General features: G+C 60.4%; 61 protein-coding genes and 1 pseudogene (1 of these 62 running past the window's edge). 21 read left to right on the forward strand and 41 right to left on the reverse strand.

Going from position 1 to position 55,009, the window contains the following annotated elements; translation table 11 throughout:
• Positions 1-138: 138 nt before the first annotated feature.
• Together AGR7B_RS05035 and AGR7B_RS05040 are read left to right on the forward strand one after the other, a co-directional pair.
• Complete coding sequence (locus tag AGR7B_RS05035; RefSeq protein ID WP_065654124.1) at positions 139-927, forward strand: ABC transporter ATP-binding protein; 789 nt, start codon at positions 139-141, stop codon at positions 925-927.
• Positions 924-1,742 carry an ABC transporter permease gene (locus AGR7B_RS05040; RefSeq protein ID WP_080856177.1) on the forward strand — a complete coding sequence of 273 codons (819 nt, stop codon included), beginning with the start codon at positions 924-926 and terminating at the stop codon, positions 1,740-1,742. Before AGR7B_RS05035 ends, AGR7B_RS05040 begins: the two co-directional genes overlap by 4 nt.
• Before the next feature lie 52 nt (positions 1,743-1,794).
• Here AGR7B_RS05040 and AGR7B_RS05045 read toward each other — a convergent pair whose 3' ends face one another.
• From AGR7B_RS05045 to AGR7B_RS05085, 9 genes are all read right to left on the reverse strand, one after another.
• Entirely contained in the window at positions 1,795-2,481 is a 687-nt protein-coding gene (locus AGR7B_RS05045; RefSeq protein WP_065654122.1) for a metal-binding protein ZinT, read from the reverse strand.
• Positions 2,482-2,649: 168 nt separating this feature from the next.
• A complete protein-coding gene (locus tag AGR7B_RS05050; RefSeq protein WP_080856178.1) occupies positions 2,650-3,471 on the reverse strand; it encodes a mechanosensitive ion channel family protein in 822 nt (273 codons plus the stop codon).
• A gap of 75 nt (positions 3,472-3,546) precedes the next feature.
• Positions 3,547-4,065: a tyrosine phosphatase family protein gene (locus tag AGR7B_RS05055; protein WP_065654120.1), complete on the reverse strand. Its 519-nt coding sequence runs from the start codon at positions 4,063-4,065 to the stop codon at positions 3,547-3,549.
• A complete protein-coding gene (locus AGR7B_RS05060; protein ID WP_162934058.1) occupies positions 4,062-4,685 on the reverse strand; it encodes a YfbR-like 5'-deoxynucleotidase in 624 nt (207 codons plus the stop codon). The genes AGR7B_RS05055 and AGR7B_RS05060 overlap by 4 nt, the downstream gene beginning before the upstream one ends.
• 2 nt (positions 4,686-4,687) lie before the next feature.
• Positions 4,688-5,536 (reverse strand): CAF17-like 4Fe-4S cluster assembly/insertion protein YgfZ, encoded by an 849-nt coding sequence (ygfZ, locus tag AGR7B_RS05065; RefSeq protein ID WP_080856995.1) that lies wholly within the window; start codon positions 5,534-5,536, stop codon positions 4,688-4,690.
• A gap of 121 nt (positions 5,537-5,657) precedes the next feature.
• The gene (locus tag AGR7B_RS05070; RefSeq protein WP_080856179.1) at positions 5,658-6,425 is read right to left on the reverse strand and encodes a hypothetical protein; all 768 of its coding nucleotides are present in this window, start codon (positions 6,423-6,425) and stop codon (positions 5,658-5,660) included.
• 14 nt (positions 6,426-6,439) lie between these two features.
• On the reverse strand, positions 6,440-6,697 hold the full coding sequence (locus AGR7B_RS05075) for a hypothetical protein (RefSeq protein WP_003501987.1): 258 nt from the start codon (positions 6,695-6,697) through the stop codon (positions 6,440-6,442).
• A gap of 105 nt (positions 6,698-6,802) precedes the next feature.
• A complete protein-coding gene (locus tag AGR7B_RS05080; RefSeq protein ID WP_078054112.1) occupies positions 6,803-7,237 on the reverse strand; it encodes a TIGR02301 family protein in 435 nt (144 codons plus the stop codon).
• Positions 7,238-7,350: 113 nt separating this feature from the next.
• The gene (locus tag AGR7B_RS05085) at positions 7,351-7,767 is read right to left on the reverse strand and encodes an NUDIX hydrolase (RefSeq protein ID WP_003520673.1); all 417 of its coding nucleotides are present in this window, start codon (positions 7,765-7,767) and stop codon (positions 7,351-7,353) included.
• A gap of 132 nt (positions 7,768-7,899) precedes the next feature.
• Between AGR7B_RS05085 and AGR7B_RS05090 the strand changes: the two genes are divergently transcribed.
• Together AGR7B_RS05090 and AGR7B_RS05095 are read left to right on the forward strand one after the other, a co-directional pair.
• Positions 7,900-8,223: a YnfA family protein gene (locus tag AGR7B_RS05090; RefSeq protein WP_080856180.1), complete on the forward strand. Its 324-nt coding sequence runs from the start codon at positions 7,900-7,902 to the stop codon at positions 8,221-8,223.
• 10 nt (positions 8,224-8,233) lie between these two features.
• A complete protein-coding gene (locus AGR7B_RS05095; protein WP_080856181.1) occupies positions 8,234-8,995 on the forward strand; it encodes an SOS response-associated peptidase in 762 nt (253 codons plus the stop codon).
• Between the two features lie 15 nt (positions 8,996-9,010).
• Here the strand turns inward: AGR7B_RS05095 and AGR7B_RS05100 are convergent, their stop codons facing one another.
• From AGR7B_RS05100 to AGR7B_RS05120, 6 genes are all read right to left on the reverse strand, one after another.
• Positions 9,011-10,303: a GGDEF domain-containing response regulator gene (locus AGR7B_RS05100; RefSeq protein ID WP_080856182.1), complete on the reverse strand. Its 1,293-nt coding sequence runs from the start codon at positions 10,301-10,303 to the stop codon at positions 9,011-9,013.
• A 388-nt stretch (positions 10,304-10,691) separates the two neighbouring features.
• Entirely contained in the window at positions 10,692-10,823 is a 132-nt protein-coding gene (locus AGR7B_RS26415; protein WP_003496883.1) for a hypothetical protein, read from the reverse strand.
• Positions 10,824-10,995: 172 nt separating this feature from the next.
• Positions 10,996-11,865: a CDP-diacylglycerol--serine O-phosphatidyltransferase gene (gene pssA, locus AGR7B_RS05105; protein WP_059753142.1), complete on the reverse strand. Its 870-nt coding sequence runs from the start codon at positions 11,863-11,865 to the stop codon at positions 10,996-10,998.
• A 22-nt stretch (positions 11,866-11,887) separates the two neighbouring features.
• Entirely contained in the window at positions 11,888-12,586 is a 699-nt protein-coding gene (locus tag AGR7B_RS05110; RefSeq protein ID WP_003520681.1) for a phosphatidylserine decarboxylase, read from the reverse strand.
• Between the two features lie 162 nt (positions 12,587-12,748).
• A complete protein-coding gene (locus tag AGR7B_RS05115; RefSeq protein ID WP_080856183.1) occupies positions 12,749-14,635 on the reverse strand; it encodes an ABCB family ABC transporter ATP-binding protein/permease in 1,887 nt (628 codons plus the stop codon).
• A gap of 110 nt (positions 14,636-14,745) precedes the next feature.
• Complete coding sequence (locus tag AGR7B_RS05120; RefSeq protein WP_080856184.1) at positions 14,746-16,752, reverse strand: LysM peptidoglycan-binding domain-containing protein; 2,007 nt, start codon at positions 16,750-16,752, stop codon at positions 14,746-14,748.
• A 156-nt stretch (positions 16,753-16,908) separates the two neighbouring features.
• On the opposite strand from AGR7B_RS05120, the gene AGR7B_RS05125 reads away from it, so the two are divergent.
• Together AGR7B_RS05125 and AGR7B_RS05130 are read left to right on the forward strand one after the other, a co-directional pair.
• A complete protein-coding gene (locus AGR7B_RS05125) occupies positions 16,909-17,529 on the forward strand; it encodes an LOG family protein (protein ID WP_080856185.1) in 621 nt (206 codons plus the stop codon).
• Positions 17,530-17,778: 249 nt separating this feature from the next.
• Positions 17,779-19,539, forward strand: a complete 1,761-nt coding sequence (locus AGR7B_RS05130; RefSeq protein WP_080856186.1) for a peptidoglycan D,D-transpeptidase FtsI family protein — start codon at positions 17,779-17,781, stop codon at positions 19,537-19,539.
• Between the two features lie 53 nt (positions 19,540-19,592).
• Here AGR7B_RS05130 and rarD read toward each other — a convergent pair whose 3' ends face one another.
• The 14 genes from rarD to alr all read right to left on the reverse strand — a co-directional run bounded on the left by rarD (position 19,593) and on the right by alr (position 31,756).
• The gene (gene rarD / locus AGR7B_RS05135; RefSeq protein ID WP_035237103.1) at positions 19,593-20,501 is read right to left on the reverse strand and encodes an EamA family transporter RarD; all 909 of its coding nucleotides are present in this window, start codon (positions 20,499-20,501) and stop codon (positions 19,593-19,595) included.
• Positions 20,502-20,717: 216 nt separating this feature from the next.
• On the reverse strand, positions 20,718-21,674 hold the full coding sequence (pip, locus tag AGR7B_RS05140) for a prolyl aminopeptidase (protein WP_080856187.1): 957 nt from the start codon (positions 21,672-21,674) through the stop codon (positions 20,718-20,720).
• Positions 21,671-22,156 (reverse strand): GFA family protein, encoded by a 486-nt coding sequence (locus AGR7B_RS05145; RefSeq protein WP_080856188.1) that lies wholly within the window; start codon positions 22,154-22,156, stop codon positions 21,671-21,673. Before AGR7B_RS05145 ends, pip begins: the two co-directional genes overlap by 4 nt.
• Positions 22,153-22,617 carry a GFA family protein gene (locus AGR7B_RS05150; protein ID WP_065654105.1) on the reverse strand — a complete coding sequence of 155 codons (465 nt, stop codon included), beginning with the start codon at positions 22,615-22,617 and terminating at the stop codon, positions 22,153-22,155. Before AGR7B_RS05150 ends, AGR7B_RS05145 begins: the two co-directional genes overlap by 4 nt.
• Positions 22,617-23,090 (reverse strand): GFA family protein, encoded by a 474-nt coding sequence (locus tag AGR7B_RS05155; RefSeq protein WP_065654104.1) that lies wholly within the window; start codon positions 23,088-23,090, stop codon positions 22,617-22,619. Before AGR7B_RS05155 ends, AGR7B_RS05150 begins: the two co-directional genes overlap by 1 nt.
• Positions 23,087-23,395 carry an endonuclease domain-containing protein gene (locus tag AGR7B_RS05160; RefSeq protein WP_065654103.1) on the reverse strand — a complete coding sequence of 103 codons (309 nt, stop codon included), beginning with the start codon at positions 23,393-23,395 and terminating at the stop codon, positions 23,087-23,089. The genes AGR7B_RS05155 and AGR7B_RS05160 overlap by 4 nt, the downstream gene beginning before the upstream one ends.
• A gap of 311 nt (positions 23,396-23,706) precedes the next feature.
• Entirely contained in the window at positions 23,707-25,092 is a 1,386-nt protein-coding gene (gene cysS / locus AGR7B_RS05170) for a cysteine--tRNA ligase (RefSeq protein WP_065654102.1), read from the reverse strand.
• Positions 25,093-25,309: 217 nt separating this feature from the next.
• Entirely contained in the window at positions 25,310-26,068 is a 759-nt protein-coding gene (locus tag AGR7B_RS05175) for an SDR family NAD(P)-dependent oxidoreductase (RefSeq protein WP_080856190.1), read from the reverse strand.
• A 146-nt stretch (positions 26,069-26,214) separates the two neighbouring features.
• Positions 26,215-27,723: an amidophosphoribosyltransferase gene (gene purF, locus AGR7B_RS05180; RefSeq protein ID WP_003520704.1), complete on the reverse strand. Its 1,509-nt coding sequence runs from the start codon at positions 27,721-27,723 to the stop codon at positions 26,215-26,217.
• 139 nt (positions 27,724-27,862) lie between these two features.
• Positions 27,863-28,450 carry a CvpA family protein gene (locus AGR7B_RS05185; RefSeq protein ID WP_035261832.1) on the reverse strand — a complete coding sequence of 196 codons (588 nt, stop codon included), beginning with the start codon at positions 28,448-28,450 and terminating at the stop codon, positions 27,863-27,865.
• 89 nt (positions 28,451-28,539) lie between these two features.
• Positions 28,540-29,946: a DNA repair protein RadA gene (gene radA / locus AGR7B_RS05190; RefSeq protein WP_003520708.1), complete on the reverse strand. Its 1,407-nt coding sequence runs from the start codon at positions 29,944-29,946 to the stop codon at positions 28,540-28,542.
• A 6-nt stretch (positions 29,947-29,952) separates the two neighbouring features.
• The gene (locus AGR7B_RS05195) at positions 29,953-30,264 is read right to left on the reverse strand and encodes a type II toxin-antitoxin system RelE/ParE family toxin (RefSeq protein WP_080856191.1); all 312 of its coding nucleotides are present in this window, start codon (positions 30,262-30,264) and stop codon (positions 29,953-29,955) included.
• On the reverse strand, positions 30,261-30,515 hold the full coding sequence (locus AGR7B_RS05200; RefSeq protein ID WP_003520710.1) for a type II toxin-antitoxin system ParD family antitoxin: 255 nt from the start codon (positions 30,513-30,515) through the stop codon (positions 30,261-30,263). Before AGR7B_RS05200 ends, AGR7B_RS05195 begins: the two co-directional genes overlap by 4 nt.
• Before the next feature lie 65 nt (positions 30,516-30,580).
• A complete protein-coding gene (alr, locus tag AGR7B_RS05205) occupies positions 30,581-31,756 on the reverse strand; it encodes an alanine racemase (protein ID WP_080856192.1) in 1,176 nt (391 codons plus the stop codon).
• Between the two features lie 86 nt (positions 31,757-31,842).
• Here alr and AGR7B_RS05210 point away from each other — a divergent pair, with 86 nt between their 5' ends.
• The 3 genes from AGR7B_RS05210 to AGR7B_RS05220 all read left to right on the forward strand — a co-directional run bounded on the left by AGR7B_RS05210 (position 31,843) and on the right by AGR7B_RS05220 (position 33,839).
• The gene (locus AGR7B_RS05210; RefSeq protein WP_065654096.1) at positions 31,843-32,700 is read left to right on the forward strand and encodes an AraC family transcriptional regulator; all 858 of its coding nucleotides are present in this window, start codon (positions 31,843-31,845) and stop codon (positions 32,698-32,700) included.
• 135 nt (positions 32,701-32,835) lie between these two features.
• Positions 32,836-33,540, forward strand: coding sequence for an AzlC family ABC transporter permease (locus tag AGR7B_RS05215; protein ID WP_080856193.1), 705 nt, complete (start codon positions 32,836-32,838; stop codon positions 33,538-33,540).
• A complete protein-coding gene (locus AGR7B_RS05220) occupies positions 33,537-33,839 on the forward strand; it encodes an AzlD family protein (RefSeq protein WP_003520714.1) in 303 nt (100 codons plus the stop codon). The genes AGR7B_RS05215 and AGR7B_RS05220 overlap by 4 nt, the downstream gene beginning before the upstream one ends.
• Positions 33,840-33,938: 99 nt before the next feature.
• Here AGR7B_RS05220 and AGR7B_RS05225 read toward each other — a convergent pair whose 3' ends face one another.
• Entirely contained in the window at positions 33,939-35,435 is a 1,497-nt protein-coding gene (locus AGR7B_RS05225; protein ID WP_003520716.1) for a replicative DNA helicase, read from the reverse strand.
• 312 nt (positions 35,436-35,747) lie between these two features.
• On the opposite strand from AGR7B_RS05225, the gene AGR7B_RS05230 reads away from it, so the two are divergent.
• The 3 genes and pseudogenes from AGR7B_RS05230 (at position 35,748) to AGR7B_RS05240 (ending at position 39,031) form a co-directional block, all read left to right on the forward strand.
• Positions 35,748-36,203 (forward strand): MarR family winged helix-turn-helix transcriptional regulator, encoded by a 456-nt coding sequence (locus AGR7B_RS05230; protein WP_065654093.1) that lies wholly within the window; start codon positions 35,748-35,750, stop codon positions 36,201-36,203.
• Positions 36,200-37,944 (forward strand): annotated as a pseudogene (locus tag AGR7B_RS05235) (MFS transporter). The gene AGR7B_RS05230 and the pseudogene AGR7B_RS05235 overlap by 4 nt, the downstream one beginning before the upstream one ends.
• Positions 37,945-37,963: 19 nt before the next feature.
• A complete protein-coding gene (locus AGR7B_RS05240; protein WP_065654811.1) occupies positions 37,964-39,031 on the forward strand; it encodes an HlyD family secretion protein in 1,068 nt (355 codons plus the stop codon).
• 258 nt (positions 39,032-39,289) lie between these two features.
• Here AGR7B_RS05240 and rplI read toward each other — a convergent pair whose 3' ends face one another.
• The 7 genes from rplI to AGR7B_RS05280 form a co-directional block, all read right to left on the reverse strand.
• Positions 39,290-39,865, reverse strand: a complete 576-nt coding sequence (gene rplI / locus AGR7B_RS05245) for a 50S ribosomal protein L9 (RefSeq protein ID WP_003520720.1) — start codon at positions 39,863-39,865, stop codon at positions 39,290-39,292.
• A 14-nt stretch (positions 39,866-39,879) separates the two neighbouring features.
• Positions 39,880-40,854 (reverse strand): DUF2232 domain-containing protein, encoded by a 975-nt coding sequence (locus AGR7B_RS05250; RefSeq protein WP_065654091.1) that lies wholly within the window; start codon positions 40,852-40,854, stop codon positions 39,880-39,882.
• A gap of 187 nt (positions 40,855-41,041) precedes the next feature.
• Positions 41,042-41,290 carry a 30S ribosomal protein S18 gene (gene rpsR / locus AGR7B_RS05255; protein ID WP_080856194.1) on the reverse strand — a complete coding sequence of 83 codons (249 nt, stop codon included), beginning with the start codon at positions 41,288-41,290 and terminating at the stop codon, positions 41,042-41,044.
• 16 nt (positions 41,291-41,306) lie between these two features.
• Complete coding sequence (rpsF, locus tag AGR7B_RS05260; RefSeq protein ID WP_003520723.1) at positions 41,307-41,768, reverse strand: 30S ribosomal protein S6; 462 nt, start codon at positions 41,766-41,768, stop codon at positions 41,307-41,309.
• 342 nt (positions 41,769-42,110) lie between these two features.
• The gene (locus AGR7B_RS05270; protein ID WP_065654090.1) at positions 42,111-42,674 is read right to left on the reverse strand and encodes a hypothetical protein; all 564 of its coding nucleotides are present in this window, start codon (positions 42,672-42,674) and stop codon (positions 42,111-42,113) included.
• 12 nt (positions 42,675-42,686) lie between these two features.
• Entirely contained in the window at positions 42,687-43,013 is a 327-nt protein-coding gene (locus tag AGR7B_RS05275) for a hypothetical protein (protein ID WP_065654089.1), read from the reverse strand.
• 135 nt (positions 43,014-43,148) lie between these two features.
• Positions 43,149-44,192, reverse strand: a complete 1,044-nt coding sequence (locus tag AGR7B_RS05280; RefSeq protein ID WP_065654088.1) for an aldo/keto reductase — start codon at positions 44,190-44,192, stop codon at positions 43,149-43,151.
• 224 nt (positions 44,193-44,416) lie between these two features.
• Between AGR7B_RS05280 and fabD the strand changes: the two genes are divergently transcribed.
• The 9 genes from fabD to vapC all read left to right on the forward strand — a co-directional run bounded on the left by fabD (position 44,417) and on the right by vapC (position 52,180).
• The gene (fabD, locus tag AGR7B_RS05285) at positions 44,417-45,361 is read left to right on the forward strand and encodes an ACP S-malonyltransferase (RefSeq protein ID WP_065654087.1); all 945 of its coding nucleotides are present in this window, start codon (positions 44,417-44,419) and stop codon (positions 45,359-45,361) included.
• An 83-nt stretch (positions 45,362-45,444) separates the two neighbouring features.
• On the forward strand, positions 45,445-46,182 hold the full coding sequence (gene fabG / locus AGR7B_RS05290) for a 3-oxoacyl-[acyl-carrier-protein] reductase (RefSeq protein WP_003520726.1): 738 nt from the start codon (positions 45,445-45,447) through the stop codon (positions 46,180-46,182).
• A 350-nt stretch (positions 46,183-46,532) separates the two neighbouring features.
• Positions 46,533-46,769 (forward strand): acyl carrier protein, encoded by a 237-nt coding sequence (locus AGR7B_RS05295; RefSeq protein ID WP_003502080.1) that lies wholly within the window; start codon positions 46,533-46,535, stop codon positions 46,767-46,769.
• 249 nt (positions 46,770-47,018) lie between these two features.
• Positions 47,019-48,281 carry a beta-ketoacyl-ACP synthase II gene (gene fabF / locus AGR7B_RS05300; protein ID WP_003520727.1) on the forward strand — a complete coding sequence of 421 codons (1,263 nt, stop codon included), beginning with the start codon at positions 47,019-47,021 and terminating at the stop codon, positions 48,279-48,281.
• Positions 48,282-48,610: 329 nt separating this feature from the next.
• On the forward strand, positions 48,611-49,831 hold the full coding sequence (gene mltG / locus AGR7B_RS05310; protein WP_065654086.1) for an endolytic transglycosylase MltG: 1,221 nt from the start codon (positions 48,611-48,613) through the stop codon (positions 49,829-49,831).
• A 68-nt stretch (positions 49,832-49,899) separates the two neighbouring features.
• Positions 49,900-50,787 carry a YicC/YloC family endoribonuclease gene (locus AGR7B_RS05315; protein WP_065654810.1) on the forward strand — a complete coding sequence of 296 codons (888 nt, stop codon included), beginning with the start codon at positions 49,900-49,902 and terminating at the stop codon, positions 50,785-50,787.
• Positions 50,788-50,792: 5 nt separating this feature from the next.
• Entirely contained in the window at positions 50,793-51,455 is a 663-nt protein-coding gene (gene gmk / locus AGR7B_RS05320) for a guanylate kinase (RefSeq protein ID WP_065654085.1), read from the forward strand.
• A gap of 93 nt (positions 51,456-51,548) precedes the next feature.
• A complete protein-coding gene (gene vapB, locus AGR7B_RS05325; RefSeq protein WP_031233980.1) occupies positions 51,549-51,782 on the forward strand; it encodes a type II toxin-antitoxin system VapB family antitoxin in 234 nt (77 codons plus the stop codon).
• Positions 51,782-52,180: a type II toxin-antitoxin system tRNA(fMet)-specific endonuclease VapC gene (vapC, locus tag AGR7B_RS05330; RefSeq protein ID WP_020810687.1), complete on the forward strand. Its 399-nt coding sequence runs from the start codon at positions 51,782-51,784 to the stop codon at positions 52,178-52,180. Before vapB ends, vapC begins: the two co-directional genes overlap by 1 nt.
• A 32-nt stretch (positions 52,181-52,212) precedes the next feature.
• On the opposite strand, the gene AGR7B_RS05335 is transcribed toward vapC, so the two are convergent.
• The 4 genes from AGR7B_RS05335 to AGR7B_RS05350 form a co-directional block, all read right to left on the reverse strand.
• Positions 52,213-52,863 (reverse strand): alpha/beta hydrolase, encoded by a 651-nt coding sequence (locus AGR7B_RS05335; RefSeq protein WP_080856195.1) that lies wholly within the window; start codon positions 52,861-52,863, stop codon positions 52,213-52,215.
• A gap of 73 nt (positions 52,864-52,936) precedes the next feature.
• A complete protein-coding gene (rsmA, locus tag AGR7B_RS05340) occupies positions 52,937-53,767 on the reverse strand; it encodes a 16S rRNA (adenine(1518)-N(6)/adenine(1519)-N(6))-dimethyltransferase RsmA (protein ID WP_080856196.1) in 831 nt (276 codons plus the stop codon).
• Complete coding sequence (pdxA, locus tag AGR7B_RS05345; RefSeq protein ID WP_065654809.1) at positions 53,767-54,789, reverse strand: 4-hydroxythreonine-4-phosphate dehydrogenase PdxA; 1,023 nt, start codon at positions 54,787-54,789, stop codon at positions 53,767-53,769. The genes rsmA and pdxA overlap by 1 nt, the downstream gene beginning before the upstream one ends.
• 26 nt (positions 54,790-54,815) lie before the next feature.
• Positions 54,816-55,009, reverse strand: the 3' portion of a protein-coding gene (locus AGR7B_RS05350) for a SurA N-terminal domain-containing protein (RefSeq protein WP_003520739.1). The gene runs 754 nt beyond the window's last position; only the last 194 of its 948 coding nucleotides appear in the window; its start codon lies off the right edge, out of view; it ends in the stop codon at positions 54,816-54,818.

Raw genomic sequence — 55,009 nt, forward strand, 5'->3', positions numbered from 1 at the left:
GGGCAAGCTCTCGGTCTATCGCTGGCGCTGCCCCCTCATCCGACCCTTCGGGCCACCTTCTCCCCGGCGGGGAGAAGAAACAAGCCGCAACGCTGCAGGGTTCAACCGCCCGATCAGCAACTTAAAACGGGAACAGCAATGTCACATCTCGTGGAAATAGACAGTGTGGACATGCGCTATGGCGGCTCCGCCGGCACGCTGGCCGTATCCGGCTTGAATCTCACGGTCGACAAGGGTGAATTCGCCGCCGTGGTCGGCCCCTCCGGCTGCGGCAAGTCGACCCTGATGAAACTGGTGACAGGGCTGCACATTCCGCAGAGGGGCAATGTCATCGTTGCCGGGCGGCAGGTCACGGAGCCGGTTTCCATCGTCGGCATGGCGTTTCAGAACCCGACGATGCTGCCGTGGCGCACCACGCTTGAGAACATCCTGCTGCCGCTGGAGATCGTCGAGAAACATCGTCGACGCCTGCGCGCCCACAAGGCGGAGTATGTCGCGAAAGCCGAGCGCCTTCTGGAAATCGTCGGCCTGAAGGGGTTCGGTTCGAAGTATCCGTGGCAGCTTTCCGGTGGCATGCAGCAGCGCGCCAATCTTTGCCGGGCCTTGATCCACGAACCGGAACTGCTGATGCTGGACGAGCCTTTCGGTGCACTCGATGCCTTCACCCGCGAGGAATTATGGTGCGTCATCCGCGACCTGCACGCCGCGCAGCGCGTCACCATCATCCTCGTGACCCATGATCTGCGCGAGGCGACATTTCTGGCCGACAAGATTTTCGTGATGAGCGCAAGGCCGGGCCGGGTGCTGGCGGAACACCGCGTGCCGTTTGCGCGCCCGCGCCAGCTCGATATCATGTATGACAAGGGTTTCAACGACATGGTGCAGGAACTGCATGGCGAGATCGCGCAGGCGAGGGTGGCGGCATGAGCGCCATCATGGAAGGCACCGTTGCGGCCGAGCCGCGCAAGCCGCTGATTGCCCGCGTCAACTGGGTGAAAGCCGCGCCCTGGCTTTATACGCTGGCGCTTTTCGTGTTGTGGGAACTGTTGGTCTACGCGCTGAAAATGCCGCCCACCATTCTGCCGTCACCGGTAAGGGTCGGACAGGCCATCTTGCAATATTGGTCGCCGATCTGGAAGAATTCGCTGCAGACGCTTTATACCACGACGCTGGGTTTCGCCATTGCGGTGGCCGCCGGCCTCGCCATCGGCCTGTTCATCGGCTGGTCCAAAACCATTTATGCCGGGCTTTATCCGCTGATGATCGGCTTCAACGCCATCCCGAAAGTGGCGCTGGTGCCCATCCTCGTCATCTGGTTCGGCATCGGCACAGTGCCTGCCGTGTTGACCGCCTTCCTGATCTCTTTCTTCCCCATCGTCGTCAACGTCGCGACCGGGCTTGCCACCATAGAGCCGGAAACGGAAGATGTGCTGCGGGCGCTTGGCGCAAAGAAGATGGACATCATGCTGAAGGTCGGCATTCCGCGCTCCATGCCCTATTTCTTCGGTTCGCTGAAAATCGCCATCACGCTCGCTTTCGTCGGCTCGGTGGTGTCGGAAACCGTCGCCTCCAATTACGGCCTCGGCAACATGATGAGTTCGGCGCAAAGCCAGTTCAATGTGCCGCTCGTCTTTGCCGGCCTGCTGATGCTCGCCGTGGAAGGCATCGTCATGTACGCCATCATGGCCTGGCTTGAAAAGCGCATGACCGGCTGGGCGCATCGCTCCACTATGGGGCAATAAGGAATGCAGCACGGGCATGAAGAATATGCCCGTGCCGGAATGTCGTGCGAAGTTAATGCGCCGCCATTTCTTCGACGATATCGCCGCCGTCCATCAGGAACGGGTAGTAGGTCGGCCAATTGGTCACTTCGTCCAGCAATGCCTTGCGGTCGTTGCCCCAGTAGAGATGGTAATGGCCTGCCTTGACCGGGGCGATGGAGTGGTCGCTGAACTGGATGAATTGCGGCGCGGCCTCATCGCCGCCGGTTTTCTTGAAGATGTAGCGGACACCGCGATTGCCCTTCTTGTAGGTCAGGATTTCATGGCCATCGCTGACATAGATGCCTTCAGCGGGTTTGCCGTCCTTATAAAACGCCACGCTGTCGCTCTTGATGACGATGCGGTTCACATCGGTCTTGTAACCGATCTCGTAATAGGCGCGGTACTCCGCCGCCGTCTTGTCGCCATGCGCCGCCTTTTCGGCCATGACGGAATCAAGCGAGCCGTTCAGCAGATAGGGATAGACCGACTGCCAGTCGCCTTCCCAGTCGGAAAGCGTGCGCGCCTTCACCTGCGCATCCTCGAAATAACCCTTGTAAATCTGCTTTTCAGCTTCGGTCATCTGGTGGCCGTGATCGTGCCCATGGTCGTGGCTGTGGGCTGCGGATTTGTCGCCACCGGCAGCCATTGCCGCGGTTGCCGCCAGCAGCATGGAACCTAGTGCGACGGCGCCGGTGACGCGGGTGAGTATCTTCTGCATTGTTTCGGCCCTCTCATATCGACGAAGATAGTTACGTAATAACATTACGTATCGACCTATAGAGGCCGCATTCGCGGGATGCAAGTGCGCGCTGCAACGTGGCGCAACGAAAAAGCGCGGTGGCTGTTGCAGCCACCGCGCTTGAAAAGAGGGGGGAGACGTGAGGTCTCAGGCCGGCTGGGCGCTCACTTCCGCCTTGCGCTCGTCGAAGGCGAGTTTCATGGCTTTCGTCACATCGCGGGTCGTTGCGAAAAAAGTGTCGCTGCGCACCCAGTAGCGCAATTTGACGGTGGCGCTGTCGGCGCTGACCGAATCGACGAAGGTGACGGGGGCGGGGTCCAGCAAAACCCGGCTCTCCGAACGCACGACTTTCATCAGCATATCCTGTGCGGCCGCCAGATCCTCATCATTCTTGACCGTCAGGCTGAGTTCGTGACGGCGCGAGGGAAAGCGGCTGTAATTGGTGATCGGCACGTTCCAGAGCGTGGAGTTGGGCGCAAGACGGTAAAGCCCGTCGCTGGTCTTCAGCTCGGTCGCAAACAGCCCGATCTCGATCACCGTGCCGCTGACCGTGCTGGTCTCGATATATTCGCCGACCCGGAAGGGGCGCAGCACCAGAAGCATGATGCCGGCGGCAATATTCTGCAGCGTGCCCTGCAACGCAAGGCCGATGGCCAGACCGGCGGCGCCAAGGGCGGCAAGAATGGAGGCCGTCTGCACCCCGAACTGGCCAAGCACCATGACCAGCACCAGAATGAGAACCACATAGCGGATGGCGCCGGCGAAGAAACCGGCGAGTGTCGCGTCGAAGCCGCGAATGCGCGACAGGCCCTGAAAAGCCCAGCGTTGCAGGAAAGTAGCGGCCAGCCAGCCGACGATCAGCAGCAGAAGCGCACCGACGACCGAGAAGGAATATTGCACCGCAAGCGCGCTTGCCTGCTGCAACGCCGCCTGCGATGCGACGATGATATCCGTTGCCTGTTGTTCCATGAATTATCCTGTGATTTTCATTGCTCTTCAGGGTTGGTAACGACTGGACGCCGTGAGGGTTCCGCCAAAACCACCTCAGTTGCCAAGCGGCAGCACGAAGGGCACGTTACCATCCGTATCCGCGCCCCTGCCGATTTTTTTGATCGCCGCCACCAGCCGGCCATCGCGCCCGAGCAGACGGTCGCCGATGGCGATGATGCGGGCATTGGGCGTGGCATAGGGCGAGACGGCGCGCAGGCGCAGCGCAAGTTCGATCTCATCCTGGTCCGGATAAAGGCTGAGCGCGGCGATGACGGCGGCGGCGGGTGAGCGGGAAACGCCCATCCAGCAATGGATGAGCAGTGGTGCTGACTGGTCCCATTCGCGGGCGAAATCGATCAGCTTCAGCACATGTGCATCGTCAGGCGCGATGAGATCGGCGGTGCCCTTGAATGCGATGTCGTTCATGGCAAGCGTCAGATGCCGGCCTGCGGCAATGACGGCGGGGCGGTGAAAGGACTGCTCTTTGGCGATCAGCGTCACCATTTCGCGGGCCTTGTGTTTGACGGCCATCTCCGCGATCCGCGACAGCGGCGATACGACAATGGCCGTCATGTCGCGCTCCCCGTCTTGACTGCGCGCAGCGCCTCGATCGCCTCGAAACGTTCGATGAACAGCTTTTGCGCTTCGGTTGAGGGCAGGGGCGTGATGTCGAACATGTCGCGGGTAATGCCGCGCGGCAGGCCGAAGAATTTCTGCGCCTCGACGGTGGAAAAACCGGCAAGCTCCGTCGCCTCGAAAAAGGCGGCGACCGTATCGGCCTTCTTGATGCGGTCCTTCAAATCGCGCGATGCATGCGGCGGCAGGCCGAAACGCAGATGCACGGCGGCTTCAAGCCGTTTTTCCACGGTCTTGTAACCGCCGCCGACCACGGATTTGAAGGGTGAGATCATGTCGCCGATGACATATTCCGGCGCATCGTGCAGAAGCGCCATCTGCATGTCGTCAGGCGTCGCGCCTGTGCACATGCGGCAGAAGATGGTCTCGACGATGAGGCAATGCTGGGCGACGGAAAAGGCGTGGTCGCCGCGCGTCTGGCCGTTCCAGCGGGCCACACGGGCAAGGCCGTGGGCGATATCGGCGATTTCCACATCGAGCGGCGAAGGATCGAGCAGATCGAGCCGCCGGCCCGACAGCATGCGCTGCCAGGCGCGCGGGCTTTTTGCAGGCGCCACTCTCAGTCCTCCGCCCGCGCTGCTGGATCGGCCGCCGGGAAGGAAAGGCCGCTCCAGGCGGGCAGGGCCACGGTCACGGGAACAGTCTCCGCCAGAAGCGGCGTGCCGGATGCGAACGCATCGGCAATGCGGTCGATCCGAACGATGGCAAGCGCCCTGTTGCCGCAAACGGTTCCGAGCGCGCCGACCGGTTTTCCATCGGCGGTCATCTCCGTCCCACTGGTGGGAAGCGCGCCTTCGGCCGAAACGGTGACGACGCGGCGTCTTGCCGTGCCGCGATGTTTCATGCGCGAGACGACTTCCTGACCGACAAAGCAGCCCTTCCTGAAGGAAACGCCGTCATTCACATCCATCAGCACATCATGGGGAAAGGCATCCTGCAACGCATAGTCCCGGCCGGATTGGGCAATCCCATGCTCGACACGGAGCGCATCATAGGCGGCGATGTCGCCGGATGCGGATGCGCCCGGTATACGGTAAAGATCGATGCCAGCCTTGCCGAAACGACCATCCCGAATGCCTGCCGTCGGCGCATTCTCGTTCCAGAAAACACTCACGCCTTCGACCGTCTCGGCTTTGAGATCGACCGGTGCGCGCAGCTTGTACATGGTCAGGCGGCGCAGAAGCGCGTCCTGTTCGGCAGCGCCCGTCTCGATCAGATAATCGCCGCCATCGCGCCAGATCAGGAAATCGAACAGGATCTTGCCCTGCGGCGTCAGAAGGGCTGCGGCCCGTGCTTCGCCTTCCGGCAGGTTTTCAACATCTGCGGTGATGAGGTTGTTCAGAAATTCCTCGGCGCCGGTGCCGGAAACCCGGATCAGGCGGCGGTCGGCAAGAAGGGCGGAAGGCATGGCGTCACCGTTCGGTTCGTCGAGACTCTGTGATCTCCGGCAAAAGCAGATGCGCTTTGCCGGAATGCTCATTCCGCACAGTTAGGATTTTTGCCAGAGAACGGCAAGCACCGCGAAGCGATCAATCGCCGGCGGTGAAGAACTTCCACTTGCCATCGGGCGAAATGCCGACCCGGTAGAAGCTGTAATTGCCATATTCCTGCATGTCCGCCAGATCGCCCGCCGTGATGATGCGCAGAAGCTCCACTTTTTCCGGCGCAGTCAGCGTATTCAGCGGCTTTCCGGCGAAATAGGGGAAAACATAGGCTTCGTCGGGTGTGCCAGCATCGATATGGGCATAACCGGTCGACAGCAGGTCGATGATGATCGCCAGCACTTCCAGCCCGTCAGGATCGCCGGAATAGCTTTTCAGCGCCGCAATCGGGTCTTCGCCGTCATTGCCGTCGATGCGGAATTCTTTTTGGCCAGCGGCGATGAAGGGCCGCAGCTTTTCGATATCGCCGGAGGCGGCAGCTTCGATGATCTGCTGGCGCAGCTTGCGCACGGGTTCCGGCGCCTTGGAAATGTCGTGCTCGATCACAACGGACATTTCCGGCGTGTTGTCGGGCTTGGAGGATTGCTGGTTCGCCTGATTGGCGGAACGGTCCACCAGCGGGTCGGGCAGGGGAATGCCTTCCGAATCGCCTTCGATCTCGTCCGGCTCCGCAGGCTGGGCCTGCTGCGGCTCACCGCCATTCTCAGCCTTCGGCTCGCTTTCGGTGTTCTGCGCCGGCTTCAGCTCGGAAAGGGCAAAGGCGCGGTCTGGCATGCCAAGCGGCCCGGCGGTCAGGGCAAGCAGGATGGACAGCAGGGCGGAAGAGCGCAAAAGCCCCTTGCTCAGGCAAGACATGATAGACCCCGGCTTTACTGTATTACCCGCTGCGGCGAAAACTCGCCCTGAAGCATGCGCTGGCGCAGCGATTCCAGCATTGCTTCAGCACCGGCCTCGCCATGGATACGGATGGTTTCGCGCATGGCCAGAGCGATGGCGGCATCGGCGATGATCTCCGGCTCGATGCCGTCGGCCATGCCGTCAGCCCATGCCTCGTTCTGGTGTTCCAGAGCGACCTGCATCTTTTCATGCACGATCATATCGTCGATTTCGTTACGGCTTGTCTGCATCTTTCATCCTCGACAGGGCGGGCAAGTCCTTACCACCCTGTTAACAACACTAGCAGCCTTTTATCAAAACGGCACGGCCTGCGGCGAAAAGAGGTTAATAATCCTCTAATTTCCGAACCGGGACGCGATTTCCTGCGCGAGTGTTGCCCCTTCGTTACGGTAGTTCTCTTCTGCCATGATGGCGGCGCGTGTGCAACTGGTGTGGATGGCCGCAAAGGAGCGGTATCCACGGTTGAATGCAGCCGTCATGCGCTGACGTCGTTCAGGTTCGTTGGCCGTGTCTGCAGCCAGAAGATCGCTCATCGATCTGCGCCAGTCCTCCGGTCCGGAAGAAGGGCACAGGGTTCTGAGATATTGCACCGCGCCCAGTATCTCCGACAGCCGTGCCAGCTTGTCGTCATAAGGGGCGGGTTTGGGCGGCGCGGCTTCCGCCGGACGCACCTCGGAACCGGGTTTTGAAGGTTGCGCATAAGCGATGCCCTGCCCGGCGGTGGCAAGCATTGTCAGAAAAAGAGACAGGAAGATGGTTGGCCGTATCAAAATTCTATTCTGCCCCACACATACTCGTGAACTATTGGCTCGTGAACTGTTGGCTCGCGACCATCCGGCGGGCGGATCGGCCCTAGATAATAGCGATTCTGGCTGGCTGGCAATCATGCAAGCAGGCGCTCGGCGCATTCGACGACGCTTTCCGGCGCCGGCAGAAGGCGGATTTCCGCCAATGTGTACCAGCCCGCATCCGCCGCATCGTCACCGACAGTCACGAGCGGATCGGCATCGGTTTCCACGGTAAAGACCGACAGGAAATAATGGCTCGTCAGCACCCCTTCGGCGTCGCGGGAGGGAAGATCGTATGTCGCGAAAAGCTGCGGCCTGCGCGCCACGATGCCGGTTTCCTCGTGCAATTCGCGCAGCGCCGTTTCGGCCGGGGTTTCGCCGTCTTCGCCGCGACCACCCGGAAAGGCGAACATGTCCTTCGAAGGCGGGTTGATGCGGCGCACGAGAAGCAGCCGGTCGCCGTTCCTGACGATGGCGGAGGAGGCGGGGCGGGGCTTGATACGGAGGGTCATGAATGGTTTCGCTTGTTTCGGCCGTTGCCGGCCTGTCTATAGTGGTACGTGGCTCGGAAAAATCGATTCCGGTTTCCGTGCCGATGCTTATAGTCCGGAACTGGCGCGATTGTGCATGTTAAAGACGGTGGAATGAAGGTCTATCTTATCTATGTCCTGGCGGCTCTTGCCGAAATTGCCGGCTGCTTTTCCTTCTGGGCCTGGCTGAAACTCGGCAAGACCGGGTGGATATTGCTGCCTGGCATGGTGGCGCTGGCCGTTTTCGCGTGGCTTCTGACGCTGGTTCCGACAGAGGCGGCGGGCAGGGCCTATGCCGCCTATGGCGGGATTTACATTGCCGCTTCGCTCTTCTGGCTCTGGGGCGTGGAAGGGCACGCGCCGGACCGGTGGGATATTGCCGGCGGCGTGGTCTGCCTTGCCGGCACCGCCATCATCCTGTTCGGGCCAAGGGGTTGAGGAGAAAAGCATGTGCGGACGTTTCGTGCTGAAGGCGACGCCGGAAGAGATCGCCGATTATCTCGATCTGATCGGTCTTGAGGATTTTCCCGCCCGTTTCAACATCGCGCCGACGCAGCCCATTCTGGTCGTGATGGAGGGCGAACGACAGGAGCGCGGCAGCAACCTGCCCAATCGCCGGGCCGTGCTGGTCCGCTGGGGTTTTCTACCTGGCTGGGTGAAGGACCCGAAGGATTTTCCGCTGCTTATCAACGCCCGTTCGGAAACCGCCATCGGCAAGGCCTCCTTCCGCGCCGCCATGCGCCATCGCCGCGTCCTCGTTCCCGCCACCGGCTTTTACGAATGGCGACGCCCGCCGAAGGAGGAGGGCGGCAAATCGCAGCCCTATTTCATCCGCCCCAAAAGCGGCGGCATCGTCGCCTTCGCCGGTCTTATGGAAACATGGTCTTCCGCCGATGGCTCGGAGGTCGATACCGGCGCGATCCTCACCACCGCCGCCAATGCCGCGATCGGCCGTATTCACGATCGCATGCCTGTTGTCATCGCGCCCGAGGATTTCAGCCGCTGGCTGGATTGCAAGACCCAGGAGCCGCGCGAGGTCGCCGATCTGATGCGGCCGGTTCAGGATGATTTTTTCGAGATGATCCCGGTATCGGACAAGGTCAACAAGGTCGCCAATGTCGGCGCGGATCTGATCGAGCCGGTGCCGGAAAGCGCGCCGCTGGCGAAGATCAAGCCGGCAAAGGACGAAGGGCAGATGTCATTGTTTTGACGGCACCCGAGAGGATCAGCCGTTCCGCCCGATCTTCTGCAGGCCTTCCTGGATCATGATATCGGAATAAACGCGGTTACGGCCATTCGCCTTGGCGAGATAAAGCAGCTGGTCCGCCGCATTCAGCTGGTTGTCGAAGGGTTCGCCCTTTTCGATCTCCACGACGCCGAGCGAAATCGTCAGGGCGAGGCTGCTGCCGCTCAGCTGCCGGCCGTTCTTTTCCACCTGTCCGCGCAGCTCCTCGCAGAACTGATAGGCGGCGCGCGCATCCAGCCCGCGCAGGAACACGGCAAACTCCTCGCCGCCGAGGCGGGCGGGAATGTGGCGTTGCTCGCCGCACATGTCATGCAGCAGTTCTGCCAGTTTTTTCAGCGCCCTGTCGCCGGCATCGTGGCCAAGCGTGTCGTTGATCTTCTTGAAATGGTCGATGTCGAGAATGGCAATGGCGCCGCTCTCGTCATTGCCGTTGATGACATCCATCAGCGCCCGCGTGCGCTCGAAGAAGGAGCGGCGGTTCGGCAGGCCGGTAAGATGGTCGCGTTCGGCCAGTTCGCGCAGGCGTTTGAGCTGCTTCAACGTCTCGATATTGTTATCGATACGGCACTGCAATTCTTCCGGCACGAAAGGGCGGTAGACGAAATCCGAGGCGCCAGCCTTCAGGAAGCTTGCCGAAAGCAACCGGTCTGTGGAGGACGATATGCCGATCACCCGCAAATCTTCGGATGAGCGGCTGTCGCAGATGCGGCGCGTCAACTCATAACCGTCCATGTCAGGCATATGATAATCGGTGATGACGAGCTGGATCGTCGGGTTCTGCGACAGGATTTCCAGCGCCTGCTTGCCGGAGTGGGCCTCGCTGACCCTAAAATTTTGCCGCTCCAGAATTTCCACGAGGCCGGACCGTGCCGCGCGCACATCATCGACCACAAGAACGGAGAATAGCTTGTTGTTCAAAATCCGCTGGACGGTTCTGACGACCGCATCGACGGTGCGATGACCGTCCTTGACGATGTAATCGATGATCTTCTTTTCGGCGTAGCGCTTGCGCGCCTCCTCATCCACCGTGGCGGTGAAAACGATGGCCGGCACCTTGCGCTCGGATAGAAGGGCGAGAATCTCGCCCTTCGGCGCATCGGGCAGGTTGAGACCCGTCAGCGCCAGCGTGAAACTATGGGCCTGCATGAGGGTATCGGCCGCGGCCATGCTGTCGCAATGGACGACCTCGGCCTCCGTTTCTTCCGAAAGCCGCGTCTTCAGCAGCATGGAAAGAGCAACGGAATCTTCAATCAGAAGGATTTTATCCTGCATGGCCGTCCCAAGCCCCCCTGGCCTGTCTTCACAATCTTTCCTCAACGCCGAATACTCGTCATCCGCGTGTCTGCGGATTCGAAAGCCAGCTTATGCATTGTTGTGGAAAAAAATGCGGAATAGAAAAGTTCTTTTGTATTCACTAATCTATACGTCGGTGTTCGTATAGCCTTCTTGTGGAAGGCGAGATTTTTACTACACTTTCGTTGCAGCTTCGTTACAGAAGGTCGCGGATTTTATGAAAGACTGACGCTCTGCAGTTTAGCGGCAGTGCTTGAAACAAAAACGGCGCCCGGAAAAGGCGCCGCGTGATTGTCGATTTTCCGTTGGGAACGTTCCGTTTTCCGGACAGTCCGCAAAATTCGAAAAATCAAAAAACCGAATATTTTCAGGCGGTTTTGGCGGCAGGTTTACGCTTCAGCATCAGGGCTGCGGCCGCAACGGCCTTCAGTCCGAGCGGGCGGTAGTGGCTGTTGAGGTCGGGCTTCGCCTGCGGCTGCGCCTTCGTCTCGTTCGTCATTTCTCTCTCTCCACAATTCACGCCAATCGCCGTTGCGATGCGTGTGAGCCACTTCTTTCGCGGCTAATCTTGACGGATTCGAGGCGAAGAAAAACGAAGCCGGCTTTTCAGGCTGCGACATTTTGCGTCACATCCTGCGCCGGCTTGTGCGAGAAAAAATAAACCTGCGGTTTTAAATACCGCGATCGAGGCCGTTGCCGCCATTGGCATCGTCATGCCCGTCTTCCTCGATGGTCAGCGTGCCGTAGCGGCGATGCCAGAGGCGGGCGCTGATGGGAATGAAGACGAGATAGGCGGCAACCGTCAGAACCAGTACTTCCCAGGTGAAGCTCATGAGCATCGCTACATAAAGCACGACGACGAGGATCATCGGCAGCACCAGATCGCGGCGAATGCGGCTGGTGCCGGATTTGCCCGACCAGACCGGCAGGCGGCTGATGAGGAGGTAACCGATCAGCACGGTATAGGCGGCGGCGACATAGGCGAAGGGCTTGTCCGGCTCGACGCCGAGGAAGCCGAGATAAACCGGCAGCAGCACCAGCATGGCGCCCATCGGGGCGGGAACGCCCACGAAGAACTCATTCTGCCAGGGCGCCTTCACCGGCCGCTCGATCATGACGTTGAAGCGCGCAAGACGCAGGCCGGCGGCGATGACGTAAATGAGGGCGGCGATCCAGCCGATGGAGCGTGCCTGATCGAGAAGGTAGGCATAGACCACCAGCGCAGGCGCGACGCCGAAATTGACGATATCGGCCAGCGAGTCCATCTGCTCGCCGAATTTGGACGTCGCTTTCATCATGCGGGCGATGCGCCCGTCTATGCCGTCGAGGAAGGCGGCCAGCAGCACCATGCCGACGGCCAGCTCGAACCGCCCCTCGATGGCGAGACGCACGCCGCTCAGCCCCGCACAGATGGCCAGAACGGTGATGAGATTGGGAACGACGAGGCGAAAGGGAATTTCCCTCAGCCGCGGTCCACGGCCGCTATCGCTGCGGCCCTCGGGTTTGCCGTTCTGTTGCGGCTCGGCGATCGGCGTTTCCATGCGCATGCCCTTCCTGTTTCCGTCAGCCGCGGCGGCTGACGACCGGACCCTTGGCGGAGCCGAATTCGGCGAGCACGGTTTCACCGGCAATCGCCGTCTGGCCGACCGATACACGCGGCTCGAAACCTGCGGGAAGGAAGATATCGAGGCGCGAACCGAAACGGATAAGACCGAAACGCTCACCGGCATCGACTGGTTCATTCGGCTTTACCCAGCAGACGATGCGGCGTGCAACCATGCCGGCGATCTGCACCACGCCGACCTTGCCGTGCGATGTCTCGATGACGAGGCCGTTGCGCTCATTGTCTTCGGAAGCCTTGTCGACTTCGGCATTGAGGAAGAGGCCGGGACGGTAGGCGACATTGACGATACGGCCGCGTACCGGCGAACGGTTCACATGGCAGTTGAACACGTTCATGAACACCGAGATGCGCACCAGCGGCTCCTTGCCGAGTTCCAGCTCCAGCGGCGGAACGACGCTCTGCACGGCGGAAACCTTGCCATCGGCCGGGCTGATGATGAGGTCGTCATCCTGCGGCGTGACGCGCTCGGGATCGCGGAAGAAATAGGCGCACCAGGCCGTCAGCACCAGACCGACCCAGAACAGCGGTTCGGCGATCCAGCCGAGCACCAGCGATGCGACGAAGAAGGCCGCCACAAAGACATAACCTTCCTTGTGGATCGGTACGATGGTGTTGCGAATGGTGTCGAACAGATTCATGAGATTCCTTGCTCCGGTTTCCGTCTGTCGCGTCTATATGGTCGCGATACGACACGATCCAAACGGCAATGCGACAAATTTTGCCTAGCTGGTTACAGCCAAAAAGGCCGCCCGGCAATGGTGGGGTGCGCCCGTTGGCCCTGTTACCCCGGGGTACAGCCATCAATGGGCGGGTTCCCCGCGGTCGATGACACCCAGATCGTCGGTTTCACGCACATGGCGCAGCATTTCCTCGGCGCGGATCGCCTCGCGCTGGCGGCTCCACATCGAGGCGTAGAGGCCGTTCTGCCCCATCAGCGAGCTGTGCGTGCCGCGTTCGGCGATCTGCCCGTCCTTCAATACGATGATCTCATCCGCGCCGATGACGGTGGAAAGGCGGTGGGCGATAACCAGCGTCGTGCGGTTCTTCGAGACGATGTCGAGCGCGCTCTGGATTTCCTGTTCCGTATGCGTATCGAGCGCCGAAGTCGCCTCGTCGAGAATGAGGATCGGCGGCGCCTTGAGGATCGTGCGGGCAATCGCCACGCGCTGTTTCTCCCCGCCGGAAAGCTTCAGGCCGCGTTCGCCGACCATGGTGGCGTAACCCTCCGGCAGCTTGCCGATAAAGGCGCTGATCTGCGCCGCATCCGCCGCAGCCCTCAGTTCCTCGTCGGTGGCCGAGGGACGGCCATAACGGATGTTGTAGGCGAGCGTGTCGTTAAAAAGCACCGTGTCCTGCGGCACCATGCCGATCACCGAGCGCAGGCTCTTCTGCGTCACATCGCGAATATCCTGCCCGTCGACGGTGACGGAGCCTTCCTGAATATCGTAGAAACGATAAAGCAGCCGCGAGATCGTCGATTTTCCCGCACCCGAAGGGCCGACGATGGCCACCGTCTTGCCCGCCGGCACGTCGAAGGAAACGCCCTTTAGGATCGGTCTTTCGGGGTCATAGGCGAAATGCACGTCGCGGAAGGAAATCGCGCCGGGTCCGGCTGCGAGCGGTTTCGCATCCGGCCTGTCGGTGACTTCCGCCTCCACCTCCAGAAGATCGAACATCTGTTCGATGTCGGTCAGGCCCTGGCGGATTTCGCGATAGACGAAACCGATGAAATTGAGCGGCACCGAAAGCTGCAACAACAGCGCATTGACGAAGACGAAATCGCCGATGGTCTGTTCGCCGCGCTGCACGGCAAGCGCCGACATTACCATCATGACGGTGGAGCCGATGCCGAAGATCACGCCCTGGCCGAAGTTCAGCCAGCCGAGCGAGGTCCAGATCGAGATCGCCGATTTTTCGTAACGCTCCATGGCGACGTCGAAACGCCGCGCCTCCATCTCCTCATTGCCGAAATATTTGACGGTTTCGAAATTCAGAAGCGAGTCGATCGCCTTGGTATTGGCGTCTGTGTCGCTGTCGTTCATGGCGCGGCGAATGCCGATACGCCAGTTGCTGGCCCGCACGGTGAACCAGATATAGGCCCAGACCGTGATGACCGTGACGAGCACATAGGAAAAACCGTAGGAGGCCCAGAAAATGATCGCTGTCAGCAGGAATTCGATAAAGGTCGGTGCGGTGTTGAGAATGGTGAAACGGACAATGGTTTCAATGCCCTTGGTGCCGCGCTCGATGACCCGCGACAGTCCGCCGGTCTTGCGCTCCAGATGGAAACGCAAAGAAAGCCGGTGCATGTGCACGAAGGTCCTGTAGGCGAGCTGACGCACCGCATGCTGGCCGACGCTGGCGAAAAGCGAATCGCGCAGCTGGTTGAGCCCCACCTGTATCAGCCGCGTCAGATTATAGGCGATCACCAGCGCGACGGCGCCGAGCAGGAAGGCGGGAACAAGCCCGGCCATGTCCAGCCGGCCGTTCAGCGCATCGGTCGCCCATTTGAAGAAATAGGGAACGGAGATCAGCACCAGCTTGGCGACGATCAGGTACACGGTGGCCCAGATCACCCGCATCTTCAGGTCCCAACGTCCCTCCGGCCACATATAGGGCCAGAGATTGATCAGCGTCTGGGTGGGATTGCTGGAATCCGCCGAAATGGTTTTTTTCTTCGTGGCCATCATTCGCTCCGGTCACTGCCGGAAGCCGACAGCAGGGCGGCGGCTTTGGTCAAGCCGCCGCGCGTGTCACAGATAGGGTCGTTGCGGGTTTACCGCAACGCTTCAAATGCTCAGGAGCCGCTCTTCAGCCGCTTACGGTGAAGTTCTTCCGCATTCGGCAGCGCCTCTTTCGGCACGCCGAAAATCTGGCCGGGCTCGATCAGATCGGGGTTTTTGATCTGATCTTCGTTGGCGAGGTAGATCGTGGTGTAACGCACGCCCTGACCATAAACGCGACGGGAAATCTGCCACAGCGTATCGCCACGGCGGATGATGACGCTGTTCTGGCTCTCGGCCAGCGGCGCCTGCTCGAAGGTCTGCGGGCCGGCGGGCGCCTGTGGCGCGGGAGCAGCAGGTGCCGTGATGTGGAGTTCGGCAAGGCGGCTTGCCAGCGACGCAATACCCTTGCCGATTGCCGCCACATCGTTCGGCCATGCTTCAACCGATGTCAGCAACTGACGCGCCTTGGCGGTGATATCGCCCGCAAAAGCGGTGAAGGCGGGTTCGGTCGCGGCTGCGGTGCGGAATTCCGAGAGCGACTTGAGACCGATGACGACGGCGGAGCGGCCGGCAATGGCCTGATCGAGCGCAGGCGTGGCCTGATCCTTGTAGAGATTGGAAAGAATGCCGAAGGCCTTGGCGACATCGGCGCGCAGCTTTTCGAAAGCGGCGCGGTCGCTTGCCGTGCTCTGGTTTTCGGCAGGCGCCGTAGTCGTGGTTGCTGACGACGAAGCGGACGGCGACTGCATGGCGACCGTTGCCTGGTCGGTCTGCGGCCGCTCGAAGGGAACGCGCACACGCACCTTCGCGGTGCCGTCGGCATTCAGTTCCTCGACGGTGATGATATGGCTGCCGACGCTAAGATCGACATCGCCTTCGACGACGAAATGGCCGGAGGCTTCCGTGGTGCTCTTGCCGATTTCCCTGTCATCGACCAGCGCACGCACCGTTGAACCGGCAGGTGCAGAGCCCGCGACGAAAATCTTCGATCCCTCGAACTCGACGGCAGTCACCTGGACGCTCGACGTCAGCGGGGCCGCGGCGGACGGAGCCGCAGTACCGGCGAGCGGTGCGGAGGCGGTGTTGGCGCTGGGCTCAGATGTCGCCGCAGGCTGCTGCGACGGCGCGGCTTGCGGCTGAAGCGCCGGCGGAGCCGCCTCCGGCATGGCCAGCACGCGGCTTGCCTTGCCGGGCTTGGAAACCATGGCCAGAAGCTCTCCCGCCTTGCCGTCAGGCACGGAAACCGTGGCTACTTCTTCGGATTGCGTCGCCTTGCCGCTGGCATCGGTCGAACGCAGCACCAGCTCGTGATCGCCCGGGGGAAGCGGATTGTCGAAAACGGCGGCGAAATCGCCGGTGCCGTCGATGGTCGTCTGGGCGACCACCTTGCCGTTGCTCAAGATTTCGAGCTTTGCGCCGGGCTGTGCCTTGCCGGCAATCACGGCCGAACCGTCCGGCTCGACACGCAGCACGTCGAAAGTCGGCGTGGCGGCAGACGATTGTGCCGCATCGGCGGGTGCTGCGGCCGGCTTTGCCGGTTCGGGCGCGCCATCGTCGGTGCCGGCGAAAACGCCTGCCAGACGGCGCACCTGTGCTGCCGCCGCCGCCGCATTGTCGGGCAGGCCGCGCAGGAACGCCGTGGTGCGTTCGGCGGCCGTGCGGGCGGTGGTGATGAGGCGCGACGTCGTTTCGTCCAGCGACTCTGGAATTTCGATATTCGTCAGTTCCTTGAGCGAGGTCTCGACCTTCTTGCGCGCCGCCGCGAAATCGGCGTCGGAGGGAACCTTGCTATCGGCGAAAAGCGTCGTCAGATCCTTGATCGACTGGGTAGCGGAAGCCGCCCGCCGCCCGACCTTGTCGGCGATATTGGCGGTTTCCTCGGCCGCGTCGGAGAGAATGTCGCCCGCCTTGTCGGCGCCCATTTCAACGCTGTTCTTCACGGCGTTGCCGGCTTCGTTAATGGCGTCGCCAATCGGTTTGCCGTCGTTTGAAATCCGCGGCAGGACGAAAAAGATCATGAGCAGGGACGCAACGCCCAGCACGATCAGCGCCAGCAAACCGGCCTTATTGTTTTTCATCCTGGAATCTCCGGGTATTTCAAGCTTTTCACACGAGTTGAGATTGCTAGCGTCTTACCTTGCGCCAGACAAGCGGCGAGTGGCCAAAAGGCCATATTTGCAAGGGATTTCCCAAATTTTCTTGACGTGCCGCATCGCACATAGTTCCTTCCCTTCATGACGGACAAAAATACAGCGATTCGATCCATCTGCGTTTATTGCGGTTCCCAGCCCGGACGTGATCCGGCCCATATGGAAGCGGGCCGCGCGCTTGGGAAATCCATTGCCGAAAACGGCATTCGCCTCGTCTATGGCGGCGGCACCAAGGGCATCATGGGCGCGGTTGCCAGCGGCGTTCTTTCCAATGGCGGCGAAGTGACCGGCATCATACCGGAATTTCTGGTCGATATGGAGGCGACGCGCCATTCTCTCGGACAATTGAACGAGCTTGTCATCACCAAGGACATGCATGAGCGCAAACATATGATGTTCGAGCGCTCCGATGCCTTCGTGACATTGCCGGGCGGGGTCGGCACGCTGGAGGAGATCGTCGAGATCATGACCTGGGCGCAGCTCGGCCGCCATGCCAAGCCGATGGCCTTCGCCAATATCAACGGTTTCTGGAACCCAATGCTGGAACTGGTGCAGCACATGCGCGACCAGGGTTTCATCCACCGCGCGCATCTTCTCAACCCGCTCGTCATCGACGAGGTGAAGGATATCGTGCCCGCCATCATCGACCGGGCGCTGGCGCAGCAGAACCCGGAAGGCGATCCTTCGGTGATTTCCCGCCTCTAGGCCGGGGTGGCGAAAAGCGTAAGCGGTTTTCGCCTTGAATCCCGGTCTGTTCATCCTGATCGGCGTGACGATTGTTAACGACCGCCTCACGGCTCGTTACAATTTTAAGTGTATATTAATACAGATTTAACGGCGGCCTCGCTCCGCCCGCTCTTTTCATGGCCCCGCGACCGATCCTGTGCCAGCGTCAATAAGGCGTTGGTGTCGCGAAATTCGTTTCGCCGCCATGAGAGTGGGTGTCATCGGGAAATGATTGCTTTTGTGGTGCGGCTCAAAAGCCGGGCGCATTTTATTATTCAGAGAAATTCCGCACGGGGCAGGGAGGCGCTCCTCGGTTCCGCCGCCCGCCGCAGGGTCGATGCGCGCATGAGGCTCGGCATCCTGATCGCCGTCTTCGTCGCCATCCATGGCGTCGTCGCCGCGCGTCTCGTCCAATACGGTCTTGCCGAACCGGTGGCGACCGCATGGATCAATACCGGCGTCAACGCCGTCGCCTCCCGGCCGGATATTGTCGATCGCAACGGCACGCTTCTGGCGACCGATCTCAACATGGTCTCGCTCTATGCGGATCCGCGCCGGATCGTCGATCCGGATGAGGTGGTGGAGAAACTCGCGACCGTCATTCCCAATCTCGACTGGCGCGAAACGCACCGCCGGTTGCGCTCGGACACCGGCTTTCAATGGCTGCGACGCCAGCTAACACCCCGGCAGCAGGCGGATATTCTCAATCTCGGCATACCGGGCATCGGCTTCCGGCCGGAAAAGCGGAGGTTTTATCCGGGCGGCCCAACCGCTTCGCATATTATCGGCCACGTCAATGTCGACAATCAGGGGCTTGCCGGCATGGAGCGTTACCTCGACCAGCAGGGCCTGGCCGATCTGCGCGCCGTGGGTCTTGCCAGCGGCGCGCCGCTGGAGCCGGTGCGTCTCTCCATCGATCTCAGGGTACAGAACATCGTCCGCGAAGTGGTCGTGAAGGCGAAAAGCGCCTATCAGGCCGAAGCGGCAGGCTCTGTGATCCTCGATGTGGAGACGGGCGAGGTGCTGGCCATGGCCTCCGTGCCGGATTACGATCCGAACGAACCTTCCCGCACCCTTGCCGATGGCAGCATAGACAGGGAGTACGAAAAGGGCTGGTTCAACCGGATGAGCAACGCCACCTTCGAAATGGGCTCCACCTTCAAGAGCTTCACGCTCGCCATGGGGCTGGATGCCGGGGCGATCACGCTGGGTTCGGTGGTGGATGCGTCGCGGCCGATCCGCATGGGCGGTTTCACCATCAAGGATTTCAAGGGCCGGAACCGCCCGCTCTCCATTCCGGAAGTGTTTCAATATTCATCGAATATCGGCACGGCGGCGGTGGCTGACAAGGTCGGCGTCGAGGGACATCAGCAGTTCCTGACGAAGCTCGGGCTGCTGACCAGAATGGACACGGAAATGCCGGGCGTTGCCACGCCCACGCAGCCGAGAAACTGGAAGAAGATCAATTCCGTCACGATCTCCTTCGGCCACGGCGTCGCCACCACCCCGTTGCAGACGGCGGTGGCCGCTGCCGCGCTGATCAATGGCGGCAACCTGATTTCGCCGACCTTCCTGCCGCGTTCGAAAGAGGCCGCCGCATCGCTCGCGCGCACCGTCATCAATGACAGGACGAGCGCCGATATGCGTTACCTGTTCAACTGGAACGGCATCAAGGGTTCCGGCCGTGGCGCGCAGGTGGAAGGATTTCATGTTGGCGGCAAGACCGGAACCGCCGACAAGGTGATCAATGGCCGTTACGCCAAGGATATCAATTTCAACGCCTTCGTGGCCGGTTTTCCCATGCACAAGCCGAAATATGTCGTGCTGACGATGATCGACGCCCCGAGAACCGGCGTGAACGGCGGGCGCACGGCGGCCTCCACCGCAGCCCCGATGACCCGCGAAATCATCGCCCAGACGGCGGGCCTTCTCGGGGTCAAACCGCGTTTCGGTTACGATGCCAACCCGCAATTGCTGGTGGATTATTGACGCCACCTCTCCTCATTCCCGTGTGAGCAAAGGAATGAGGGAAGCGGCCCGGATTACCGCTTGAGCCGCAGCAGGCTGGAGCCGGTATAGATCGCCAGCGCCACCCAGATCATCGCAAAGGCGGCCATGCGCACCATGTCGAACGGCTCCTTGAAGACGAAGATGGCGATGAGGAAGATCATCGTCGGCGCGATATATTGCATGATGCCAATGGTCGACAGCCGCAGCAGTTTCGCGCCATTGCCATAGAGGATGAGCGGCACGGCCGTGATGAGCCCGCTTGTCGCCAGAAGCCAGGTATCGGCGGAATTGCCGCCCATGAAATGCGCCTGTCCGTTGAAGGCAAGCCAGATCATCACCAGCACGGCGGGGATGGATAAAAGCATGACTTCCAGCAGGAAGCCCTGCGTCGCGCCAATCGGCAAAGTCTTGCGGAAAAAGGCGTAAAAACCCCAGGACACGGTGAGTGCGATGGACACCCAGGGCAGGCTGCCCGCATGCCAGGTGAGGATGGCCACCGCCAGCGCCACAAGGCCGATGGCGGCGATCTGCGCCGGATAAAGCTTTTCCTTGAGGAGAACCGCACCGAGGAAAATGCTGAACAGCGGATTGATGAAGTAGCCAAGTGCGGCATCGAGCGCGCGGCCTGCGCCGATTGCCCAGATATAGACGCCCCAGTTGATGCTGATGAGGATGGCCGTCAGGCTTGCCATCGCCAGCATCTTCGGGGTTCTGAGCGCGGTTCTGATTTCCGCCGTGCGCCCCAGCGCAATCAGCACGACCGCCGCAATCGGCACCGACCAGACGACGCGATGGACGATGACCTCGATCGGCGAAATATGCGCAACCGCCTTCATGTAAAAGGGAAGAAACCCCCAGAGCAGATAAGCGGAAAGCGCGAAAGCAAAACCGCGCGCGCTGTCGCCGCCCTCCTGGGCCGGGAGCGATTTGTCGAGTGCCATGGGGAGTACCGCCAATTGTTCGGATAGCGTTTTATAACGGATCGCCACAGTGGCGGCCAATTCATTTCCGTGAAGGGTTCATGAGAAAAACTGCATGAATAAAAGGCGCGCTGCCCTTGAAATGGGCTGCCCAGCTACGGGAGGAAATGATTCACGCAGGAAGCCCCGCGTGAATCATTGTCTTATCCGGCCGTTGCAAGGTGATGAAAGGACTGGTTATTTCCCGGCAAAACGGTCGTTGGCGCGGATCAGTTGGTCAAGAATGCCCGGCTCGCTCATCGCGTGTCCGGCCGCCTCGATGATGTGGAAATCCGCCTTCGGCCAGGCCTTGGCCAGTTGCCAAGCGTATTTCAGCGGGCAGGGCATGTCATAACGCCCATGCACGATGACGCCGGGGATATCTTTCAGTTTGCCGGCGTCGCGCAGCAATTGGCCCTCCTCCAGCCAGCCGCCATTGACGAAGAAGTGGTTCTCGATGCGGGCGAAAGCGATGGCGTATTTATCCTCGCCGAAATCCTCGACCCGGTCGGGATCGCTGACGAGCGAGATGGTCGCCCCTTCCCACTGGCTCCATGCCCTGGCGCATTCGAGTTTCTTCGCCTCGTCGGCGCCGGTGAGATAGCGGTTATAGGCCTGCATCATCTCGCCGCGTTCGGCTTGCGGGATGGGCGCGATGAATTTTTCCCACCGATCCGGATACATTTCGGAAACGCCGAACTGGTAGTACCAGTCCAGTTCCGGTCTGGTAACGGTGTAGATGCCGCGCAAAACCAGTTCGCTGACGCGGTTCGGATGGGTCTCGGCATAGGCGAGCGCCAGCGTCGAGCCCCAGGAACCGCCGAAAACCAGCCATTTTTCGAAGCCGCAGAGTTCGCGCAGCCTTTCGATATCGGCAACGAGATGCCATGTGGTGTTGGCTTCAAGTTCGGCATGCGGCGTGGAGCGGCCGCAGCCGCGCTGATCGAACAGGATGACGTCGTAAAGGGCGGGATCGAAAACGCGGCGATGCGTGGGGTTCACCCCGCCGCCGGGGCCGCCATGCAGGAAAACCGCCGGTTTTCCACCGCGCGTGCCCACCCGTTCCCAATAAATCGTGTGGCCGTCCCCGACATCGAACATGCCGGTCTCGAAGGGTTCGATCTCGGGGTAAAGGCCGCGCAATTCTTCGGTCATGGGTCATCGTCCTTCGCTGGCCATTCGGCCGTATCATGGTCCGGGTGCTGGTAATTTTTCACCCGAGGGGGAGGGCTATCCGTTGCAGGTTCCGGCTCGACCGGCAAGCCATCGAGTGAGCTGAACCAGTGCATTTTACCGGCGAGATTGGATTGCGCCTCGGGCCTCACCCGCTGGGGTTCGTCCAGCGAACCGAGGGTGATATTGATGAAATCGGCGCCCGGCATGTCGTAGAACAGCGGCGTGCCGCACCGGCCGCAGAAGCCGCGACGCACGTGATCGGAGGACTGGAACCATGCCGCTTCGCCGCGGGTCATTTCAAACTGCGTAAGCGTACTTGCGGCAAGCGGCATGAAATAATTGCCCGACGCCTTCTGGCACATGCGGCAATGGCACAGATGCGGATAACGAAGACCGCCTCCTATCCGATAACGCACCGCGCCGCACTGACATCCACCGCTGAAACCCTCGGCTCCGCTCATGCGCGCTCGTCTTCCGGCGGCCAGACCTGCGTGTCGTGATCCGGGTGCTGATAGGAGGTGATCTCCGCCTCGTCCACGCCCTGTTCCACGGCCGGTTTGCCGAACAGCTGCTCGATCCACGGCATGCGCCTGTGGAAATTGACCTGCACCTGCGGCTCGATCCGCTCCGGCTCATCGAAAGCGCCGATGGCGATCTCCACGCCGCCGGGATAATGATAGGTCAGCGGCGTGCCGCATTTGTTGCAGAAACCGCGATGGATTTTTCCCGAGGAGCGGAAGAGGGACGGCTGGCCGCGTGTCCAGGTCAGATGCGCCTGATCGGCGCTGACCAGCGCGCCGAAGAAATTGCCGAAATGTTTCTGGCACATGCGGCAATGGCAGATGGAGGCCCGGCCGAGCTTGCCCGCATGGAAACGCACGGCGCCGCACTGGCATCCGCCGGAAAATCCCGTTTCGCTCATCATTTCTTCTCCGGTGGCCAGTTTTCGGTGTCGTGGTCGGGATGCTGGTAGGAAACGAGATCGGCGAGGTAGTCCACCTGTGTCAGGTCGTCTTCGGTGGCAACGGCAGGCAGCGTGTGAAGCGTGTCGACGAAATCGATCTTGCGTTCCACGCCCCACTGAATGGTCGGCGGCAACGCGGCGGGATCGTCAAAGGCCCCGGCCGCCACCGCCACGCCATCCGGTGCCTCATAGGTCAGCGGCGTTCCGCATTCGGGGCAGAAACCGCGCTTGACGACGCTGGAGGACTGGAAACGTTTCGGCTCTCCCCGGGTCCATTCAAACTCCACGCCGCGCACCGAAACCAGCGGCGCGTAATAGGCCCCGAAAGCCTTCTGGCACATGCGGCAATGGCAGATGGAACTGTCTTTCAGTTCCCCGGAGGCGCGAAAACGGATCGCGCCACACTGGCATCCGCCGGTATATGTCGTCATGTTCGGTCCTCCTTCACCGTTCGGATAATGTGGAGACAGACATTGTCGATGTCTCTGAGGATATCCTCGTTCCAGAAACGGAGGACTGTCCAGCCAAGTTCCTCGAACGTGCGTGTTCTCTCTCGGTCATAGGCTGCCGCAGCGTCGTCCGCGTGCTGAAACCCGTCCAGTTCGACAATGATCTTATGCGAGGGGCAAGCGAAATCAACGATATATCCGGCAACCGGCAGCTGGCGTCTGAAAGACAGGCCGTCAAGGCGGTGAGCGTGGACGGCGTTCCAGAACTTCAGTTCTGCATCGGTCATGGCCTTTCGCATCTGTCGGGCGTGTGACCGATGTTGAGGATTGACCTTGGCGTGGGGCACAGGATGCTCGCGGCTTGATGGGGCGCCGCGAGATTGGAGTATGGCGTGGTCGAAAGCAAGGGCGTGTCGTGGGGCTTACCCTCCTCTGCCCTGCCGGGCATCTCCCCCTCAAGGGGGGAGATCGGCAGGAGGCGCTACCTCAACTTCACTCTTAAGCGCTGAGATGGGCGAGACCGCGCCACAGATCGATCTCCCCCCTTGAGGGGGAGATGCCCGGCAGGGCAGAGGGGGGTGAGCCTCGAATGCGGAGCCTACCGCTTCAACTCCCACGTCGTCGTCCGTTCCCCGGTCTCCTTGTCCTTCCCATCCTTCAGCTGAATACCCTTCTCGGAAAGCTCGTCACGCAAACGATCCGCTTCCGCAAAGTTCTTCGCCTTCAACATTTCCAGACGCAATTCCACCAGCGCATCGACGGCCGAAACGATGGCCTCGTCCATTTCCGCCTTCTTCGGCAGGACACCCAGCAGGGCAGCACTGGCCGCAAAGGCAGGCAGCCTGGATGGATCGGTGTTGGCAGCATGCGCCAGCGCATGCAGCGCCTGCACGGCGGCAACCGTGTTGAGATCGTCGGCAAGCGCTTCGAGCACGGTTTCATCCGGTGCAGCATTGGAGGCTTCCGCTGCTGGCCATTTGGCGAGCAGGCGTTCGGCCTCTTCCAGACGCTTCACCGAAAAATCGATCGGCTCGCGATAATGCGTCATCAGCATGGCAAGGCGCAGAACCTCGCCGGGCCATTTCCGGCCGCCGAATTTCTCCGTGTGCAGCAATTCGTAGATCGTCACGAAGTTGCCCTCGGACTTCGACATCTTGCGGCCTTCCACCTGCACGAAGCCGTTATGCATCCACACATTGGCCATGACATGCGTGCCGTTGGCGCAGCGCGATTGGGCGATTTCGTTCTCATGGTGCGGGAAGATGAGGTCGAGCCCGCCGCCATGAATATCGAAGACCTCGCCGAGGTAGCGACCGGCCATGGCCGAGCATTCGATATGCCAGCCCGGACGGCCACGGCCCCAGGGGCTTTCCCAGCCGGGCTCATTATCCGAGGACAGCTTCCACAGCACGAAATCGCCGGGGGTTTTCTTGTGGGCTTCCACCGCCACGCGCGCGCCGGCTTGCTGCTCGTCCAGCGGCCGCTTGGAAAGCTGGCCATAATCCGCCATCGAGCGGGTATCGAACAGCACCTCTCCGCCAGCCGTATAGGCATGGCCGCGGGCGATCAGCTTCTCGATGAGGTCGATCATTTCCGCGATGTAGTCGGTGGCGCGCGGTTCGACGGTCGGCGGAAGGCAGCCGAGCGTGGCCACATCCTCATGGAACTGGTCGGCGGTCTTTTTCGTCACCGCATGGATGGCGTCGTTCAGCGGCAGATGCGGATAATCCCTCAGCGCCCGCGCATTAATCTTGTCATCGAGATCGGTGATGTTGCGGGCATAGGTCACATGGTCTTCGCCAAAGACGTGGCGCAGCAGCCGGTAGAGAACATCGAAAACGATGACCGGGCGCGCATTGCCTATATGAGCAAAATCATAAACCGTCGGGCCGCAGACATACATGCGCACATTGTCAGCGTCGATCGGTGCAAATTCCGCTTTTTCGCGTGTGAGTGTATTGTGAAATTTCAGGCGCAAGGACATGCGGCAGTTCCCTAAAGGCAGAATATTATCCTGGCCGGAACGTTTATCTTTCTTGACCTTGCGGGAGACGAAAACGATCTGGCCGGTGGCGAACCAGCAAAAAAAATCTCAGCAGCAGGTGCAGATCATCGTTCTCATATCTTGCTTTATGGCGCGGCGGTGCGGCCCGGTCAAGAGCAACCGTGGTGGCCAAACCGCCGCCCCGAGCGGAAAATATTCACTCTGGCTGACGGTAATCCACGAATTTTCCTTCGCGCACGAGGAAGAGTTTACCGGTTTCTTTGAGATCGGGCGAAGCAAGCGGAAGAATGGCTGCGGCCACCTCAGATGGATGCGGCACGGTGGCCGGGTCTTCGCCGGGCATGGCCTGCGCGCGCATCGCCGTGCGTGTCGCACCGGGATTGATGCTGTTGACGCGAAGGGCGCTCTTCTGCGTTTCCGCCGCCCAGGTGCGGGCCAGCGCTTCGACTGCCGCCTTGGAGGTGGAATAGACGCCCCAGAAGGGGCGACAGCTATGGGCGGCGCCCGAGGACAGGATCAGCGCGCGGCCGGCGTCTGACTTCAGAAGCAGCGGTTCGACCGAGCGGATCAGTCGCCATGTGGCAGTGACGTTGATGTTCATGACCCTTTCGAAGACTTTCGCCTCGATATGGCCAACCGGCGAGATGACGCCGAGAACGCCGGCATTGGCGACGAGAATATCGAGCTTGCCCCAGCGCTCGAAGATATTCGCGCCCAGCGCATCGATGGCTTTCATGTCGGAGAGATCGAAGGGAACCAGCGTCGCCGTGCCGCCGACGGCCTTTATGGCGTCGTCCAGCTCCTCAAGGCCGCCCACGGTGCGGGCGCAGGCGATGACATGCGCGCCGGCCTTGGCCAGCTCCAGCGCCGTGAAATAGCCGATGCCGCGCGATGCGCCGGTAACGAGAGCGATGCGGCCCTTGAGATCGATAGTCCCCTTCAGATCGGTAGTCATTGTCTCCCCCGGAATTGATTGCGCTTCCTTCTACGAAGCGCCGCTGGCTTTCCGCAAGCGATCATATCGTCGCATGCGAGGGCCTGAACAAAAGGCAAGAAAAAAGCGGCCACCGGAAGCCGGATGGCCGCTTTGTGTGAGGCGTATCAGCCGTTGCTGGCCAGCATGGAAATCTTGCTGCCCATCGCCTCGCCATTCTGGTCGAGAAGGCGGGTCGGGTAATCGCCGGTGAAATAATGGTCCGTGAACTGCGGACGGGCGGGGTTGCGGTTTTCGCCGCCAACGGCGCGGTAAAGTCCGTCGATGGACAGGAAGGCCAGCGAATCGGCGCCGATATATTTCGCCATCGCCTCGACATCGGCATATTGGTTGGCGAGCAGCTTGTCTGCGTCCGGCGTGTCGATGCCGTAGAAGTCCGGATGGAAGATCATCGGGCTCGCAACGCGGATATGCACTTCCTTGGCGCCCGCCTCGCGGATCATCTGCACGATCTTCACCGAGGTCGTGCCGCGCACGATGGAATCATCCACCAGCACCACGCGCTTGCCCTCGATCATCGCCCGGTTGGCGGAATGCTTGAGCTTGACGCCGAAAGCGCGGATCTGCTGCGTCGGCTCGATGAAGGTACGGCCGACATAATGGTTGCGGATGATGCCGTATTCGAAAGGAATACCGCTTTCCTGCGCAAAACCGAGTGCTGCCGGCGTGCCGCCATCGGGAACCGGAACCACCACATCGGCTTCCAGCGGCGCTTCCTTGGCCAGGTTCATGCCCATGTTCTTGCGCGTCGTATAGACGTTGCGGCCGCCGACGACGGAATCGGGGCGGGCGAAATAGACATATTCGAACAGGCAGAGACGCTCCGGTTGCGGCTTCGAAGGCTTGCGCGCATCGATGGTGATCGAACCGTCAGGCTGGATTTCGCAGATGATGACTTCGCCGTTCTCCACGTCACGAACGAACTTCGCACCGATGATATCGAGAGCGCAGGTTTCCGAGCAGAAGATCGGCTTGCCATCCAGCTCGCCCATGACCAGCGGGCGGATGCCGATCGGGTCACGCGCGGCAATAAGCTTGGTGCGCGTCATCGCCAGCATCGAATAACCGCCTTCCATCTGGCGGATGGCGTCGATGAAACGATCGGCGGTGGAGGAGTGGCGCGAGCGGGCGATGAGGTGAAGGACGACTTCGGTATCCGACGTCGACTGACAGATGGCGCCGGTGGCGATGATCTGGCGGCGAAGCGTCAGGCCGTTGGTGAAATTGCCGTTATGGGCAATGGAAATGCCGCCTTCTTCCAGTTCGGCAAACAGCGGCTGCACGTTGCGCATCGCAACTTCGCCCGTCGTCGAATAACGGGTGTGGCCAATGGCGATGGAGCCGGGCAGGCGGGCAAGGGTTGCGGGATCGGTATAATGATCGCCAACGAGGCCCATATGGCGTTCCTGATGGAAGCGCTTGCCATCGAAGGAGACAATGCCCGCTGCTTCCTGGCCGCGATGCTGAAGCGCATGCAGCCCGAGAGCGGTCAGCGCCGAGGCGTCGGCATGGCCCAGAATGCCGAACACGCCGCATTCTTCATGCAGCGTGTCGCCGTCAATCTCTTCCTTGAAAGTGGCCCCCGGGAACGGGGAATGCGAAAGCGGCTCAATCATCCGGCTTGCCCTTGCTCTCTACCGAGAAAAAAAGAAAGACCTCTCCGGTGAGTATTTCCCCCGGTCGGTCCGTCTGTGTCGTGCTTGATATTTAGCACAAATAGCGCGCCTTGCATGCATTGCAAGGCGCGACACTGTGTCAATTATTCGTTGCCGGCGGATTTGTTGCCGGCACATCTTCCGCAGGCGCCTGCGTGGCTGCCGGCTCCTGTGGTTTTCCGAGGATGCGGGCGCGGATCTGCGGTTCGATATCGTCAGGCAGAACCGCCTCCAGCTTGCCCACCAGCCCGTCGAGAAAGGGCTTGGACTTCGCCTGTGTCACCCATTCCGGCTGCGTCTTCACATCCACCAGCCAGTTCCAGAAGGCGACTGCGACGACAAGCAGCAGAATGCCGCGCGCCGCGCCGAACAGGAAACCGAGCGTGCGATCCAAAGCGCCGATGCGGCTGTCGATGATGAAATCGGCAATGCGCGAGGTGATGAAGGAAATCACGATCAGCGAGACGAGGAAGACCACGCCCGCCGAACCGGCAATGGCGATCTTGTCGTCATCGGTATAGTTGCGCGCATAGGGCAGCAGGACCGGATAGAGATAATAGGCAGCGGCGACCGAACCGCCCCAGCTCGCAATCGACAGAATCTCGCGTGAAAAACCGCGCACCATTGCAAGAAGGGCGGAGAAAAGAACAACGGCGATGACGATGCCGTCGAAAATTGTAATGGGCATATACCAACTCCGGAGGTGCGACGCCTTGTCAGACGCTGCCTTGCCAATTTTGCGATCCTCTTACACCACTGTTTCCCTTGGCGAAAGGATCAATATTCGTCGTCCTCAACCTGTTTGAACCGGTTGCCGGAGCCGGCGATGCGGGCCACGAGGTCCGGAAGGCTTTCGATTTCCGTCCAGCGTCCCTTGCCGCCTTTCGGCAATTCAGCCGAAGCAGAAGGCAGAAGTGCGGCGGAAAAGCCAAGTTTTTCAGCTTCTTTCAATCGCTGGCCCGTATGCGAGACCGGCCGAACCGCACCCGACAGGCTGATTTCGCCGAAATAAACACAATCGGCGGGCAGGGCAAGACCGGCAAGCGATGAAACCAGCGCCGAGGCAATCGCCATATCGGCGGCCGGTTCGGAAATGCGGTAGCCGCCGGCGACATTCAGATAGACATCATGCTGGCCGAGCTTCACTCCGCAATGGGCCTCCAGCACGGCGAGAATCATCGCGAGGCGGGAACTGTCCCAGCCGACCACGGCGCGGCGCGGCGTACCCAGCGAAGTGGCAGCGACCAGCGCCTGCACTTCGACAAGCACGGGCCGCGTGCCCTCGATGCCGGCAAAAACCGCGGCACCCGGCGACTTTTCGTTGCGCTCGCCGAGAAACAGTTCGGAGGGGTTGGAGACTTCCCGAAGGCCGCGATCCGACATTTCGAAAACACCGATTTCATCGGTCGGCCCGAAGCGATTCTTGACGGTGCGCAGAATGCGATGGTGATGTCCGCGGTCGCCTTCGAAATAAAGCACGGCATCGACCATGTGCTCGACCACGCGCGGACCGGCAATCTGGCCTTCCTTGGTGACATGGCCGACGAGCACCATGGTCGCGCCGGTCTGCTTGGCGAAACGGATCATCGCCTGCACGCCGGTACGCACCTGCGTCACCGTGCCGGGGGCGGAATCGGCCGTATCGCTCCAAAGCGTCTGGATGGAATCGATGATGACAAGATCGGGCCGCTTGCCTTCGGAAATCGTCGCCAGAATATCCTCGACATTTGTTTCCGCCGCCAGCAGCACATCGGTTTCCGCAGCCCCGAGACGCTGCGCGCGCAGACGCACCTGTGCCACCGCCTCTTCGCCCGAGACATAGATGATGCGGTGTCCGCGCCGCGAAAGAGCCGCTGCGGCCTGCATGAGGAGCGTCGATTTGCCGATACCCGGATCGCCGCCGATCAGAACCGCCGAACCGCGCACGAAACCGCCGCCGGTCGCCCGGTCGAGTTCGCTGATGCCGGTCGGAATGCGCGGCGCTTCCTCGATCTCGCCGGAAAGCGAGGTGAGGGTGACAGGCCGACCCTTCTTGGGTGTCTTGCCTGGCCCGGAGCCGATGCCACCCATCGGATCCTCTTCGACGATGGTGTTCCACTCGCCGCAGCCTTCGCATTTTCCCGCCCAGCGGGTGTGAACCGTGCCGCAGTTCTGGCACACGAATTGGGTCTTGGCTTTGGCCATCTTGTGTCAGTTTTCTTCTTCTACGTCTTCAGTGCCAATGTGTTGATGGCCGTGGACGATGCGCAATATGCGCAATTCGTTTTCTTTTACACGAAAATAGATGCAGCGGTTTTTGTGATTTACGGCACGAAGACCGCTGCTGATCCAGTCACGGGAAACTCCGGTTAGACCCAGCCGGGCTGTATCCCGGATTTTCCGCTCAATGGCCGATACGAGTTGTTTGCCGGCGACCGGATTTTTGTCCTCCAGAAATTTATAGAGATGGATAAGATCACGAATGGCACGCGATGACAGGGAATAAGTGCGGGCCTTTGTCACTTTTCGTTTCTGGCGCGTTCGATGATGTAGGCGGTCAGATCATCATCCGTCGAAAAGGTCACGTAGTCACCCCGTTCGAACTCTGCGTCAGCTTCGTGAATCATCTTCCGGAGCTCCGCGAGTCGTCCCTCGTCACTGCTCAACAATTGCAGGCTCGCATGAATAACCGCGTCCGCATCGCTGTAGATGCCCGCCGCCACCTGCTCCTCGATGAACTTCTCGTCCTGCTCGCTCAAATGGATTTCGGGCATTTCGATCTCCTTTTGTTCTCTTCTAGCACAGGTGGCGGCAGCTTTCCAAGGGCTAAAGGCGCTGCTCAGTCGTCGGCCATCAGATATTGCCGTTCGTAACGCAGGCCAAGCCCCGTCAGCATCTCGTAACCGATGGTGCCGGCCGCCCGTGCGGTCTCGTCGACGGGCACGTTGGGGCCGAAAAGCTCGATATAGTCGCCGGCACGGATGGCATTGGGCGGAACATCCGTCACGTCGAAAATGGTGAGGTCCATGGTCACGCGGCCGGCGACCGGCACCCTGTGGCCGTTGACGACGCCATAGGCGCCGCCATGGCCCATTTCGCGCAGCGGAATGCCGGAACCGGAAAGCGAACGCTGATATCCATCCGCATAACCGACGGAAGCGATGGCAAGGCGGCTTGCGCGCTTCAGCAGAAAGGTGCCGCCATAACTCACGGTCTGGCCTTCGCCCGCTTCGCGAATCTGAATGATCCGCGCTTCGGCTGTGGCGACGGGACGCATCGGGTTCGCCATGCCGTCGACCGCTTCGCCGCCATAAAGGGCGATGCCGGGGCGGGTAAGGTCGAAATGATAGTCCGAGCCGAGAAAAATCCCGGCGGAAGCCGAGAGACTTGATTCGATGCCTTCGAAAGCGGCGCTAACCTTTCGGAATGATTCGAGCTGGACCCTGTTCATTGGCGAAGACGGGGTGTCGGCGCAGGCGAGATGCGACAGCACCAGAACCGGGTCGAAACTCGCCGGCCGCGTCACGTCGTCAGCCAGAAACAGCGCGTCATCGAGCGGCAGACCGAGGCGGTTGAAGCCGCTATCCACATGCAGCGCGCAGGGGTGATCGCCCCGCTCGGCAACCGTCGCCATCCAGAAGGAGAGCTGTTCTTCGGAGGCGAGAACCGGCACGAGATCATTGTCGAAGACCTGACGCTCCTGGCCCTGCCAGATGCCGGAAAGCACGAAGATGCGCGCTTCCGGAGCATAGGAACGCAGGGTCGCGCCCTCTGCCACCGTCGCCACGAAGAAATCGCGCGCGCCGGCGTGGTAAAGCGTCGCTCCGCAATCCTCGATACCGAGACCGTAGGCATCGGCCTTGACCACCGCCGCCGTCCGCGCCCCCCCGGAACGCTTCTTCATGTCCAGCCAATTATCGGCGAGCGCGCCGAGATCGACGGTCAGCCTCAGCGGTGCGTGCTCGAAAATGTCGGTTTCGTTTTCGGGAAAGCTGTCTTCGAAGTCGTCTGTCATGCCATGCGTCCGGTTGATCTTGAACCGGTTTGGACCCTAGCACTTTTGTTCAAGACGGTAAGGATGGAATGTTTTAAACTCACGCTATGCACAATGTTTCGCAGGAACAGGCCATAGATGTCATGCCGATTGCGACGACGGAAACCACCCGTTTCTGGCGCGACAGGCGTTTTGGCGGCATGGAGTGCCTGAGCGCGACTTTTCTGACCCATGAATATTCGCCGCATGCGCATGATACCTTCTCTATCGGCGCAATCGAAAGCGGTTCGCAGATTTCCACCATTCAGGGCACCACCGAACAGACGGGGCCGGGGCATCTTTATCTCATCAATCCGGACGAGGTTCACGATGGCGCACCGGGCGGCGGCGGTTATCGTTATCGGATGATCTATCCCGATATCGTCTTGCTGCGCGATATTATCGAGGATGTGACGGGCAGGGCCTTTCATGGCACGCCCTCCTTTCCGAGATTTTTGCCCCGCGATCCGCAGATGGCGGCGGCTTTCCAGATGGCGCACCGGCGGCTGGAGGAGAAATCCGGCGCTCTGGAGGCGGATGAGGGCATGTTCTCGGTTCTCGCCGCCCTGTTCGGCAGGCACGGCAGCGCCATTATCCTGCCCGTCGAAACACGCGAGAAAACGGCGGTTTATACCGCCCGCGACTATCTTTCCGACAATTACGAGACCGATATCGGCCTAGAGGAACTGGCCTCCATCGCCGGTCTCAGCCGTGCGCACCTCATTCGCGCTTTCAGGAAAGAGTTTCACATTACCCCCCATGCCTATCTGACGGATGTGCGCATCCGCAGGGCGCGCCGGCTTCTGCGCGCCGGCGAGATGCCGGCCGAGGTGGCGGCGATGTGCGGTTTTGCCGACCAGGCGCATTTCACCCGACATTTCAAGGCCCGCACCGGTGTCACACCGGGGCAGTTTCGGGTAGCCTGAGTTCAAACCCCGCATTTCCGTTCGGAAATGCGACAAAAAAAGCGACGCTTCAGCAGAAAACCGCCTGACATCACTTTCGTTCAAGACCGAACAATGTTGCAAGCGTAATCCCTCTCTTTCGAAAGGGAGAATGCGATGTCGATATCGGGAAAAGGCGCGGAATTCAGTGCGGGATTGCAGGCCGCCGCGCCATTGCTGGTTGCCATGGTGCCGATTGGCGTGGTCTTCGGTGCGGTCGCCATCGGCAAGGGCCTGTCGCCGCTCGAAGCCTCGCTGATGTCGCTGCTGGTCTTTGCCGGCGGTTCGCAATTCGTGGCGATGGATCTATGGACGCATCCGGCAAGCTGGAGCGCACTCGGCTTTGCGGCGCTGCTGGTCAATCTGCGCCATGTGCTGATGAGCGCCTCCATAGCCGGCAAGCTGGATGATTTCAGGGGCTGGCGCAAATATGCCGCCATGCTGGTGCTGACGGATGAATCCTGGGCATTGTCGGAATTCCGTGTCATTGCCGGCCGGTTGACGGCGGGTTTCTTCACTGGTGCAGCGCTCTCCATCTATCTCGTCTGGAACCTCGCAACCCTTGCCGGCGCGCTGCTCGGTGCGGTGGTGGGGGACATGTCGGTCATCGGTCTGGATTTCGCCTTTCCCGCCGTCTTCATCGTGCTGCTCATGGGGTTCTGGAAGGGCAGGGAAACCGGCTTCGTGCTTCTGGCAAGCGCCGCTGCCGCCTGTCTCACCCACGCGCTGGTTCCCGGCGCCTGGTATATCGCCGCCGGCGCGCTGGCGGGTCTGGCCGTCGCCGCCTTCGGCCACGAGGAACAGGCGGAGCAGCCGGCATGACACTCGATCCGAATACGCTGCTGACAATCCTTGCCATGATGGCGGCAACCGTCGCGACGCGCCTTGGCGGCCTGTTGCTGGTCACTCATTTTACACTGACACCACGCCTGAAAAAGGCGCTCGGCGTGGTGCCGCCCGCCGTCCTGATGGCCGTGGTGACACCGACGGCGCTCGCCAGTGGGCCGGCGGAAACCATCGCCTGCGCAATCACCGCCATCGCGGCGCTGCGCCTCAGCCTTCTGCCGGCCGCAACGCTCGGTGTTGCCGCCGTGGCGCTGCTGCGCGGAATCGGATTGTAAAAAAATCCTGCCAAAGTCCTGAAAAGATTCCGGACTCTGCGTTCGAAATGCAACGGGCGCAGCGAGGGCAAAAATACATCACCCTCGCTGTGCTCCAGATCAATGTTCTTCGTACTGGCTGAAGCTCGGATCGGCCAGATCCGTAAAGCGGGTGAATTCGGACTGGAAGGCAAGCTTCACCGTGCCGGTCGGTCCGTGACGCTGCTTGGCGATGATGACGTCGGCCGTGCCTTTCACCTTGTCGAACAGCGCTTCCCATTCGGCATATTTGGGATCGGAAATATCGCGCGGCTCCATGTTCTTGACGTAATATTCCTCGCGGAACACGAAAAGCACCACGTCGGCGTCCTGCTCGATGGAGCCGGATTCACGCAGGTCGGAAAGCTGCGGGCGTTTGTCTTCGCGGCTTTCCACCGCACGGGAGAGCTGCGACAGCGCGATGATCGGAACGTTGAGTTCCTTTCCGAGCGCTTTCAGACCCGTGGTGATCTGGGTGATTTCCTGCACGCGGTTTTCGCCGCTCTTGCCGGAGCCGGTCATCAGCTGAACGTAGTCGACCACCAGAACATCGAGGCCGCGCTGGCGCTTCAGGCGGCGGGCGCGGGCGGAAAGCTGGGCAATCGAGATGCCACCGGTCTGGTCGATATAAAGCGGCACCTTCTGCATCATCTGGGAGCAGGCGACAAGCTTTTCGAAGTCAGCCTCGGTAATGTCACCGCGGCGGATTTTCGAGGAGGAGACTTCGGTCTGCTCGGAAATGATACGGGTGGCGAGCTGTTCGGACGACATTTCGAGCGAGTAGAAGCCGACGACGCCGCCGTTCTTCGCCTTGTACGACCCGTCCGGCTGCACTTCCTGCTCATAGGATGCGGCGATATTGTAGGCGATGTTGGTCGCAAGCGAGGTCTTGCCCATACCCGGACGACCGGCAAGCACGATAAGGTCGGAACGCTGCAACCCGCCCATGCGGGCGTCGAGCGAATGAATACCGGTGGAAATGCCGGAGAGATTGCCGTCGCGTTCGAAGGCGGCGCCCGCCATGTCGATCGCCAGCGCCACGGCGTCGTTGAAGGACTGGAAACCGCCATCGTAACGGCCGGTTTCCGCCAGTTCGAACAGGCGGCGTTCGGTGTCTTCGATCTGCGCCTGCGGCGGCATGTCGAGCGGCGCATCATAGGCGATATTGACGACATCCTCGCCGATCTGGATCAGCGCGCGGCGCAGCGCCAGATCGTAGATCGCACGACCGTAATCTTCCGCGTTGATGATGGAGACGGCTTCCGCCGCAAGGCGCGCGAGGTACTGCGCCACCGTCAGATCGCCGATCTTGTCGTCGGCGGGCAGGAAGGTCTTGATCGTCACCGGATTGGCGGTCTTGCCCATGCGGATGATATCGCCCGCCACCTCGAAAATCTTGCGGTGCAGCGGTTCGTAAAGGTGCACGGGCTTCAGAAAGTCCGACACGCGGTAATAGGCGTCGTTATTGACGAGGATGGCGCCGAGCAGCGCCTGTTCGGCCTCGATGTTGTTCGGCGCTTCGCGGTAATGCGGTTCCGCCGGTTGCGCGGGGGTGATCTTTCTCACAGCGTCGTTCATGGTTTGCGCGATCTCCCTTTGCCTTTGTCCTTGAACCTCGGGTTTGGCTTTCTGGGGCATGGCAGTCAATGATAATGTTGCAACACTCTATGGCAGGCTGACGTCCGCTCTGCGAAGCTCGATCACTTCTTCAGTTGTCCCCAGCAATCCACAGGCGGGTTGGGGACAAGGCGCCGGATCCTTCCGGCAAGGTGATTCGCTGCCATGAGTTTATCGCATGGCAGACCCGGCGTGAAAGAAACTTGAAAATCGTCAGTCTTACGAATAAATAGGCAGAAAATAAGTAGTGTGCTAATTATAAGGCTTGCTGACATGTCCCGCGAGACCGACAAGGAACAGCTTCTGGATGAAGTCTCCGCTTTTACCCGCAAACTGCGCGCGTTTTTCGATGCGCGGGTGGGGGAGAGCGGGCTGACGCTTGCACGGGCGCGAGCGCTTTTTGCACTCTCGCGTCGTGGACCGCTGACGCAGACCGAGCTTGCCGAGGAAATGGAAATCGAAACGCCGACGCTGGTGCGGGTGCTCGATGGCATGGAGAAACAGAACCTCATCGAACGCCGTTCCGATGAGAACGACCGCCGCGCTAAACGCATCCACATGACGGCGGAAGGGGAGAAAACCTCCGAGACGGTGCAGGCGATGGCGAAGTCGCTGCGCTCCGAGATTGCCGCCGATATTTCTTCGCAGGAACTGGCCATGGCGCTCGATGTCATGCGCCGGCTTTCGGCCAATCTGCAACATCTGGCGGCGGGGAGGGCGCAATCGTGAGTACCCCGGTGCCACAAACCGCAGATGAGGCCGCTGCCCGAAATGCTGAGGCGGTCTCCAAACCCGCCGACCTTCCGGAAGAGGCTGTGACGCCGATGAGTGCTTCGGGCGCGGCTGAAACAGTGACAGAGCCTGCCGCCGCCGCACCTCAGCCGGCCGAGCGGCCGCTATGGCTGCGGCTGTGTTTCATCTTCGCGGGCCTGTCGTTCTTCATTACCCAGGGTCTGGGCATGAACCTCGTCATGGCCAATATCTACCAGTTGCAGGGCGAGTTTTCCGCCACCGTGGCCGAGGTCGCCTGGCTCTCCGCCGCCTATATGGCGCCCTATGCCACCTTTTCCATCGCGCTGTTCAAGGTCCGGGCGCAATATGGCCTGCGGCCTTTCGCCGAAGTTTCGATTATCGTGTTTGTCGTCGCTTCCTGTCTCAACCTGTTCGTGACAGACCTGCATTCGGCAATCGTTATCCGTTTTGTCAGTGGCATGGCCGCCGCACCGATCTCGTCGCTCGGCTTTCTCTATATTCTGGAGGCCTTTCCGCCTGCGCGGAAATTCTCGCTCGGTTTCAGCATAGCGCTGACCGGCACGTTGCTGTCGGCGCCGCTCGCGCGCATCGTCTCGCCATCCCTCTTGGAAATCGACGGCTGGAATGCGCTCTATTCCATGGAAGTGGGATTCGCGCTGATCGCTTTCGCCATGATCTATGTGCTGAAAGTCACGCCGCCGCCGCGCGCGAAAGTTATCGAGCGCATGGATATTCTGAGCTATCTTCTGTTTGCAGGTGGTCTCGGCTGTCTGGCGGTCATGCTCACGCTCGGCCGGTTCTACTGGTGGTTCGAAACCTGGTGGCTGGGCGTCCTTCTGGCAACGTCGATCACACTTCTGACCCTCATGGCTTTCATCGAATTGCCGCGCAAGAACCCGCTGCTCGACCTGCGCTGGATTTTCTCGAAAACCAACCTGCACATTATTGCGGTCCTGCTCGTCTACCGCGCGGTTTCCTCCGAGCAATCGTCAACGGCGGTCAGCTTTTACCAGCAGCTCGGCCTGTTGAACGAACAGACGACGACACTTTACGCACTTGTGCTGTTGGCGACCGTTCTCGGCGGTGCGGCCTGTGCGTGGCTGATGCTCACGAAATACGTCGATACCGCCCACGTGATTGCGCTGGCGCTGATCGCCGCCGGTTCGTTCATGGATAGCCAGTCCAACAATCTGACGAGGCCGGGTGAGATGTATCTCAGCCAGATGATGATTGCCTTTGGCGCGGCCATGTTCATGCCGCCCGTCATGGCAAAGGGTTTTGCCGCCGCACTGGCCCGGGGTGCGCCCTATCTGGTGAATTTCATCACCATCTTCCTGTTTACCCAGATCACCGGATCGATGCTGATGACCGGCCTGCTCGGCAGTTTCGTGACGCTGCGGGAGAAATTCCACTCCAATATTCTGGTGGAAAATATCCTGCTCACCAATCCGATGGTCGCCCAGCGCGTCTCGCAGCTTTCCGGCGCTTACAGCCATGTCATCACCGATCCGGCATTGCTGAAGGCCGAGGGGCTGTCGCTGCTTGGCCAGCAGGTCAGCAAGGAGGCCTATGTGCTTGCCTATAATGATACGTTCCTGCTGACTCCGTCGTCTCTGCGCTGGCGCTGGCCGCGCTTTTGATCCACCTTGCATGGCTGCGCATCCGTCCTTTCCTTTTCCGGGAAGAAATCGATGCCGCACCGGCACCACAGTCTTGAACATTCCAAGAGTGACAAAATGCTGAAGAAGTTTTTTACCCCCGTTTCCATTCTCGTGCTGCTCGGCGGTCTCGCCGGCGTGGCGCTGGTGCTTTACGCCTGGCGGCTGCCGCCGTTCCTTTCCACCGTCGAAATGACCGACAACGCCTTCGTGCGTGGTTATGTCACGACGATGAGCCCGCAGGTGAGTGGCTATGTGGTGGACGTGCCGGTGAAGGATTATCAGGAGGTCAGCCAAGGCGCGCTGCTGGCGAAGATCGACGACCGCATCTACCGCCAGAAGCAGGCGCAGGCGGAAGCAACGCTCGATACGCAGAAGGCGGCTCTCGATAATTCCCGCCAGCAGGAAAATGCGGCCAATGCCAATATTCTTTCCAGCCAGGCGGCGGTCGACAGCGCGCAGGCCTCGCTGAAACAGGCGCAGCTCGCATCCGACCGTCAGGATAACCTCATCAAGAGCGGTGCGGGAACCTCCAGCCTTCAGGAAGAGGCCCATGCCGCCCTCGAAAAGGCGCGGGCTTCGCTTTCGCAGGCCAAGGCGGCGCTTGAGGTTTCGCGGCAGGATTTGCAAACCATCATCGTCAACCGCAGCTCGCTGCAGGCGGCCGTCGCCAATGCTGAAGCGGCCGTCGAGCTTGCCAGGATCGACCTTGCCAATACCGAAATCCACGCGCCCGTGGATGGCAGGCTCGGTGAAGTCGGCGTCCGCACCGGACAATATGTCACCGCCGGAACGCAACTGATGGCCGTCGTGCCGCATGATGTCTGGGTCATCGCCAATTTCAAGGAAACCCAGCTTGCGGGCATGCAGGTCGGCCAGCCGGTGACGATCGCCGTGGATGCCCTGCATCGCCGCAAGCTTACCGGTCATGTGGAACGGTTCTCGCCCGCTACCGGCTCGGAATTCGCCGTCATCAAGCCGGATAACGCGACGGGCAATTTCGTGAAGATCGCCCAGCGCCTCGGCGTGCGTATCGTGATCGATGCGGATCAGCCGCTGGCCGCGGATCTGTCGCCCGGCATGTCGGTGGTGGTGCATGTGGATAAGAGCAAGGCGCCTGAGGGAGCGGAGACGGCGGAGAAGTAGTCGGGCGTGGAGTTTTCCGAGAGGCACCCCCCTCTGTCCTGCCGGACATCTCCCCCTCAAGGGGGAGATCGACTCGCGGTTAGGTCTCGCCCATCTCAACGTTTGCAAATGAAGTGGTGGTAGCGCTTCCTGCCGATCTCCCCCCTTGAGGGGGAGATGCCCGGCAGGGCAGAGGGGGGTATTCTTCCGCGTATTCAACCCAACAAAAAACCCCGGATGTTTCCATCCGGGGTTTTCCTTTGACCGTTAAGCCAAATCTTATTCGTCGTCGCCGTCGCGGTCAGCTTCCGGATCGAAGAAGTCTTCCGGACGCAGCGCGTCTTCGTCAACGCCGTAGATAGCGTCAGCGGAGGTGAGGCTTTCGCCCTTGGCCTGACGCTCGGCTTCTTCAGCCGAACGGGCAACGTTCAGCTCAACTTGCAGCTCGACTTCGGCATGCAGGTGAAGGGTAACGTTGTGCAGGCCGATGGTCTTGATCGGCGTGTTCAGTTCAACCTGGTTACGGCCGATGTTGAAGCCTTCTGCGCCGAGGATTTCAACGACGTCGCGAGCGGCGACAGAGCCGTAGAGCTGGCCGGTTTCGCCAGCCGAACGGACGACGATGAAGGACTTGCCTTCCAGGGCCTCGGCAACCTTCTGGGCTTCCGACTTGCGCTCGAGGTTACGGGCTTCGAGCGTTGCGCGCTCGGTTTCGAAACGTGCCTTGTTGGCAGCGTTGGCGCGCAGCGCCTTGCCCTGCGGCAGCAGGAAGTTACGGGCGTAGCCGTCGCGAACCTTTACGGTTTCGCCCATCTGGCCGAGCTTGTTGATGCGTTCGAGAAGAATGACGTCCATCTTCTTGATCCTTTCTATGGTTTGGTTTCGTTCGTATTGTCGGTTTTCCGCGTCGGAGTAAGAGAGATCGTGCTGCGCACGTCGCTCAGGCCGAACACGAGAATGATGAACAGCGGAAAGACAAAGACCGCCGAGAGATATGCGAGAATGAGAACCGGCAGCCGCCAGTCCTTGCCGCGGGCGCGCTTGTGCAGCGAGGCGTAACCCGCCATCAGGAAGCCCGCGCCGAAGGTGCCGCAGATGACCGCGCCGACCATGGCCGCGACGCCGCCGAGGAACATGGCGACGATGCCGGCCAGAAAAATGAAGATGGCGTTGCGGTGCATGCGCAGCGCGGAAGCGATATCCTCACGCGGGCGAAGGCCCTTGCCGAAGGAGCCGACCACCCGGGTCGCGAAATAATAGGCCGCAAACAGAAGGATGACCCACAGGCCGCCCTGCACGATCGGCAGCATCAGCACCAGCAGCGATTTCGTCTGGGCGAGCGCCTCGGCATTGGGTTCGAACAGCGGCTCACGGTTCTGCACCGAGGTCATCATGATATCGACCATGCGGGCGACCAGATCGGGGCCATAACCGATCATCCAGCCGAGAATGACGACGGCGATGGAGACCAGAATGCACAGGTGCAGGACGATGCCGGAGAGCGGATACCAGGCGAGAAGATCGTCCGGGCCGCCGAGTTCGGAAGCCGGGCGTGCCAGATTGGCGAGATGCGAAAGCCAGCCCGCCGGGATCAGCGTGAAGATCGCGATGGTCAGCGCAAACAGCGGCGACATGACGAGAGCGCCGATGATGGCCGTGGTGATGATCGCGACGATGGCGGCGCGATTGCCCCATCCCATGCCTGCGATCAGGATCGGCATGGCGGAACCGGCATAGAGCAGGAAGGAAAAGGACGACTGTGCCGTTGCGCCAAGCGTCAAAAACGCGGCGCATATGCCGGCAAGAACGCCGGTGATCAGCACTGTCTGGTTCAACTTTTGCACTTCGCTGTCCTGCTGAAACGAAAGCAGTTAGAGGATCGCTCCCTGGAGCCTCATCCCCAACATGGGTTTTATGGTATCGATCCGCGCCCAACGCGGAAGGATGAATATTTCTCGACCCGCTGATTAAGAGTCAGCTGCTTCGAGGAAAAAGCGAGGCCGCGCCAAGACGCAGCCTCGCTTCAATTCATTACGCTACGACGTAGGGCAGCAGGCCGAGGAAACGGGCGCGCTTGATCGCCTGGGCGAGTTCGCGCTGCTTCTTCTGGGAAACGGCCGTGATGCGGGACGGAACGATCTTGCCGCGCTCGGAAATGTAGCGCTGCAGCAGACGTACGTCCTTGTAGTTGATCTTCGGAGCGTTTGCGCCGGAGAAGGGGCACGTCTTGCGACGGCGGTGGAACGGGCGGCGTGCCTGGGAAGAGGATGCGTCAGCCATTGGTCAAAACTCCTTCTTATGCACGGTCTTCGCGCGGACGGCGCGGACGGTCTTCGCGGTCGCCGAAGCCACCTTCGCGCGGTGCGCGCGGGCCACGATCTTCACGCGGGCCACGGTCCGGACGGTCGCCATCGCGGCGCGGACGGTCGTCACGGTCGCGCTTCTGCATCATCGCGGACGGGCCTTCTTCGTGGGCTTCGACGGCGATGGTCATGTAGCGAAGAACGTCTTCGTTGATGCGCATCTGGCGCTCGACTTCATGGATGGCGGCCGCCGGAGCGTCGATGTCCATGAGAGCGTAGTGAGCCTTGCGGTTCTTCTTGATACGGTAGGTGAGGGACTTCAGACCCCAGTTCTCGATGCGTCCGACTTTGCCGCCGAACGATTCGATAACGCCCTTGTACTGCTCGACAAGTGCGTCGACCTGCTGGGCAGAAATATCCTGCCGGGCAAGGAAGATGTGTTCGTAAAGAGCCATTTAAGCTTTGCCTTTCTTGCGTTTCGTCCTTCACCCGGCAATGGCGCTAAGCCTCAACGACTGCTCTTGGGTAAGGCGGTAAGGCCTTAAAGCAAGAAAAGCGTTGTTCGAGACGGTCGAGAGCGGAGACACGGGAGGCCGGAAAAACCTTATGGTTCCTGCTGTTCCGTTACCGGAACCAGCCCTCCGTTCAGCCACCAGCCAATTGGACCGGGTGTTGTGAACAGCGCGCTTATACGGATTTTTGCCCGGAATGCAAGGGCCTTTGCCCATAGGGGGAAGTTTGAGACTGGAAAGCCGCGCGGCAGCGAAGGATTTGCCGTGCGGCCTGCATCGTTTCTATCACGCGTATGCGCCGTCTGATTCGATCGGATCGTTCCCAAGCCGTTGTCGCGTCGTGTTTGTGCGAACGATTTCGGCGACCCGGTTGAATACCGTTGCTTCCCTGTGCTCACTCACCATTGACGATACAACGAACTGTTTGAACTGTTTCGATGTTTCCGGCCAGCGCAGCATGACGATGAAAAGTGCTGAACTCATGGCTGTTTCAATATCATCCATGACGTCCGGCCGTTCTATACGCAGTTTGGATACGGCGTCTTCGAAACCGCTGCTCTTGGTAGACCGAGGCTTGGTGGTCAGAAGTGCGCACATTTTTATCGCGAGCTCGCGATCATTCAGCGCATTCGTGACAGAAATCATCGAACGCTTTATTTTTTCGGGTACGGCCTCGTGGGCAATAATTCTGTCCATCGCGTCGTAATGCGAGAGCATTGCCTTACGTGTTTCCTGAAGATCGCGGAGCCGTTCCCTATGCTGGGCGATCCGGCGCTTGTAACTCCACGCAACCAGAATCCCCACAAGGAAAGCGGCGAGGGGCGCTACAGTCATCTGTAAATCGAACATTGTTGCCACCTCCTATCTTCTTGCCCTTGGTACGGAAGAGGCGATCTGCCCCTGCGGTTTCATTTTCTTCCCATATGCTTTCGCAAGGCTTGCAGCTCTGGTCACTTCAAGTTTGTCCAGATCGTGCTTGGCCATCGCAACAGCATGTTTCTCACTTCGCTCCTGCCTTACAATATACATGATATAAAGCGCCATGGGCATACCGCAAGCAAGCCACTCGTTCACTTTCATGTAGACCAGAGCGATAGCCACCGTGGAAAGACCGAAAAGCAGAAGCGCTTCGGAGTTTTTACCAAGACCTTTAACAATCCGGCCGAATAAACCAGAGAATGGTAACATAGATGTGAAATATTTCTTTATTAAATTACTGATCTTAATTTGAGTAAACGATATATTGTATTGTCGCGAAAAAGTCTATGGCGTCATAGGCAAGCGCCCCAAAAGAAGCGCTTGCGATAGTCCATAGGCTCGATATTAGATCGCCATCGGATATTGCCGATGGATCGCGGCAATACCCTTCAGCACCTCGTCCGACAGCGTCACATCCGCAGCCGCAATATCCACCTTCAACTGTTCCATCGTCGTCGCGCCGATGATGGCCGAGGCCATGAAGGGACGTGTCAGGCAGAAGGCGATGGCGAGCTTTGCCGGATCGATTCCATGCTGCGCGGCAAGCTCCAGATAGGCCTTGACCGGCGCTTCCTGAAGCGGCTGCAGGCGGCCGCCGAGGTCTCTGTTGATGGTGCCGCGCGATCCCGCCGGGCGCGCGCCGTTCTGGTATTTGCCGGTCAGAAGACCGGCCGCCAGCGGCGAATAGGCGAGCAGGCCGACATCCTCGTGATGGGCGACTTCCGACATGTCCAGATCGAAGCTGCGGTAGAGCAGGTTATATTCGTTCTGGATCGTGGCGACGCGCGGCAGGCCGTTGGCCTCGGCGATGTCGATATATTTCTGCGTGCCCCAGGCGCTCTCGTTGGAAAGGCCGATGGCGCGGATCTTGCCGGCCTTCACCAGTTCGCCGAGCGTTTCGAGCTTTTCGGTGATTTCGGCAAGCGTGCGCTGCTTTTCCTGACCGGAAGCATCGAAGCTCCAGACGCCGCGGAAATGATAGGTGCCGCGATTTGGCCAGTGAATCTGGTAGAGGTCGATGTAATCGGTCTTCAGGCGCTTGAGGCTGGTATCCACCGCCTCGCGGATGGCGGCGGCGTCGATATCGCGGCCGCCGCGAATATAATCGCGTCCCGAACCGGCGACCTTGGTGGCGAGCACGACCTGATCTCGCTTGCCGGTCTTTTCGAACCATGTGCCGATATAATCTTCCGTTCGGCCCTGGGTCTCGGCGGAAACGGGGGTGGTGGGGTAAAGTTCTGCCGTATCGAAGAAATTGACGCCGTTTTCGACGGCGTAATCCATCTGCGCATGCGCGTCGGCTTCGGTGTTCTGCGTGCCCCACGTCATCGTGCCGAGGCAGATTTCAGACACGGAAATATCCGTGCGGCCCAATAGTCTCTGTTTCATGGAAATGTCCCGGTGCTTGGCCAGATAGTTTGGAAGGTAGTGTGAAAGTAATGGGGAATTGCCGCAGTGCAAGAAAAAATATGATGAAAGATAAGGGGAAAACAGGACGGCAAAACCCCTGACATGGGCCTGCCATGGGGCTTCAAGCCTTGACTTCGCTGGCGGGAATGTGAATGGAAGTCCGAAAGAATAAAGGCAAGGCCAGACAAGAAGGACGACATCCCATGGGTATTGCATTCACATTTCCCGGACAGGGAAGCCAGGCCGTCGGCATGGGCAAGGAGCTGGCGGATACCTATCCGGAAGCGCGCGCCGTGTTTCAGGAAGTCGACGAGGCGCTCGACCAGAAGCTTTCCGATATCATGTGGAACGGCCCGGAAGAGACGCTGACGCTGACCGCCAACGCCCAGCCGGCGCTTATGGCGGTGTCCATGGCGGTCATGCGGGTTCTCGAAGCGCGCGGCTTCAAACTGTCCGATACGGTTTCTTATGTCGCGGGCCACTCGCTCGGCGAATATTCAGCGCTCTGTGCCGCCGGCACCTTTTCGGTTGCCGATACTGCCCGTCTTCTGCGCATCCGCGGCAACGCCATGCAGGCCGCCGTGCCGGTGGGCGAGGGCGCCATGGCGGCGATCATCGGGCTTGAGCATGACGCTGTTTCGGCAATTTGCGAAGAGGCGGCCATTCTCGGCATCTGCCAGATCGCCAATGACAATGGCGGCGGTCAGCTCGTCATCTCCGGCGGCAAGGCCGCCGTCGAGAAGGCTGCGGCGATCGCTTCCGAAAAGGGCGCCAAGCGCGCCATCATGCTGCCGGTTTCCGCACCCTTCCACTCCGCGCTGATGGCGCCGGCGGCGGAAGCCATGCGCGAGGCGCTGGCGGCCGTCGAAAAGCACAACCCGGTCGTGCCGGTCATCGCCAATGTGCGCGCCGCCCCCGTTTCCGATGCCAATGAGATCGCCGCCCTGCTGGTCGAGCAGGTGACGGGTCAGGTGCGCTGGCGCGAGACGGTGGAATGGTTCGCCGCCAACAATGTCACGCAGCTTTACGAGATCGGCTCCGGCAAGGTGCTGACGGGCCTTGCCCGCCGCATCGACAAGACGGTGAACGGCGTTGCCGTCAACGGTGCTGCCGATATCGACCAGCTTCTTGCCACCCTCATCGGCTGACACGGGATACTCCGGCTGCCGCATTCATCGCGCGCAACTGCGCTGAACATTTTCAGTCCGAAGCTCTAAAGAAGGAATAGGACATGTTTGATCTGACAGGCCGCAAGGCTCTCGTAACCGGCGCGACCGGCGGCATCGGCGAAGAAATCGCCCGCCTTTTGCACAGCCAGGGCGCAACTGTGGGCCTGCACGGTACCCGCGTTGAAAAGCTCGAAGCGCTGGCGGCGGAACTTGGCGAGCGCGTCAAGATTTTCCCGGCCAACCTTGCCGACCGCGCCGAAGTAAAGGCGCTCGGCGAAAAGGCCGAAGCCGAGCTGGAAGGCGTCGATATCCTCGTCAACAATGCCGGTATCACCAAGGACGGCCTCTTCGTGCGCATGAGCGACGAGGACTGGGATAACGTCATCGAGGTGAACCTGACGGCGATGTTCCGCCTGACGCGCGAGCTGACGCATCCGATGATGCGCCGCCGTTTCGGCCGCATCATCAACATCACCTCCATCGTCGGCGTCACCGGTAACCCCGGGCAGGCCAACTACTGCGCCTCCAAGGCCGGTATGATCGGTTTTTCGAAGTCGCTGGCCCAGGAAATCGCCACCCGCAACGTCACCGTCAACTGCGTGGCTCCGGGCTTTATCGAAAGCGCGATGACCGGCAAGCTGAACGACAAGCAGAAAGACGCCATCATGGGCGCCATTCCCATGAAGCGCATGGGAACCGGTGCTGAGGTCGCCTCGGCCGTTCTTTACCTCGCCTCCAACGAGGCGGGCTACATGACCGGCCAGACCCTGCACGTCAACGGCGGCATGGCGATGATCTGACGGCGCCTAAGGCCGTCATGAAAAGGATTGCGGCGCTGTTTAAGCACCTTCTTGGGTAGCTGGCGCCGCAAGGCCCCGCCGACTGGTTTTCGGCGAAATTGCCTGTCATACGCTGTGCTTAGCGCGTTTTCAGGCTTTTCGACCGATTGAAACCATGTTAAGCGGGCCAAGACTGTGAACAGTCGTCCCGGAGAGACAGGAAGCCGTTGCGATTTTGCGTGACGATGTCTAGCTTGGACCGGGTTGAACGGGTTTGCCAGCAGTGCCGGATTTGAACGGCGCATGAGGGCTTCTAACAGGGCAGGGTGCCGCAAGGCATTCCCTTCAAAATAAAGGTCGAGGAAACCGACATGAGCGATATCGCAGAACGCGTAAAGAAAATTGTAATTGATCATCTTGGCGTTGACGCCGACAAGGTTGTCGAAGGCGCCAGCTTCATTGACGATCTGGGCGCTGATTCGCTCGACACCGTTGAACTGGTCATGGCTTTCGAAGAAGAATTCGGCGTTGAAATCCCCGACGACGCAGCTGACTCGATCCTGACCGTCGGCGACGCCGTAAAGTTCATCGAGAAGGCCCAGGCCTGATCGACCTTGATGGGGGAGGTGCAATATCCTCCCGTCCTTGGCCCGGCTCGTCCGGGCCAATGTTTTATAGGCAGACTGTAACATGCCCGCGGGTGGTGCGTGTTCCGGGCAATGCATGAGGTCACGGGCCGGAAACGGCTTCCACAACCGTCATGCTGAGATTTGAAATACTGCAGCATCCGATGAACATCTCCTGATGTCCGGCGTTGCATGAAGACCGATGATTTGGATAAGGGCGGAGCATTGGCGATGAGGCGTGTCGTTATCACCGGTACCGGCATGGTATCTCCTCTTGGATGTGGGACGGAAGTGACCTGGGAGCGGCTGCTGGCCGGCCAGAACGGCGCCCGTCTCGTGACTGAATTCGAAGTCGAAGACCTTCCGGCAAAGATCGCCTGCCGTATTCCCGTGGGCGATGGTTCCAACGGCACCTTCAATGCCGACGACTGGATGGAACCCAAGGAACAGCGCAAGATCGATCCTTTCATCCTGTACGGCATGGCTGCCGCCGACATGGCGCTTGCCGACGCGGACTGGCATCCGGAAACGGACGAGGACCAGATCGCGACCGGCGTTCTGATCGGCTCCGGCATCGGCGGCCTTGAGGGCATTGTCGAGGCGGGCTATACGCTGCGCGACAAGGGCCCGCGGCGCATTTCTCCATTCTTCATTCCCGGCCGCCTGATCAACCTCGTATCCGGCCAGGTTTCCATCCGCCACAAGCTGCGCGGACCGAACCATGCCGTGGTGACGGCCTGCTCGACCGGCGCGCACGCCATTGGCGACGCCGCCCGTCTGATCGCGCTCGGCGATGCCGACGTCATGGTCGCCGGTGGCGCCGAATCGCCGGTCTGCCGCATCGCGCTTGCCGGCTTCGCCGCCTGCAAGGCGCTTTCCACCCAGCACAATGACAATCCGGAAAAGGCCTCGCGTCCCTATGATCGCGACCGTGACGGTTTCGTCATGGGTGAAGGTGCGGGCATCGTCGTTCTGGAAGAGCTGGAACATGCCAAGGCGCGCGGTGCGAAGATTTATGCGGAAGTCGTTGGTTACGGCCTTTCGGGCGATGCCTATCACATCACCGCACCGTCCGAGGACGGTGAAGGCGCCTATCGGTGCATGTCGATGGCGCTGAAGCGTGCAGGTCTCACGCCTGACGATATCGACTACATCAACGCCCATGGCACCTCGACCATGGCCGATACGATCGAGCTTGGCGCGGTCGAGCGGCTTGTCGGCGAATCGGCCTCGAAGATTTCCATGTCTTCCACCAAGTCGGCCACCGGCCATCTTCTCGGTGCGGCGGGCGCTATCGAGGCGATCTTCGCGACGCTTGCGATCCGCGATAACATCGTTCCGCCGACGCTGAACCTCGACAATCCCGATGTAGAGACGAAGATCGATCTCGTGCCGCACAAGGCGCGCAAGCGGCAGGTCGATGTGGCGCTCTCGAACTCCTTCGGCTTCGGCGGCACCAACGCCTCCCTCGTGCTGCGTCGTTACGAAGCATAATTGCGGCGGCGGCTCTGCCGCCGCTGGCGCCCTCCCACCGGGTGCTGACAAAGGACGTTCTTTCCTTTGAGGAACGCATTGCGGCTTGCGAAAGCCATTCCGGTTTTCGCGCCGATATTGTAGTCGTTTATGGGAAGCGTTTGCCGGTTCGGGGTAATTTCCGGCCGCAGGCGGCTTCCTCCATCGGCTTTGTCCGAAACGATGTTCGTGATGCGGAATAGCAAGGCTTCACGATATCTCTATGTGGTGCAGGAAGACATTCCGAACCTGTTTTTGCCGCATTACCTGCGCAAAAAGCGCTGACAACGCCGAACTGAAAAGGACCGACGGTGAGCGACACGAACCAGAACAGCCAGGGACAATACGGACAGAACGGCGCGGGCGAAGGCAATCGCGGCCCGATCATTCCGAAATCCCCGACGGAAGCCCTGCGGCCGGAAAAAGTGCCGGCTCCGCCCAAGCGCTCCCGCAAGGCCCATGGCCAGCTTGTGATCTTTCTGAATTTTCTGATGACGCTCGCGGTTGCCGTCTGTGTGCTGGCCATTGCCGCTTTCTATTACATGATCGATGCGTTTCAGGAGCCCGGTCCGCTTCAGACGAACACGCATTTCACGGTGCGCAACGGCGCCGGTATTATCGAGATCGCCAATAATCTCGAGCGTAACGAGGTCATCTCCAACGCCCGTGTCTTCCGCCTGATGACCGGCAGCTACCTGCAAAAGGACCAGACGCTGAAGGCCGGCGAATATGAGATCAAGGCCGGCGCATCGATGAAGGACATCATGATGCTGCTGGAGTCCGGCAAGTCGATCCTTTATTCCGTGTCGCTGCCGGAAGGCCTGACCGTGAAGCAGATGTTCGCGCGCCTTGGAGCGGATGAAGTGCTGGACGGCGAACTGCCCTCGGCCCTGCCGCCGGAAGGCAGCCTGCGCCCCGATACCTACCGCTTCACCCGCGGCACCAAGCGCGAAGAAATCATCAATCAGATGAGCGCGGCGCAGGACAAGCTGATCAATATGATCTGGGAACGGCGCGATCCGGACCTTCCGATCAAGACCATCGAGGAATTCGTGACGCTCGCCTCGATTGTCGAGAAGGAAACCGGCAAGGATGATGAGCGCGCCCATGTCGCTTCCGTGTTCTACAACCGTCTGAAGAAGGGCATGCGCCTGCAATCCGACCCGACGATCATCTACGGCCTGTTCGGTGGCGATGGCAAACCGTCGGACCGTCCGATCTACCAGTCGGACCTGCAGAAGCAGACGCCGTTCAACACCTATGTCATCAAGGGCCTGCCGCCGTCGCCCATCGCCAATCCGGGTCGGGCGGCGCTTGAGGCCGTGGCCAATCCATGGCGCACGGATGACCTTTATTTCGTTGCCGATGGCACCGGCGGCCATGTGTTTGCAAAGACGCTTGAAGAACATAACGCCAATGTGCGCCGCTGGCGCAAGATAGAGGCCGAAAAGGCGGCCTCCGGCGCCAATCCCGAGGTTGTCGTGGATGGCCAGCCGGGCGGGGCCGAGGCGGAAAAGCCGGCCAACAATTGAAAATCCTGACCGGGCCCTGCGATCCGCACGGGCCCGGTTTTGCACAGCATGACGGGGGGCTTCCAGATATGACATTGCAATCGATGACCGGCTTCGCACGCAGCGAAGGAACCTCCGGCCGTTACCGCTGGGCGTGGGAATTGCGCTCGGTGAACGGCAAGGGGCTCGATGTGCGCCTGCGTCTGCCGACCGGTCTTGAAGCGCTGGAAACGGCCCTGCGCGAAATCGCAGGCGAGCATCTTTCCCGCGGCAATATCCAGGCGGGCCTGACGCTGGCGATTGCGGAAAACCGGCTGGAGGCGGTGATCAACCGCGATGCTCTGGCGGCGGTTCTGGCGCTGAAGAAGGAGCTTGGCGACGTCGTGGAAGATAAGCCGCTGAGCTTCGACACGCTGCTTACGCTGCGCGGGCTCGTCGATTTTCGCGAGGCGGAAGATGACGCGGAGGCGCAGGCCGCACGCAACGGCGATGTTCTTGCCGGCTTCGCCGCCGCCGTCGAGAAGCTGAAGGATATGCGCGAACGGGAAGGGGCGTCGCTGTTTGCGATCCTGTCCGGTCATGTCAACCGGATCGAGCAGCTCGCGGACATCATTGAAGGCGATCCTTCCCGCCAACCGGAACAGATCGCGGCACGGCTCGCCCAGCAGATCGCCCTCATCGGCGACGGCTTGCATGGTCTCGACCGTGACCGGCTGCATGCCGAGGCGGCGCTGCTCGCCACCAAGGCGGATCTGCGCGAAGAGATCGACCGGCTGCACGCCCATGTTCAGGCGTCGCGGGAGCTTTTGGCCAATGGCGGACCGGTAGGACGCAAGCTCGATTTTCTTGCACAGGAATTTAACCGCGAGTCGAATACAATCTGTTCCAAATCGAACGCCAGTGCGGTAACCGCAGCAGGCATAGAGCTGAAAGTGGTGATCGACCAGTTCCGCGAGCAGGTCCAAAATCTGGAGTAGACCCCATGGTCCCGGTGAATAATTCTCCCGTCACGATTGCCCGCAGAGGGTTGATGCTGGTGATTTCTTCGCCATCGGGCGCGGGCAAATCGACGATTGCGCGCAACCTGCTCGACAAGGACAAGAATATCGGCCTGTCCGTCAGCGTCACGACGCGCCCGCGCCGCCAGAGCGAGATTGACGGCATCCACTACCATTTCATTTCCACGCGTGAATTCGAGCGCCTGCGGGATAGCGATGCGCTGCTGGAATGGGCAGAGGTTCACGGCAATTTTTACGGCACGCCGCGTGGGCCGGTGGAAGACGCCATGGCTGCTGGCCGCGACATGCTGTTCGATATCGACTGGCAGGGCGCCGAGCAGCTTCAGGACAAGATGAAGGCGGACGTCGTTTCGATCTTCATCCTGCCGCCGACCATGACCGAACTTCAATCGCGCCTGCATCGCCGCGCCGAAGACACCGAAGAGGTCATCAAGACCCGGCTCCTCAATTCCCGTGCCGAGATCGAACACTGGCGCGACTACGACTATGTCATCCTCAATGACGACCTGCAGGCCGCCTTCGAGGCCGTCGAAGCCATCGTGAAGGCCGAACGCGTCCGCCGCGACCGCCGCCACGGCATGTTCGATTTCGTGCGGGGGTTGCTCGAGGAAGAGCCGAAGCTCTGATGGAAGGCAGCGTCTGGCTACCGGTCCCAAAATCTTGAAATCGAAGCGGTTAGGCGTTATGTATATCCCAATAGGATATACGAGGCTCTGACAATGGCTACGTCAACGGTTTTTATAAGCAATCGCAGTCAAGCTGTAAGGCTACCGAAGGCCGTGGCTTTTCCTGATGACGTGCATAAGGTCGATGTTCTGAAGATCGGTCTTGCGCGTGTTATAGTGCCGCAGGGAAAGCGCTGGGACGACCTTTTTCTGACCGGCCCTCGTGCAACGGATGATTTTCTTTCCGTTCGCGAAGAGCCTGCATTGGATGAGCGCGAGCCCTTCTGATGCTCACATATATGCTCGATACCAATATATGCATCTATGTGATGAAGACTTATCCTCCGGAGCTGCGGGAGAAATTCAACGCCCTGGCAGATCAACTGTGTATTTCGAGCATCACACTTGGCGAGCTTTATTATGGTGCTGAAAAATCAGTCCGGCGTCAGGAAAACATCAACGCCATTGAAAATTTTACCGCGCGTTTGGACGTTCTGCCCTTCGCCGACAAAGGCGCCGCACATTACGGCCAGATCAGGGCCGAACTTGCCAAGGCTGGAACCCCGTGCGGCGTTCATGATATGCAGATTGGTGGTCATGCCCGTAGCGAGGGGCTGATCGTCGTAACCAATAATATGCGCGAGTTTGTCCGGATGCCTGGTTTGCGAGTTGAAAACTGGGTTTAGTCCTCGGCCTCGCCCTGTTCCAAAACGTTCGGCTAACCGATGGAAGAGGCTGCTGTTCTCTGGGCGATAGGTTCATTTGCCGCCCATTGGCGAGATAGCCGCTCGTCTGCGGAATCTTCAGCCCAGCCGTGGCCTGTCTCAACTGTCTGCAGAACAACATCCGCACCGGCCGATGCCAGTTGGTTGGCCAAATGCGGCGCGTCGGTGGGGTGACGCCTTTCGTCGTAGGCGCCGGCGAGCAGGAGTATGGGGTATCCTGAGAGGTTTGGGAGAGCCTGATCCGTTCTTGGAGAAAGCGGGCGAAGCAGAATGGCTCCCCTCGACAAATTCCGATTCAAGCATATGGTTTCAGTCGCTATGATCGCGCCGTTCGAATATCCAACGACAAGGGGTCTCTGCCCGGTCTCATGAAATACAAAGTCGATGAACTGGCAGAGGCTGGTCGCTCGATGTTTGAGGTCGTCAATATCAAGCTTTCTGTCGGGCTTTCGGCGGAAAAACGCGAATCCATTTTCCCAGGGAACGGCGCCTCTCGGCGCGTATAAGACACCGTTAGGAAAGACGGAACGGCCAAAAGAAATGAGGTCGTCTTCCGTTCGTCCCGATCCATGCAGCAAGACAACCGCGCAGTCGGGCGTTTCAGCGGGAATGTCGAGCTTGTAATGAAAACCGGCACTCTCCACGCACTTCTTCCTTTATTCGCAGCCTCCACGAACGCGTGTCCCGCTACTCGGAATGGCACATTCCACGACGGATTTACAGGCAGTTCGCCAAAGTGACGAATTCCTCCACCGACAGCGTTTCCGCTCGCCGTGTGGGGTCGATCCCCGCTCTTTCCAGAAGCGTTTCGCCGCCAAGGCTTTTCACGCTCTGGCGCAGCATCTTGCGGCGCTGGCCGAAGGCGGCTTCCGTCACCTTTTCAAGCTTGGCGACATCGCAAGGCAGCGGCTTGTCCTTCGGCAGCAGGTGCACGACCGTGGAGGTTACCTTCGGCGGCGGGCTGAAGGCCTGTGGCGGAACGTCGAAGGCCATTTCGGAAACCGTGCGCCAGCCGGCGAGAACCCCGAGCCGGCCATAATGGTTATCGCCTTCTTCGGCCACGATGCGCTGGCCGACTTCCTTCTGGAACATCAGCGTCATGGAGAGCCAGAAGGGCGGCCATTGTTTCGGCAGCAGCCAGTTGACCAGCAATTGCGTGCCGACATTGTAGGGCAGGTTGGCGATGATCCGCACCGGTTCGCCGGCGGGAACCAGAGCCTCGAAATCGGTTTTGAGGGCGTCGCCCTCGATGACCTCGAGCCGTCCGGGATAATGGGCTTCGATTTCCGCCAGCACCGGCAGGCAGCGGCTGTCGCGTTCGACGGCGATGACCTTTTTTGCCCCGAGCGACAGAATGGCGCGGGTGAGGCCGCCGGGACCGGGGCCGACCTCTATCACCGTCACGCCGTCTAGCGGCCCTGCTGTCCTTGCGATCTTCTGGGTGAGGTTGAGGTCGAACAGGAAGTTCTGGCCGAGCGACTTCTTCGCGTCGAGCCCGTGGCGCTGGATGACATCGCGCAGCGGCGGCAGTCCGTCGATGGCCGCCATTATGCGTTGGCCCGGCTGCGGAGGGAAATCTCCGCCGCCATCTTCAGCGCCGCCACGAGGCTCGCCTCATTGGCTATGCCCTGGCCGGCAATGCCGAAGGCGGTGCCATGGTCGGGCGAGGTGCGGATGAAGGGCAGGCCGAGCGTGACATTGACGGAATCGTCGAAGCCGAGCGCCTTGGCCGGAATCAGCGCCTGATCGTGATACATGCACACCGCCACGTCATATCGCTTGCGGGCGGCATCGTGGAACATGGTGTCGGCGGGCAGGGGGCCGAAGGCATCGATCCCGTCCTTCCGCAACCGCATGGTCGCCGGGTGAACGATATCACGATCCTCAGTGCCGAGTGCGCCATCTTCACCCGCATGCGGGTTGAGGCCGGCAACCGCCAGACGCGGCGCCTCGATGCCGAATTTCTGCCGGAGATCGGCATCGATGATCCGGCAGGTCGTGACGATCAACTCTTCGGTGAGAGCGGCCGGCACGTCTTTCACGGGGATATGGATCGTCACCGGGACGACACGGACCTTGGGGCCGGCAATCATCATCACCGGGATGATGTGCTCGCCGGTCTGGCGCAGGGCAAGATCGGCGAGAAACTCCGTATGGCCGGGGAAGCCGAAACCCGCGTCGTATAGCACCGATTTCGCGATCGGATTGGTGACGACGGCCGCAGCCTTGCCCTCGACCGTGAGGGAAACGGCGGTCTCGATGGCCTTGATCGTCGCGTGCGCCGCTCCGACATGCGGCTGACCCGCCTGCACTTCGAAGCCGACAGGAAGGGGGAGGATGGGGAACGCCTGTTCGAACAGGCCGACGGCGCTTTCCGCATCACAGGTCTCGATATTGACCGGCACGCCGATCAGCGCCGCGCGGCTCGCCACCACATCGGGATCGCCGATGAAGATGAAGGGCGGCACGCCGTTCTCCCGGCGCTTAGCCCAGGCGGTGATGGCGATGTCGGGGCCGATACCGGCTGGATCTCCCTGTGTCAGGGCAAGCGGCAGGGATGCATATGTCACGGAAAGACCCGGCTCTCGTATCAATATCAGGTGTTGACGATCTGCGCCTTCTTGCGCAGCTCATCCATATATTTCTTTTCGTTCGGGTTTTCGCCGTCCTTGGCCTTCATCAGGTCTTCGGACTTGAACACCATTTCCGCTGCATAATCGTCGGAAACCTGGCGCTGCTTGCAAATGGCCAGATATTCGACGCCCTTTTCGGTGACGCGGGTGCCGGTGG

Source organism: Agrobacterium deltaense RV3, assembly GCF_900013505.1.
GTDB classification, from domain to species: Bacteria; Pseudomonadota; Alphaproteobacteria; order Rhizobiales; family Rhizobiaceae; genus Agrobacterium; species Agrobacterium leguminum.

Bases quoted from the DNA above. Each gene is read 5' to 3' on its own strand.
- cysS (WP_065654102.1), bottom strand. From the start codon at position 25,092: ATGTCCTTGCGCCTGAAATTTCACAATACACTCACACGCGAAAAAGCG.
- AGR7B_RS05215 (WP_080856193.1), top strand. From the start codon at position 32,836: ATGTCGATATCGGGAAAAGGCGCGGAATTCAGTGCGGGATTGCAGGCC.
- vapB (WP_031233980.1), top strand. From the start codon at position 51,549: ATGGCTACGTCAACGGTTTTTATAAGCAATCGCAGTCAAGCTGTAAGG.
- fabF (WP_003520727.1), top strand. From the start codon at position 47,019: ATGAGGCGTGTCGTTATCACCGGTACCGGCATGGTATCTCCTCTTGGA.
- rsmA (WP_080856196.1), bottom strand. From the start codon at position 53,767: ATGGCGGCCATCGACGGACTGCCGCCGCTGCGCGATGTCATCCAGCGC.
- AGR7B_RS05045 (WP_065654122.1), bottom strand. From the start codon at position 2,481: ATGCAGAAGATACTCACCCGCGTCACCGGCGCCGTCGCACTAGGTTCC.
- AGR7B_RS05095 (WP_080856181.1), top strand. From the start codon at position 8,234: ATGTGCGGACGTTTCGTGCTGAAGGCGACGCCGGAAGAGATCGCCGAT.
- AGR7B_RS05090 (WP_080856180.1), top strand. From the start codon at position 7,900: ATGAAGGTCTATCTTATCTATGTCCTGGCGGCTCTTGCCGAAATTGCC.
- vapC (WP_020810687.1), top strand. From the start codon at position 51,782: ATGCTCACATATATGCTCGATACCAATATATGCATCTATGTGATGAAG.
- rpsR (WP_080856194.1), bottom strand. From the start codon at position 41,290: ATGGCTGACGCATCCTCTTCCCAGGCACGCCGCCCGTTCCACCGCCGT.
- ygfZ (WP_080856995.1), bottom strand. From the start codon at position 5,536: ATGCCTTCCGCCCTTCTTGCCGACCGCCGCCTGATCCGGGTTTCCGGC.
- AGR7B_RS05275 (WP_065654089.1), bottom strand. From the start codon at position 43,013: ATGTTACCATTCTCTGGTTTATTCGGCCGGATTGTTAAAGGTCTTGGT.
- gmk (WP_065654085.1), top strand. From the start codon at position 50,793: ATGGTCCCGGTGAATAATTCTCCCGTCACGATTGCCCGCAGAGGGTTG.
- radA (WP_003520708.1), bottom strand. From the start codon at position 29,946: ATGGCCAAAGCCAAGACCCAATTCGTGTGCCAGAACTGCGGCACGGTT.
- AGR7B_RS05155 (WP_065654104.1), bottom strand. From the start codon at position 23,090: ATGACGACATATACCGGCGGATGCCAGTGTGGCGCGATCCGTTTTCGC.
- AGR7B_RS05315 (WP_065654810.1), top strand. From the start codon at position 49,900: ATGACATTGCAATCGATGACCGGCTTCGCACGCAGCGAAGGAACCTCC.
- pssA (WP_059753142.1), bottom strand. From the start codon at position 11,865: ATGGAAACGCCGATCGCCGAGCCGCAACAGAACGGCAAACCCGAGGGC.
- rplI (WP_003520720.1), bottom strand. From the start codon at position 39,865: ATGGACGTCATTCTTCTCGAACGCATCAACAAGCTCGGCCAGATGGGC.
- AGR7B_RS26415 (WP_003496883.1), bottom strand. From the start codon at position 10,823: ATGACGAACGAGACGAAGGCGCAGCCGCAGGCGAAGCCCGACCTCAAC.
- AGR7B_RS05295 (WP_003502080.1), top strand. From the start codon at position 46,533: ATGAGCGATATCGCAGAACGCGTAAAGAAAATTGTAATTGATCATCTT.
- rpsF (WP_003520723.1), bottom strand. From the start codon at position 41,768: ATGGCTCTTTACGAACACATCTTCCTTGCCCGGCAGGATATTTCTGCC.
- AGR7B_RS05070 (WP_080856179.1), bottom strand. From the start codon at position 6,425: ATGTCTTGCCTGAGCAAGGGGCTTTTGCGCTCTTCCGCCCTGCTGTCC.
- AGR7B_RS05120 (WP_080856184.1), bottom strand. From the start codon at position 16,752: ATGAAAAACAATAAGGCCGGTTTGCTGGCGCTGATCGTGCTGGGCGTT.
- fabD (WP_065654087.1), top strand. From the start codon at position 44,417: ATGGGTATTGCATTCACATTTCCCGGACAGGGAAGCCAGGCCGTCGGC.
- AGR7B_RS05130 (WP_080856186.1), top strand. From the start codon at position 17,779: ATGATTGCTTTTGTGGTGCGGCTCAAAAGCCGGGCGCATTTTATTATT.
- AGR7B_RS05100 (WP_080856182.1), bottom strand. From the start codon at position 10,303: ATGCAGGATAAAATCCTTCTGATTGAAGATTCCGTTGCTCTTTCCATG.
- AGR7B_RS05110 (WP_003520681.1), bottom strand. From the start codon at position 12,586: ATGAATCTGTTCGACACCATTCGCAACACCATCGTACCGATCCACAAG.
- AGR7B_RS05055 (WP_065654120.1), bottom strand. From the start codon at position 4,065: ATGACGGCCATTGTCGTATCGCCGCTGTCGCGGATCGCGGAGATGGCC.
- AGR7B_RS05240 (WP_065654811.1), top strand. From the start codon at position 37,964: ATGCTGAAGAAGTTTTTTACCCCCGTTTCCATTCTCGTGCTGCTCGGC.
- AGR7B_RS05230 (WP_065654093.1), top strand. From the start codon at position 35,748: ATGTCCCGCGAGACCGACAAGGAACAGCTTCTGGATGAAGTCTCCGCT.
- AGR7B_RS05125 (WP_080856185.1), top strand. From the start codon at position 16,909: ATGACGGACAAAAATACAGCGATTCGATCCATCTGCGTTTATTGCGGT.
- purF (WP_003520704.1), bottom strand. From the start codon at position 27,723: ATGATTGAGCCGCTTTCGCATTCCCCGTTCCCGGGGGCCACTTTCAAG.
- AGR7B_RS05085 (WP_003520673.1), bottom strand. From the start codon at position 7,767: ATGACCCTCCGTATCAAGCCCCGCCCCGCCTCCTCCGCCATCGTCAGG.
- AGR7B_RS05115 (WP_080856183.1), bottom strand. From the start codon at position 14,635: ATGGCCACGAAGAAAAAAACCATTTCGGCGGATTCCAGCAATCCCACC.
- AGR7B_RS05280 (WP_065654088.1), bottom strand. From the start codon at position 44,192: ATGAAACAGAGACTATTGGGCCGCACGGATATTTCCGTGTCTGAAATC.
- pip (WP_080856187.1), bottom strand. From the start codon at position 21,674: ATGACCGAAGAATTGCGCGGCCTTTACCCCGAGATCGAACCCTTCGAG.
- alr (WP_080856192.1), bottom strand. From the start codon at position 31,756: ATGACAGACGACTTCGAAGACAGCTTTCCCGAAAACGAAACCGACATT.
- AGR7B_RS05035 (WP_065654124.1), top strand. From the start codon at position 139: ATGTCACATCTCGTGGAAATAGACAGTGTGGACATGCGCTATGGCGGC.
- AGR7B_RS05160 (WP_065654103.1), bottom strand. From the start codon at position 23,395: ATGACCGATGCAGAACTGAAGTTCTGGAACGCCGTCCACGCTCACCGC.
- AGR7B_RS05150 (WP_065654105.1), bottom strand. From the start codon at position 22,617: ATGAGCGAAACGGGATTTTCCGGCGGATGCCAGTGCGGCGCCGTGCGT.
- AGR7B_RS05185 (WP_035261832.1), bottom strand. From the start codon at position 28,450: ATGCCCATTACAATTTTCGACGGCATCGTCATCGCCGTTGTTCTTTTC.
- AGR7B_RS05210 (WP_065654096.1), top strand. From the start codon at position 31,843: ATGCACAATGTTTCGCAGGAACAGGCCATAGATGTCATGCCGATTGCG.
- fabG (WP_003520726.1), top strand. From the start codon at position 45,445: ATGTTTGATCTGACAGGCCGCAAGGCTCTCGTAACCGGCGCGACCGGC.
- AGR7B_RS05050 (WP_080856178.1), bottom strand. From the start codon at position 3,471: ATGGAACAACAGGCAACGGATATCATCGTCGCATCGCAGGCGGCGTTG.
- AGR7B_RS05040 (WP_080856177.1), top strand. From the start codon at position 924: ATGAGCGCCATCATGGAAGGCACCGTTGCGGCCGAGCCGCGCAAGCCG.
- AGR7B_RS05200 (WP_003520710.1), bottom strand. From the start codon at position 30,515: ATGCCCGAAATCCATTTGAGCGAGCAGGACGAGAAGTTCATCGAGGAG.
- AGR7B_RS05225 (WP_003520716.1), bottom strand. From the start codon at position 35,435: ATGAACGACGCTGTGAGAAAGATCACCCCCGCGCAACCGGCGGAACCG.
- AGR7B_RS05075 (WP_003501987.1), bottom strand. From the start codon at position 6,697: ATGCAGACAAGCCGTAACGAAATCGACGATATGATCGTGCATGAAAAG.
- AGR7B_RS05145 (WP_080856188.1), bottom strand. From the start codon at position 22,156: ATGAGCGGAGCCGAGGGTTTCAGCGGTGGATGTCAGTGCGGCGCGGTG.
- AGR7B_RS05270 (WP_065654090.1), bottom strand. From the start codon at position 42,674: ATGTTCGATTTACAGATGACTGTAGCGCCCCTCGCCGCTTTCCTTGTG.
- AGR7B_RS05220 (WP_003520714.1), top strand. From the start codon at position 33,537: ATGACACTCGATCCGAATACGCTGCTGACAATCCTTGCCATGATGGCG.
- rarD (WP_035237103.1), bottom strand. From the start codon at position 20,501: ATGGCACTCGACAAATCGCTCCCGGCCCAGGAGGGCGGCGACAGCGCG.
- AGR7B_RS05175 (WP_080856190.1), bottom strand. From the start codon at position 26,068: ATGACTACCGATCTGAAGGGGACTATCGATCTCAAGGGCCGCATCGCT.